The organism is Streptomyces sp. NPDC033165 (assembly GCF_055577965.1).
In genome coordinates this window covers 333,960-390,446 of record NZ_JBVIPK010000002.1, presented here as the reverse complement: position 1 = coordinate 390,446, position 56,487 = coordinate 333,960, and the positions used below count along the sequence as shown (strand labels likewise).

At 72.5% G+C, this 56,487-nt stretch carries 51 protein-coding genes (1 of these 51 cut by a window edge); 16 read left to right on the top strand and 35 right to left on the bottom strand.

What is annotated here, in order from left to right; all coding sequences use genetic code 11:
* The first annotated feature begins 573 nt into the window (after window positions 1-573).
* The 4 genes from ACZ5WC_RS06165 (at window position 574) to ACZ5WC_RS06150 (ending at window position 3,511) form a co-directional block, all read left to right on the top strand.
* Window positions 574-1,635, top strand: coding sequence for a glycosyltransferase family 2 protein (locus tag ACZ5WC_RS06165; RefSeq protein ID WP_468539686.1), 1,062 nt, complete (start codon window positions 574-576; stop codon window positions 1,633-1,635).
* Window positions 1,626-1,823, top strand: a complete 198-nt coding sequence (locus ACZ5WC_RS06160) for a hypothetical protein (protein ID WP_468539685.1) — start codon at window positions 1,626-1,628, stop codon at window positions 1,821-1,823. The genes ACZ5WC_RS06165 and ACZ5WC_RS06160 overlap by 10 nt, the downstream gene beginning before the upstream one ends.
* A 100-nt stretch (window positions 1,824-1,923) precedes the next feature.
* The gene (locus ACZ5WC_RS06155) at window positions 1,924-3,261 is read left to right on the top strand and encodes a PspC domain-containing protein (RefSeq protein ID WP_468539684.1); all 1,338 of its coding nucleotides are present in this window, start codon (window positions 1,924-1,926) and stop codon (window positions 3,259-3,261) included.
* On the top strand, window positions 3,248-3,511 hold the full coding sequence (locus ACZ5WC_RS06150; protein ID WP_468539683.1) for a hypothetical protein: 264 nt from the start codon (window positions 3,248-3,250) through the stop codon (window positions 3,509-3,511). Before ACZ5WC_RS06155 ends, ACZ5WC_RS06150 begins: the two co-directional genes overlap by 14 nt.
* Here ACZ5WC_RS06150 and ACZ5WC_RS06145 read toward each other — a convergent pair.
* The 6 genes from ACZ5WC_RS06145 to guaA form a co-directional block, all read right to left on the bottom strand.
* Window positions 3,418-3,930 (bottom strand): DoxX family protein, encoded by a 513-nt coding sequence (locus ACZ5WC_RS06145; protein WP_468539682.1) that lies wholly within the window; start codon window positions 3,928-3,930, stop codon window positions 3,418-3,420. The two genes, ACZ5WC_RS06150 and ACZ5WC_RS06145, sit on opposite strands and share 94 nt — an antisense overlap.
* A 112-nt stretch (window positions 3,931-4,042) precedes the next feature.
* Complete coding sequence (locus ACZ5WC_RS06140; RefSeq protein WP_468539681.1) at window positions 4,043-5,311, bottom strand: hypothetical protein; 1,269 nt, start codon at window positions 5,309-5,311, stop codon at window positions 4,043-4,045.
* A gap of 113 nt (window positions 5,312-5,424) precedes the next feature.
* On the bottom strand, window positions 5,425-6,216 hold the full coding sequence (locus tag ACZ5WC_RS06135) for a class II aldolase/adducin family protein (RefSeq protein WP_468539680.1): 792 nt from the start codon (window positions 6,214-6,216) through the stop codon (window positions 5,425-5,427).
* 81 nt (window positions 6,217-6,297) lie between these two features.
* Complete coding sequence (locus ACZ5WC_RS06130; protein ID WP_468539679.1) at window positions 6,298-7,053, bottom strand: SAM-dependent methyltransferase; 756 nt, start codon at window positions 7,051-7,053, stop codon at window positions 6,298-6,300.
* Window positions 7,054-7,094: 41 nt separating this feature from the next.
* A complete protein-coding gene (locus tag ACZ5WC_RS06125; RefSeq protein WP_468539678.1) occupies window positions 7,095-7,709 on the bottom strand; it encodes a Uma2 family endonuclease in 615 nt (204 codons plus the stop codon).
* Between the two features lie 137 nt (window positions 7,710-7,846).
* Window positions 7,847-9,433 (bottom strand): glutamine-hydrolyzing GMP synthase, encoded by a 1,587-nt coding sequence (gene guaA, locus ACZ5WC_RS06120; RefSeq protein WP_468539677.1) that lies wholly within the window; start codon window positions 9,431-9,433, stop codon window positions 7,847-7,849.
* Window positions 9,434-9,752: 319 nt separating this feature from the next.
* Between guaA and ACZ5WC_RS06115 the strand changes: the two genes are divergently transcribed.
* Complete coding sequence (locus ACZ5WC_RS06115; RefSeq protein ID WP_468539676.1) at window positions 9,753-10,049, top strand: chorismate mutase; 297 nt, start codon at window positions 9,753-9,755, stop codon at window positions 10,047-10,049.
* Between the two features lie 419 nt (window positions 10,050-10,468).
* Here ACZ5WC_RS06115 and ACZ5WC_RS06110 read toward each other — a convergent pair whose 3' ends face one another.
* The 7 genes from ACZ5WC_RS06110 to ACZ5WC_RS06080 form a co-directional block, all read right to left on the bottom strand.
* The gene (locus ACZ5WC_RS06110; protein WP_468539675.1) at window positions 10,469-12,238 is read right to left on the bottom strand and encodes a peptidase; all 1,770 of its coding nucleotides are present in this window, start codon (window positions 12,236-12,238) and stop codon (window positions 10,469-10,471) included.
* 154 nt (window positions 12,239-12,392) lie between these two features.
* Complete coding sequence (locus tag ACZ5WC_RS06105) at window positions 12,393-14,252, bottom strand: GMC oxidoreductase (RefSeq protein ID WP_468539674.1); 1,860 nt, start codon at window positions 14,250-14,252, stop codon at window positions 12,393-12,395.
* Between the two features lie 61 nt (window positions 14,253-14,313).
* Entirely contained in the window at window positions 14,314-15,930 is a 1,617-nt protein-coding gene (locus tag ACZ5WC_RS06100; RefSeq protein ID WP_468539673.1) for a succinic semialdehyde dehydrogenase, read from the bottom strand.
* Window positions 15,931-16,283: 353 nt separating this feature from the next.
* A complete protein-coding gene (locus tag ACZ5WC_RS06095) occupies window positions 16,284-17,981 on the bottom strand; it encodes a serine/threonine-protein kinase (RefSeq protein ID WP_468539672.1) in 1,698 nt (565 codons plus the stop codon).
* A 149-nt stretch (window positions 17,982-18,130) separates the two neighbouring features.
* Window positions 18,131-21,196, bottom strand: a complete 3,066-nt coding sequence (locus ACZ5WC_RS06090; protein ID WP_468539961.1) for a protein kinase — start codon at window positions 21,194-21,196, stop codon at window positions 18,131-18,133.
* A gap of 195 nt (window positions 21,197-21,391) precedes the next feature.
* Window positions 21,392-23,563 (bottom strand): serine/threonine-protein kinase, encoded by a 2,172-nt coding sequence (locus ACZ5WC_RS06085; protein ID WP_468539671.1) that lies wholly within the window; start codon window positions 23,561-23,563, stop codon window positions 21,392-21,394.
* A 376-nt stretch (window positions 23,564-23,939) separates the two neighbouring features.
* Window positions 23,940-25,646, bottom strand: a complete 1,707-nt coding sequence (locus ACZ5WC_RS06080) for a glycerol-3-phosphate dehydrogenase/oxidase (RefSeq protein WP_311121091.1) — start codon at window positions 25,644-25,646, stop codon at window positions 23,940-23,942.
* A 246-nt stretch (window positions 25,647-25,892) separates the two neighbouring features.
* On the opposite strand from ACZ5WC_RS06080, the gene ACZ5WC_RS06075 reads away from it, so the two are divergent.
* Together ACZ5WC_RS06075 and ACZ5WC_RS06070 are read left to right on the top strand one after the other, a co-directional pair.
* Entirely contained in the window at window positions 25,893-27,155 is a 1,263-nt protein-coding gene (locus ACZ5WC_RS06075) for a nucleotide sugar dehydrogenase (protein WP_468539670.1), read from the top strand.
* Window positions 27,156-27,286: 131 nt separating this feature from the next.
* Complete coding sequence (locus tag ACZ5WC_RS06070; RefSeq protein ID WP_468539669.1) at window positions 27,287-27,937, top strand: hypothetical protein; 651 nt, start codon at window positions 27,287-27,289, stop codon at window positions 27,935-27,937.
* Between the two features lie 72 nt (window positions 27,938-28,009).
* Here the strand turns inward: ACZ5WC_RS06070 and ACZ5WC_RS06065 are convergent, their stop codons facing one another.
* The 4 genes from ACZ5WC_RS06065 to ACZ5WC_RS06050 form a co-directional block, all read right to left on the bottom strand.
* Window positions 28,010-29,134 (bottom strand): GuaB3 family IMP dehydrogenase-related protein, encoded by a 1,125-nt coding sequence (locus ACZ5WC_RS06065; protein WP_096630550.1) that lies wholly within the window; start codon window positions 29,132-29,134, stop codon window positions 28,010-28,012.
* 114 nt (window positions 29,135-29,248) lie between these two features.
* Window positions 29,249-30,751, bottom strand: a complete 1,503-nt coding sequence (gene guaB / locus ACZ5WC_RS06060) for an IMP dehydrogenase (RefSeq protein ID WP_468539668.1) — start codon at window positions 30,749-30,751, stop codon at window positions 29,249-29,251.
* 139 nt (window positions 30,752-30,890) lie between these two features.
* Window positions 30,891-31,466 carry a sigma-70 family RNA polymerase sigma factor gene (locus tag ACZ5WC_RS06055; RefSeq protein ID WP_006126954.1) on the bottom strand — a complete coding sequence of 192 codons (576 nt, stop codon included), beginning with the start codon at window positions 31,464-31,466 and terminating at the stop codon, window positions 30,891-30,893.
* Between the two features lie 289 nt (window positions 31,467-31,755).
* The gene (locus ACZ5WC_RS06050) at window positions 31,756-32,367 is read right to left on the bottom strand and encodes a response regulator transcription factor (protein WP_003948568.1); all 612 of its coding nucleotides are present in this window, start codon (window positions 32,365-32,367) and stop codon (window positions 31,756-31,758) included.
* A gap of 451 nt (window positions 32,368-32,818) precedes the next feature.
* Between ACZ5WC_RS06050 and ACZ5WC_RS06045 the strand changes: the two genes are divergently transcribed.
* Window positions 32,819-33,151, top strand: a complete 333-nt coding sequence (locus ACZ5WC_RS06045) for a WhiB family transcriptional regulator (protein ID WP_468539667.1) — start codon at window positions 32,819-32,821, stop codon at window positions 33,149-33,151.
* 120 nt (window positions 33,152-33,271) lie between these two features.
* Here ACZ5WC_RS06045 and ACZ5WC_RS06040 read toward each other — a convergent pair whose 3' ends face one another.
* On the bottom strand, window positions 33,272-34,162 hold the full coding sequence (locus tag ACZ5WC_RS06040; protein ID WP_096630555.1) for a LysR family transcriptional regulator: 891 nt from the start codon (window positions 34,160-34,162) through the stop codon (window positions 33,272-33,274).
* 80 nt (window positions 34,163-34,242) lie between these two features.
* On the opposite strand from ACZ5WC_RS06040, the gene ACZ5WC_RS06035 reads away from it, so the two are divergent.
* The 4 genes from ACZ5WC_RS06035 (at window position 34,243) to ACZ5WC_RS06020 (ending at window position 38,427) form a co-directional block, all read left to right on the top strand.
* Window positions 34,243-34,911: an MOSC domain-containing protein gene (locus ACZ5WC_RS06035; RefSeq protein ID WP_468539666.1), complete on the top strand. Its 669-nt coding sequence runs from the start codon at window positions 34,243-34,245 to the stop codon at window positions 34,909-34,911.
* Between the two features lie 163 nt (window positions 34,912-35,074).
* Window positions 35,075-36,667, top strand: a complete 1,593-nt coding sequence (locus tag ACZ5WC_RS06030) for an outer membrane protein assembly factor BamB family protein (RefSeq protein ID WP_468539665.1) — start codon at window positions 35,075-35,077, stop codon at window positions 36,665-36,667.
* Window positions 36,668-36,995: 328 nt separating this feature from the next.
* Complete coding sequence (locus ACZ5WC_RS06025; RefSeq protein ID WP_468539960.1) at window positions 36,996-37,643, top strand: multicopper oxidase domain-containing protein; 648 nt, start codon at window positions 36,996-36,998, stop codon at window positions 37,641-37,643.
* Between the two features lie 10 nt (window positions 37,644-37,653).
* The gene (locus ACZ5WC_RS06020) at window positions 37,654-38,427 is read left to right on the top strand and encodes an SDR family NAD(P)-dependent oxidoreductase (RefSeq protein WP_468539664.1); all 774 of its coding nucleotides are present in this window, start codon (window positions 37,654-37,656) and stop codon (window positions 38,425-38,427) included.
* Window positions 38,428-38,520: 93 nt separating this feature from the next.
* On the opposite strand, the gene groL is transcribed toward ACZ5WC_RS06020, so the two are convergent.
* The 3 genes from groL to ACZ5WC_RS06005 form a co-directional block, all read right to left on the bottom strand.
* Window positions 38,521-40,146 carry a chaperonin GroEL gene (gene groL / locus ACZ5WC_RS06015; protein WP_096630562.1) on the bottom strand — a complete coding sequence of 542 codons (1,626 nt, stop codon included), beginning with the start codon at window positions 40,144-40,146 and terminating at the stop codon, window positions 38,521-38,523.
* A gap of 98 nt (window positions 40,147-40,244) precedes the next feature.
* A complete protein-coding gene (gene groES, locus ACZ5WC_RS06010) occupies window positions 40,245-40,553 on the bottom strand; it encodes a co-chaperone GroES (protein WP_003966899.1) in 309 nt (102 codons plus the stop codon).
* Window positions 40,554-40,936: 383 nt separating this feature from the next.
* On the bottom strand, window positions 40,937-41,854 hold the full coding sequence (locus tag ACZ5WC_RS06005) for a polysaccharide deacetylase family protein (protein ID WP_468539663.1): 918 nt from the start codon (window positions 41,852-41,854) through the stop codon (window positions 40,937-40,939).
* A 144-nt stretch (window positions 41,855-41,998) separates the two neighbouring features.
* Between ACZ5WC_RS06005 and ACZ5WC_RS06000 the strand changes: the two genes are divergently transcribed.
* Window positions 41,999-43,273, top strand: coding sequence for a THUMP-like domain-containing protein (locus ACZ5WC_RS06000; protein ID WP_468539662.1), 1,275 nt, complete (start codon window positions 41,999-42,001; stop codon window positions 43,271-43,273).
* A gap of 166 nt (window positions 43,274-43,439) precedes the next feature.
* Here the strand turns inward: ACZ5WC_RS06000 and ACZ5WC_RS05995 are convergent, their stop codons facing one another.
* The 6 genes from ACZ5WC_RS05995 to tsaB form a co-directional block, all read right to left on the bottom strand.
* Entirely contained in the window at window positions 43,440-44,174 is a 735-nt protein-coding gene (locus ACZ5WC_RS05995) for a hypothetical protein (protein WP_468539661.1), read from the bottom strand.
* A 27-nt stretch (window positions 44,175-44,201) separates the two neighbouring features.
* The gene (locus ACZ5WC_RS05990) at window positions 44,202-44,666 is read right to left on the bottom strand and encodes a VOC family protein (protein WP_468539660.1); all 465 of its coding nucleotides are present in this window, start codon (window positions 44,664-44,666) and stop codon (window positions 44,202-44,204) included.
* Window positions 44,667-44,867: 201 nt separating this feature from the next.
* Complete coding sequence (locus tag ACZ5WC_RS05985; RefSeq protein ID WP_468539659.1) at window positions 44,868-45,137, bottom strand: hypothetical protein; 270 nt, start codon at window positions 45,135-45,137, stop codon at window positions 44,868-44,870.
* Complete coding sequence (tsaD, locus tag ACZ5WC_RS05980; protein ID WP_468539658.1) at window positions 45,134-46,264, bottom strand: tRNA (adenosine(37)-N6)-threonylcarbamoyltransferase complex transferase subunit TsaD; 1,131 nt, start codon at window positions 46,262-46,264, stop codon at window positions 45,134-45,136. The genes ACZ5WC_RS05985 and tsaD overlap by 4 nt, the downstream gene beginning before the upstream one ends.
* The gene (gene rimI / locus ACZ5WC_RS05975) at window positions 46,264-46,737 is read right to left on the bottom strand and encodes a ribosomal protein S18-alanine N-acetyltransferase (protein WP_096630605.1); all 474 of its coding nucleotides are present in this window, start codon (window positions 46,735-46,737) and stop codon (window positions 46,264-46,266) included. Before rimI ends, tsaD begins: the two co-directional genes overlap by 1 nt.
* Window positions 46,738-46,784: 47 nt before the next feature.
* Complete coding sequence (gene tsaB / locus ACZ5WC_RS05970) at window positions 46,785-47,432, bottom strand: tRNA (adenosine(37)-N6)-threonylcarbamoyltransferase complex dimerization subunit type 1 TsaB (RefSeq protein ID WP_468539959.1); 648 nt, start codon at window positions 47,430-47,432, stop codon at window positions 46,785-46,787.
* 192 nt (window positions 47,433-47,624) lie between these two features.
* Here tsaB and ACZ5WC_RS05965 point away from each other — a divergent pair, with 192 nt between their 5' ends.
* A complete protein-coding gene (locus ACZ5WC_RS05965; protein ID WP_468539958.1) occupies window positions 47,625-48,164 on the top strand; it encodes a hypothetical protein in 540 nt (179 codons plus the stop codon).
* A gap of 113 nt (window positions 48,165-48,277) precedes the next feature.
* On the opposite strand, the gene ACZ5WC_RS05960 is transcribed toward ACZ5WC_RS05965, so the two are convergent.
* From ACZ5WC_RS05960 to glmS, 8 genes are all read right to left on the bottom strand, one after another.
* Complete coding sequence (locus ACZ5WC_RS05960) at window positions 48,278-48,487, bottom strand: hypothetical protein (protein WP_468539657.1); 210 nt, start codon at window positions 48,485-48,487, stop codon at window positions 48,278-48,280.
* A 153-nt stretch (window positions 48,488-48,640) separates the two neighbouring features.
* Entirely contained in the window at window positions 48,641-49,201 is a 561-nt protein-coding gene (tsaE, locus tag ACZ5WC_RS05955; RefSeq protein WP_468539656.1) for a tRNA (adenosine(37)-N6)-threonylcarbamoyltransferase complex ATPase subunit type 1 TsaE, read from the bottom strand.
* Entirely contained in the window at window positions 49,170-50,408 is a 1,239-nt protein-coding gene (locus tag ACZ5WC_RS05950) for an alpha/beta fold hydrolase (RefSeq protein ID WP_468539655.1), read from the bottom strand. Before ACZ5WC_RS05950 ends, tsaE begins: the two co-directional genes overlap by 32 nt.
* Window positions 50,405-51,583, bottom strand: a complete 1,179-nt coding sequence (alr, locus tag ACZ5WC_RS05945; RefSeq protein ID WP_468539654.1) for an alanine racemase — start codon at window positions 51,581-51,583, stop codon at window positions 50,405-50,407. Before alr ends, ACZ5WC_RS05950 begins: the two co-directional genes overlap by 4 nt.
* Before the next feature lie 60 nt (window positions 51,584-51,643).
* Window positions 51,644-52,030 (bottom strand): DUF488 domain-containing protein, encoded by a 387-nt coding sequence (locus ACZ5WC_RS05940; RefSeq protein WP_468539653.1) that lies wholly within the window; start codon window positions 52,028-52,030, stop codon window positions 51,644-51,646.
* Between the two features lie 44 nt (window positions 52,031-52,074).
* Window positions 52,075-53,523 carry an NAD(P)H-hydrate dehydratase gene (locus ACZ5WC_RS05935; RefSeq protein WP_468539652.1) on the bottom strand — a complete coding sequence of 483 codons (1,449 nt, stop codon included), beginning with the start codon at window positions 53,521-53,523 and terminating at the stop codon, window positions 52,075-52,077.
* A 143-nt stretch (window positions 53,524-53,666) separates the two neighbouring features.
* Complete coding sequence (locus ACZ5WC_RS05930) at window positions 53,667-54,035, bottom strand: holo-ACP synthase (RefSeq protein WP_096630580.1); 369 nt, start codon at window positions 54,033-54,035, stop codon at window positions 53,667-53,669.
* Window positions 54,036-54,095: 60 nt separating this feature from the next.
* Window positions 54,096-55,943, bottom strand: coding sequence for a glutamine--fructose-6-phosphate transaminase (isomerizing) (gene glmS, locus ACZ5WC_RS05925; RefSeq protein WP_468539651.1), 1,848 nt, complete (start codon window positions 55,941-55,943; stop codon window positions 54,096-54,098).
* A 101-nt stretch (window positions 55,944-56,044) separates the two neighbouring features.
* On the opposite strand from glmS, the gene ACZ5WC_RS05920 reads away from it, so the two are divergent.
* Together ACZ5WC_RS05920 and ACZ5WC_RS05915 are read left to right on the top strand one after the other, a co-directional pair.
* A complete protein-coding gene (locus ACZ5WC_RS05920; protein ID WP_468539650.1) occupies window positions 56,045-56,266 on the top strand; it encodes a type II toxin-antitoxin system VapB family antitoxin in 222 nt (73 codons plus the stop codon).
* On the top strand, window positions 56,263-56,487 hold the 5' portion of the coding sequence (locus ACZ5WC_RS05915) for a PIN domain-containing protein (protein WP_468539649.1). 186 nt of this gene lie beyond the right edge of the window; the window shows 225 of its 411 coding nt (coding positions 1-225); its start codon is at window positions 56,263-56,265; the stop codon falls past the right edge of the window. Before ACZ5WC_RS05920 ends, ACZ5WC_RS05915 begins: the two co-directional genes overlap by 4 nt.

The window sequence follows — 56,487 nt, the reverse complement described above, 5'->3', positions numbered from 1 at the left end:
CCCCGAAGTGACCCTGACGCTGTCCCCAGCGCACGCACGGTGGTGGCATCCCTCTCGACTCGGCCCGCCGCGCGGTGGCACCTCTGGGACCCCTGCACGACGGAGCCCCGGAGGGGAGCGTGTGAGTTCGCTCACCGAACGCCACTCACTCCCCTGGCGTCTCATCAAATACGCATAAGACACCCTCAGTCGAGATCGGGCGGTTCCTCCCGGAAGCATGGCTGACGAAGTGGCCGAAATGTGCGCCTCGCACGTTGCCAACGCAATCAAACGAGAAGGCCGGGCCAGAGTTCGCCACTTCTTCGCGATCCGTACACCAAGACAGGTCCAGACCAATGACGAGAGGTGTGTGATCATGACCGCTGCCAGGTGAACCAGGTACACAGTGCCGTGTGCTGCACACATCGATCCGCGCTCGACTGGAGAACCCTTATGGCATTGACAGGGCCAGCCCTGCTCGATTCCGAGGAAGCACCTCCCCAAGGCACCGAAGCCGTCAGGCCGACGCCGCCCCCAGCAGTGGCCAAGGTATTACCGAAAGCGCATCGCGAACCAGCACACGACACCGTCGTCGTGATCCCGGCCCGGAACGAGGAAGCCGAAGTACTCAGCTCCCTGGAGTCCCTGGCCGCCCAGACCCACCGCCCCGACCTGATCCTCGTCGTGGTGAACAACTCGACGGACGGCACGGAGCGGATCACCCGCGAGTTCGCCGACCGGCCCGGCGTCCCGCAGACCCGGGTGCTGTGCCTGCCCGACAATCCCCACAAGAAGGCGGGGACTCTCAACCATGCCCTCGCCGGTCTCGCCGAACAGTGCGGAGACCTCACCGGCGCGGCACGCTACGTCCTCGTCATGGACGCAGACACCTCCCTGCATCCGCGATTCGTCCAGCGGGCACGCATGGTCATGGAATCCGATCCGACTCTGGGCGGGGTGAGCGCGACCTGCTACGGCCGCAGCGGTCTGTGGCAGAACACCTGGCAGCGCTACCTCACCGGCATGCAGATCATCGAGTACGGGAGGTACGCCCACACACGCTCACGGACCGACCTGCACACCATGGCCGGTGCCGGTTCCTTCTACAGCACGGCCGCCCTTCAGCACCTCATCGACGCCCGCGGCGAGGTCTTCTGGCAGCACAGCGGCAACCTGGTCGAGGACTACGAGACAACGCTCTCCTTGAAGGAGGCGGGCTGGCGCGTGACCGCCAACCAGTACTGCGTCGCCTACACCGACCTGATGCCGGTTCTCGGCGACCTGGTGCGCCAACGGGAGCGCTGGGTACGCGGAACACTGGACATCATGCGGCAGCGCGGCTGGACCCGGCACACGCGGCTCTCGATCGTCCAGTACGTACTCGGCCTCCTCGGCTTCGCCTACAGCCTCGGCTGGGTCGCCGTGTGGGCCACCCAGTCCATCGCGCAGGGGCAGCCCGCCGGAGACCCGCTCTGGCTGCTCCTCCTGCTCGCCTGGTCGGTCTTCTCGGCGGTCCGGGTCATCCCACTGGGCTGGAAGGCGATGCTGGTGTGCGCCCTGCTCCTACCGGAGCTGGTCTTCCAGTTCATCCGTACCTACTGGATGGGCGCCTCCCTGTGGCGCTCCTACACCTCCGGAGCAGCCACATGGGCGTGACACACACCCTTTCCGAGCTGGGCCCGCTCGGCCTGGCCTTCCTCGGCGTCAGCCTGCTGATCCTCCTGTTCAGCGTCGGCTGCTACCTGGCCTCGTTCGCCCGCAGGTGGCACGACGCGCGCGTCGTGCACGAGCGCTCGGCGCGGCCGCCGTCCGTGTTCTCCTCCAGGGAGCCCTCCCCGGGGTGAGCGGCAGTCCGGCCCTTCGGGGGCGTACGCGGGCAATATCAGGGACCGTCCAGGGTCGGGGCGGGTCCCGGCGGGCGGTCCGGACCGTCACCATGGAGGCATGACCGCTCCCTCGGACGCCCCTCCCGGCGTCGCGCCCCCCGACGCGCCGAAGCCGCAGCTGCGGCGCACCCCGCGGCAGAAGGTCGTCGCCGGGGTGTGCGGCGGGCTGGGCCGGTACTGCGACGTGGACCCGGTGATCTTCCGGATCGTGCTCGGTGTCCTGTCGGTCACCGGGGGCATCGGCCTGATCTTCTACGGCTTCGCCTGGCTGCTGCTGCCCGCGGAGGGCGACGAGGAGAACGAGGCGCGCAAGCTGCTGTCGGGGCGGGTCGACGGGGCGTCGCTGGTGGCGCTGCTGCTGGCGCTGATCGGCTGCGGGCTGTTCCTGTCGATGCTGCACAACCGGGGCATGCTGTCGTTCGCCGCCCTGCTGACGCTGGCCGTCGTCGGGTTCTCCGTGTGGACGCAGTCCCGTCGGACGGCGGCCCCCGAGGACCCGGCGGCCCCGCCCGGCACACCGGCCGCCCCGCCCGGCCCCACGCACACCGGCGGGCTCGGCACGCCCCCGCCGGAGGTGAAGGCCCCGCCGACGCCGGGCGGCCCGTCGTGGTGGCGGGACCCGATCGTCAAGGACGGGACGACCGGGCCGGTGGCCTCCGGTTATCTGTGGGGCCCGGCGGACACGGACCGGGCAACGGCCCAGGCCGGGCGGCCCAGCAAGGAGGCCCCGTTCCGGCCGCCGCACCCGCTGCCCGAGCCGCGCGGCCCGCGCTCGATCGGGGGCCCGGTCTTCCTGGCGGCCCTGGTGGCGGGTGGTCTCGGCACGGGGCTGAGCTGGGAGCACCAGCCGCTGGGGACGGCGCTCCAGATCGGACTGGTCGCCGCCCTCGCGGTGTTCGGCCTCGGGCTGCTGGTCGCCTCGGTGCTGGGCCGGACGGGTTTCGGCACGGTGCTCATGGCGATGGTCACGGCGGGCCTGCTGGCCGGTGCCGCGGCGGTGCCGAAGGACATCGACACGACCTGGGTGCGCCAGGAATGGCGGCCCGCCTCGGTGGCAGCCCTCCAGCCGCACTACGAACTGGGCACCGGCGACGCCCGGCTGGACCTGTCAGGCCTGAAGGTGCCGGAGGGCGAGACCGTGCGCACGGGGCTCGACGTGACAGCGGGGCGGGCGGCCGTCGTCGTTCCGGAGGACGTGACGGTGAAGGTGCGTGCCGAGGTGGATCTCGGGGAGATCCGGCTGGAGGAGGGCCAGCGGGTCCAGGTCCGGATCAACAGCGACGAGGCGAGGCAGCGGACCCTGCCGCCGCCGGCCGGAACGAAGCCCGCCGGAACGATCGAACTGGAACTGGAAGTCGGCATCGGACAGGTGGAGGTCACCCGTGCTGCGTCATGAATTCCGGCCGGGACGCGCGGTGGCGGGTCTGGCCATGCTGGCTCTGGCGGGCGGGTACGCGGCCGACGCCGCCGGGGCGTGGGAGGTCCCCTGGACGTTCTTCTTCCCGCTGCTCTTCGGTGGGCTGTGGCTGGCCGCGACGGTGACCTGGGCCGCCTACATGGTCCGGCGCCGGCGTGAGGCGAGGAAGGCGTCGGCGGAGAACATCGGCGCCCCGGCGAGCAGCAGCGGCAGCCACGCCATCAGATAGGGCAGGTCGTTGCCGTAGTAGTACGGGGTGGCCTGCCAGCTCACGGTGAGCCAGAGGCTCAGCGAGATCAGCGCGCCGCCGAGCGCCGCGATCCTGGCCCAGAGGCCGACGAGGGTGCCGAGGCCCACGAGGAGTTCACCGGTCGCGATGGCGTAGCCGAAGCCCTCCGGGTTCTTGAGGGCCAGGTCGACGAGGGCGGGGATCGCGGAGGAGTCACGCACCCCGCGCATCATCTCGCCGATGGACCCGGCGCCGTCGGCGGACAGGAAGGCGCTGTCCGTGAGCTTGTCGAGGCCCGCGTAGACGAAGGTGACGCCGAGGAAGATCCGCAGCGGCAGCAGGGCGTACGTACGCGCCTGCTCCCTCAGCGTCCTGCGCTCGCCCAGTCCGTACGAACCGCTGCCGTCGTAGCTGTGCATGACCACTGCCCCGCTTCCCGGTATTCCGTCGCTTGACCATACGTACGCCTTCGACGCGCTGCTCACCAGGGTTGCGGGGCATTCAGTGGAAGGAGGCGGGAGAAAGAGGTGGTCAGTCCGTGACGTCGATCGGGCAGCGGTTGGTCTCCACCCCGGCGGCGGTGACGACCTGGACGTCCACGGTGCCCGGCTCCACCTCGACCGGGACGGGCACGGTCAGGACGGTGTCGGCCGGGTTGGCGAAGCCCCCGGCGACCGGGATCAGGGGGACGTGGACGTGGACCGTGCCGATGCGGACGACGAGCCGGGCCAGCCGGTCGGGGCTGCCCGCGCCGGGCGGCACGAAGCCCGCGCCCCGGATCTCGATGTCGTCGCCGGTCCGGATCGGCGCGTCCAGGTCCCCGGCCTCCCGGGCCCGGACGACGGACAGCACGACCGGACGCCCGCCCTCCGTGTACTTCCCGGCGAAGTAGGTCGCCGCCGAGACCGCCACCAGCAGCGCGAGCCCCCACGGCAGATCGGGCAGCTGCTCGGGGCGGCGGGCCAGGCGGACCGCGGCGAACAGCACGGCGACGGCGCTGACCAGCACGTACTGCACATCAGTGAAGGAGCCGCGCCCCGAGTCGTCGGTGAGCAGATCGGCTGCGCGCGGCCGGTCCGCGCGCAGCTTCTGGAGGCGCTGGCCCAGCACCCGTACGGTCACCACCCGGCGTACGAGCACGGCGACCGCGCACACCAGCGCCAGCACGGTCACCATCCCGGCGGACCGCACGAGGTCGAGCCCCTCGATCAGCGCGTCCCGGTCGGAGGGGTCGGCGGCCCCGGCCAGCTGGAGTGAGAGAACAAGGACCGCGAAGACGGCGAGCAGCACCCAGGCGGCGGCAACCGCCCGGGAGGTGGAGAGCCGGTTGTCCTCGCCGATCAGCGGGGCGAGGAGGCCCCCACGCGCACGGTGGAAGCGGGCGGCGGCGGTGAGCAGCCCGGCGGTGACGAGGGCAGCGAGCAGACCGGCGGTGCGGGCGGTGGACCAGCCGGCCCCGATCGCGGTGACGCAGGCGCCGACGAGGAGGGCCCCGACCGCACCCCACACGGCGAACAGCGTGCCCCGCCACACCTGGTGGAGCCAGGCGTCCCCGGCCTCCCGGGCCCGTTCGGCGACGGTTCGGGCGGAGCCGGTCAGCTCGTCGGAGACCCACTGCCGGGACGCGGAGGCGGACTGGGCGACCCCGGCGGGCAGGCCGTTGCCCGCGGCCAGTTCGTCGCGCTTGGCGAGGAAGGCCGCGACGGCGCGCCGGTGCCCTTCGCGTGCGCCGTGCGGGCAGTCGCCGCAGGTGCAGCCGCCGCCGTGGGTGCCGCTCGTCCTTGCCTCGTCCAACGCCACGGAGGATTACGCCCTTTCCCGCCCCGGTACAGCCAACTCACTTGCGATATCAGCGAATTGTGCCGTACCGGGCGCGGGGTTCCCGCATCGGGGCGACCGGCGGGCCCGGACCGTCAGAATGTTCGACTGATCCGCTGCCACAGGGGCTGGTAGTTGATCCAGGCCACCAGGTCGCTGCCGAGGTGTTCGCGGGTGGTGACGGCGTCCTGGTGCGCGATGAGCACGGGCTTCCCGGCGGCCCGCGCCAGCAGTTGCACCTGGCAGGCGCGCTCCAGGGTCAGGAACCACCAGGCCGCCGCGTCCACGGAGTCGCCGACGGTCAGCAGCCCGTGGTTGCGCAGGATGACCGCCTTGTGCGGCCCGAGCGTGTCGGCGATGCGCCGCCCTTCCTCCTCGTCCACGACAACGCCCGTGTACGCGTCGTACAGCGCGTGGTCCTCGTAGAAGGCGCAGGATTCCTGGGTGATCGGCTCGACCGGCTCCCCGAGCGCGGCGAGGGCCCGCCCGTGCACGGAGTGGGTGTGCGCGACGGCCACGGTGCCGGGCCGGGCCCGGTGCACCGCCGCGTGCACGGCGAACGCGGCCTGGTTGACGTGGAAGCGGCCCCGGACGACCTGCCCGTCGCCGTTGACGAGGATCAGGTCCTGTGGGGTGATGTCGGCGAAGGGCGCGCCGAACGGGTTGACCCAGAAGCAGTCCTCCAGCTCCGGGTCGCGCACGGTGATGTGCCCGGAGACCCCGTCCTCGTACCCGAGCTGCCCGAACAACCGCAGCGCCCCCGCGAGCCGCTCCCTGCGGTACGCGCGTTCCTCCCCCGGCGACGCGTGGACGGGCGGCATCGCGAACTGAAGCTGTTCGACGGGGATCGGGGCGGGGGCGGCGGGCACGGCGACCGGCTCGGACATGGCGGCTCCTCGGGTTCCCAGGGCGTACGGGACCGGAAGTTACCGCCGGGTGGGGGCGGTGAAAAGGGGGTGGGGCGCAGGTCAGGTGCTGAGCACCAGGTAGGCGAGGCCCAGATACGAGCGGTAGCCGCCGTAGTAGCCGGTGCGGCGGGCGTCGACCTCGGCCATCACCTCGCCGTACAGCGGATGGCCCGGGTTCTCCAGCGCCCAGCGCTGCCCGCGCCCGATCGGCCCCTCCGACTCGAAGAGGTCCCATTCGCGCTGGTCGGCGACGGTGACCTGGAGTGCGCGCAGTCCGACGGACTCCGCCAGCCGGATCAGCTCCAGCAGCGATCCGAAGTCCCCGGGCTCGGCCCCGAGCCCTTCCAGCGCGGCGGGGGCCGGTTCCCTCAGCCAGATCCCCTCGCCGAAGAGCACCCGGCCCCCGGGGCGTACGGCGGCGCGCAGGGCGGTCAGGGCCTCCCCGGTCGCACCGGGCCAGGCGTGCGAGGAGCCGATGGAGACGGCGAGGTCGTATCCGCCGCCGGTCCACTCGGCGGCGGGCACCTCGTGGAACCCCACCCGGTCGCCGAGCCCTCGCTCCTCGGCGAGCTTCCGCCCGCGCGCCACGGCGTCGGGGTCGGTCTCGACGCCGTCCCCGACGGCCCCGGGCGCTGACTCCACGAGCCGCATGAGCAACTCGCCCCAGCCGGAGCCGAGATCGACGATCCGGGCGTCGGGAGCGGGGTCGCAGGCGGCGATGAGCCGGGCCGCGTGTTCCTCGGAGAGCGGGGTGTTCCAGGTGAGGCGGTGATTCCCGGCGGCGGACACGATGGCGCGGACTTCTTCGGCGGACATGGCGGGGAGCCTGGCACGGGGAGTGGGCTCGTGCCAGTGGATTACGAGCGGCCTCGGCGGTAGATCTCCGTGAGGTCGACGTCGATCGGGAACGGGACGTCGAGGTTCATCTTCTTGCGGTGGATTCCGGTGGGCGTGTACGTGTCCGTCGCCGGGTCGAGCTCGTAGACATAGACGACGGGCAGGCCATCCGCTCCCTGCTCGACCCGCCAGAAGTGCCTGACACCGGCCTCGGCGTATTTGCGCGGCTTGACGCCCCGGTCACGGACCTCGGAGTCGGGCGATACGACTTCGACGGCGAGGACGACGTCCTCCGGTGCATACCAGGTCTGGTCGGCCCCGGTGTCCGCCTCCGCGCGATACACCAGCAGATCGGGCTCCGGACGGTTCGTGCGGTCCAGCCTGATAGTCATTTCGCGGTCGACGTCCAGATCCACGGGGGCGTGCGCGAGAAGAGCCGATTCCAGCAGCCACATGGCTCGTGTGTGGAACTTACGCTGCGGACTCATGAAGACGAGACTCCCGTCGATCAGCTCGGTGTGGGGCGGGAGGCCCGGAATCCGGTCGAGGTCGTCCGCCGTCCAGCCGCCCTCCGGCGGAACGGGCCACCGGTACGGCGGCTGCTGCTCAAGCCCGGGCTCGGGTGCGGCGCTCATGATTACTCCCATACGCCGAAGTCTCGTCTCTTCACTCAGCGTACCCAGCCGATACGACAATGCCGCCGCCCAAACGAATGAGCGACGGCATCGGCGTTGACCGGGAGAGGCCCCGAGGGTTCACCCGAGTGGGAAGGTCACTCCCACTCGATCGTCCCCGGCGGCTTGCTCGTCACGTCGAGGACGACGCGGTTGACGTCGGCGACCTCGTTGGTGATGCGGGTGGAGATCTTCGCCAGCGTCTCGTACGGCAGGCGCGACCAGTCGGCCGTCATGGCGTCCTCGGAGGAGACCGGACGCAGGACGATCGGGTGGCCGTAGGTGCGGCCGTCGCCCTGGACGCCGACCGAGCGGACGTCAGCGAGGAGGACCACCGGGCACTGCCAGATGTCGCGGTCCAGGCCGGCCGCCGTCAGCTCCTCGCGGGCGATGGCGTCGGCCTCGCGGAGCAGGTCCAGGCGGTCCTTGGTGACCTCGCCGACGATGCGGATGCCGAGGCCGGGGCCGGGGAACGGCTGGCGCTGGACGATCTCCTCGGGGAGGCCCAGCTCCTGGCCGACCATCCGGACCTCGTCCTTGAACAGCTGGCGCAGCGGCTCGACGAGCTGGAACTCGATGTCGTCGGGGAGGCCGCCGACGTTGTGGTGGGACTTGATGTTGGCGGTGCCGGTGCCGCCGCCGGACTCGACGACGTCCGGGTAGAGCGTGCCCTGGACCAGGAAGGCGACCTCGGGCCCGTCCTCCTGGAGGATCTCCAGCTGGGCCTGCTCGAAGACGCGGATGAACTCGCGCCCGATGATCTTCCGCTTCTGCTCCGGGTCGGAGACCCCGGCCAGGGCGTCGAGGAAGCGCTTCTCCGCGTCGACCACCTTCAGCTTCGCGCCGGTGGCGGCGACGAAGTCCTTCTCGACCTGCTCGGTCTCGCCCTTGCGCATCAGCCCGTGGTCGACGTAGACGCAGGTGAGCTGCGAGCCGATGGCCTTCTGTACGAGGGCGGCGGCGACCGCGGAGTCCACGCCTCCGGAGAGGCCGCAGATGGCGCGCTTGGTGCCGACCTGCTCGCGGATGAGGGCGACCTGCTCCTCGACCACGTTGGTGGTGGTCCAGTTCGGCTCGATGCCCGCGCCGCGGTAGAGGAAGTGCTCCAGGACCTGCTGGCCGTGCGTGGAGTGCATGACCTCCGGGTGGTACTGGACGCCGTAGAGCTTCTTCTCGTCGTTCTCGAAGGCCGCGACCGGGACCACGTCCGTGGAGGCGGTGACGGTGAAGCCCTCGGGGGCCGCCGAGCAGGCGTCGCCGTGCGACATCCACACCGGCTGCTCGGTGGGCGTGCCCTCGAAGAGCGTCGAGCCCGCCTTCGTGACGTGCAGCGGGGTGCGGCCGTACTCGCGCGCCCCGTTGTCGTCGACCGTGCCGCCGAGCGCGGTGGCCATCAGCTGGAAGCCGTAGCACATGCCAAAGACGGGGACCCCGGCCTCGAAGAGCGAGCGGTCCAGGGACGGTGCGCCCTCCGCGTACACCGAGGAGGGGCCGCCGGAGAGGATGATCGCGCGGGGGTTCTTGGCCAGCATCTCGGCCACCGGCATGGTGGACGGGACGATCTCGCTGTAGACCCGGGCCTCACGGACACGGCGGGCGATGAGCTGGGCGTACTGCGCGCCGAAGTCGACAACCAGGACCACGTCGGCCGTGGTGTCGGGGGCGGCGGGGGGTGCTGCTGGCACGGGGCGGCCTTCCGGCGGTGATGAGGGGGTCGGTTCTCCCGATTCTACCGGCCGCGCGCGGACCCTCCGCCGAGCCGGGCGTCTCACGATGCGGGCCCCGCTGTGGCGGGTCCTCCGGGGCGGGGCCATACTGTCCCCCATGCGTCAGCACACGACCTTCGTCTTTACCTATGGCATCCGGCCCGCCGGCTGCCATGGTCGTGCTGCTTGAGCTACTGACAAGCAACGTTCCAGGCGCCCCGGGCCGACAGGCCCGGGGCGTTCTGCGTGTCCGGGTCCTCTCGCCCCGGGGGGCCGCCACCCACCGGGAGTCACCACCATGACCAGCACCAGCACGACCGCCGCCGAGCGCACCGGCGCCCGCACCGACGAGGCCGCCACTCTGATCGGCGGCGCCCGGGAACGCATCGACGCCCTCGACGACCGGATCATCGGGCTCGTCCAGGAACGGATGGCCGTCTCGGCGGTGATCCAGGAGGCCCGGATCACCTCGGGCGGCCGCCGGGTCAACCTCTCCCGCGAGACCGCCGTGCTCGGCCACTACAGGGACGCGCTGGGCAAGCCGGGCACCGCGCTCGCGATGACGCTCCTGGAGCTGTGCCGCGGCCGGGTGTGAGCCCGTACGGGCCGTCGGGCCGCCGCCTGCCGGACGCCGCCCGGCAGGCGGCGGCCCGGCGGCAGGCCCCGAGGGAGGGAACGGTTCTCCGCCCGCCGGACATGGCCCGTATCTGCGTTCGGGCCCCGTCTCACCCGTACGGCGCGTGACCGGGGCGGCGGTGGCTTCGTTGGTCCCGGTGTCCGTGCCAACCAGGGGCGGCATCGGTAGGAAAACCACGCGTGGCTCCGCCGGGACGTGTGGCGTACCGCGAGGTACGCCGTGGGACCGCATCCCGGCTCATGTGACCGGTCCGCAGGGGACAGCAGCCCGGTCACCCCATATGCGGCCGACCCCGGGGACGCCCGGGTCGGCCGCATCGGAACGCATCGGGCGGAGGCCTGTTCCCTCCTCCGCCCACCTCTGCGGCAACCCCCTGATCAGGCCGCCTGTCGCGCTGCCCGTCGCCGGGACGCCGCGAAGAGCACCAGGCCCGCCGCCAGCGCCGCGGCCGCCGTGCCCGAGGCGATCAGGGCGATCGACCCCGTCGAGGCGAGGCTGCCCCCGCCGCCGGAGCCCCCGGCCGTACCCGCCGAGCCGCCGCCGGACGTGGTGGACTCCGAGGAACCCGAGGTGCCGGAGGTGCCGGAGGTGGCGGACGGGGTCGCCGACGGGGTCGTGGACGGTTCGCCGGAGCCGCCGTCGGCCCCGTCCGTCGTGGAGCCGGAGTCGCCGCCGCTGCCCTCACCGTTCACGATCGTCCACGCGGTGTTGTTGCCGGGCTTCGGGTCGAACGGCAGCTTCGGGTCCATGAGCCAGGGGCTGCGAACGGTGACCTTGCCGGACGCGCCGACCAGGCCCTCGTCGATCCGCAGCTCGAACGGCAGGTCGAGACCGCCGCCGTCCAGCACGGCCATGGAGGTGTCGCAGACGTAGCGCGGCGCGGGGCTCTTCTGGTCCTCGCGGTAGCCGCCGCCGGCGGTCACCGCGAGGCAGAGGTCCGGCTTCGAGGTGACGGTCGTGCCCCGGGGGACGGTGAAGTCGACGGTGGCGACGGGCTCGCCGGAGCGGGTGTAGCCGATCCAGGCCGGGCCCTCGTTGCGGAAGCCGATGTCGGCCTTCACCGTGGAGCCCTCGGCTCCGGCCACCTCGTCGCCGTACGCCACGAAGTCGGCTGTGTTCTTCGTGCGGAAGTCGGCCTCGTGCTGGTTGTTCCACGGGTCGAGGTCCGCGCCCCGGGCGGTCGCGCCCTTCGCCGGGGACTTCGCCGTGCCCTTCACCGGGACCGCCTTGAGTGCGCCGCCGGTGCCCCGCTCGAAGGAGGCGCCCGCGCGCTGGGCGGTGCGCTGGGCGGCGCTGTCCTCGTGGATGCGGTAGATGAAGGTGTCGTAGAAGGCGCGGGAGGTGGCCTCGACGGTCAGCGGGGTCGCCAGGGTGTAGGTCTCGCCCACCTCGAAGGAACCCTCGACGGAGCAGAGCGCGGTGGTCCAGCCGACGCCGGGCAGGCCCGGGTCGCCCTCGGTGTACTCGCAGTTGGAGTAGCGCTGCGGGATGTCGAGGCCGCGGGAGTACAGCAGGCCCAGCAGGACGCCGTCGGCGGCCCGGGTGCCCCGGTTGGTGAAGGTGATCGGGGCCTGCTGCTCGTCGCCCGGGTTCAGCTCCGTCCGGAACGGCAGCTCCTCCATCACCAGGTCGGGGCCGCCGACCGTGACCCGGGTGGTGAAGGGGGTGAAGGTCGCGTCCTTCGCCTGTCCGGTCACCTTGATCGTGCCGGTGGCGCCGTCCTTGCTGCCCTTGGCGGCGGTGAGCAGGATGTCGTCGACACCCCGGAGGCCGGGGAAGATGCCGTACTCCTCGCAGACCGCCTTCGTGCCGGTCACCTTGCAGTCCGAGCCGTCCTCGACCGCCGCGTCGGCGACGCCCGCGATGCCGCTGAGGTCGAAGGTGACGGTGAACTCTCCCTCGTACCCGCCGTTCTCCTCGTCCTCGCTCGGGTTGTGGACGGTGATGCCGAGCGTGGACTGCTGCGGCTCGCCGCTCTCGGGGTGCGGGTGCAGGGCCGTCTCGGCGGGGCCGCCCAGGGTGAACACCGGGGTGTCGGCGGCCTGGGCCGGGGCGGCCCCGGCGAGCGATGCCGCGGCGAGCAGACCGGCGGCGGCGAACGAACCCGCCGCGCGGCGCAGCGCGGTTCTCGGGGACAAGCGTGTCATCGGGACCTCTGGTACTCGGCAGGGAGCTGTTGCTCAGTGGAAGCTGTGTGACTGCTGTGACAGTCGGCGCGGTACGGGGTTCGACCGCGCAGCCCTCCGAACAGTTGCCCTGACGAAGATCACGGATTGGGCACAGGAGCGTCGCCCGCCCCCTTCACGTCCGCTCGGGTACGTCCGCCGCGGCCTCCGCGGCCCGCCTCGGCGGCACCACCGGCATGCCCAGGAACGGCAGCTTCAGCGCGCCGAACGCCTCCTTCGGCACGGCGGGCGCGAGCGGTTCGACGGGGCTGAGCCGCTCGTAGGCCCCGCCCTGCTCCGGGCGCGGGTCGGCCTCGCCCTTGTTGGGCCAGAAGGACATCGCACGCTCGGCCTGGGCGGTGATGGTCAGCGAGGGGTTGACGCCGAGGTTGGCGGAGACCGCGGAGCCGTCGACGACGCTGATGCCGGGGTGGCCGTAGAGGCGGTGGTACGGGTCGATGACGCCCTCCTCCGCGCTCGCGCCGATCGGGCAGCCGCCGAGGAAGTGGGCGGTGAGCGGGGTGCCCATCAGCTCGCCGATGTTGGAGCCGGCGAAGCCGTTGATCTCCTCGGCGAGCAGGGACGCGCTGCGGGTCGCCTCCTCGATCTGGGTCGGGTTGGGCGCGCCATGGCCCTGGCGGGCGGTGAGCAGGCCCTTGCCGATGCCGCCCGGTTTGCGGTACGTCGTCAGGGAGTTGTCCAGGGACTGCATGACGAGACCGATGATGGTGCGCTCGGACCAGCGGCGGTTGGAGAGCGACCGGGCGGCGAGGGTGGGGTGCTTGATCATGTTGGCGAGCCAGCCGCGCACCCGGTGGGCTCCGTAGGGCACCTGGAGGATCGACATCGAGCCCATGGCGTTGGAGCCCTTGCCGTAACGGACGGGCTCGATGTGGGTGTCGGCGTCCGGGTGGATCGAGGACGTGATCGCGACGCCCTGTGAGAAGTCGGCCTTCGCGATGCCGTGCTTCTTGCGGTAGCGGCGGTCGCTGGTCTGGGAGCCCACCAGTGCCTCGGAGTTGGTGCGGGTCAGCGCCCCGAGCCTCGCGGAGAGCCGGGGCAGCAGACCGCGGTCCTTCATGGTGTGCAGCAGGGTCTGGGTGCCGTACGTGCCCGCCGCGACGACGACCCGGCGGGCGCGGAGCTTCGTGGGCCTGGCCTTGCGGCGGCGGTCGGTGGGGACGGTGAAGACGCGGTAGCCGCCCTCCGGATCGTCGGTGACCGCGACGACGGACGTCATCGGGTGGATGACAGCTCCGGCCTTCTCGGCGAGGTGGAGGTAGTTCTCGTTGAGGGTGTTCTTCGCCCCGTGACGGCAGCCCGTCATGCACTCGCCGCACTCGGTGCAGGCCTTGCGGGCGGGTCCGGCACCGCCGAAGTACGGGTCGGGGACCGTGCCGCCGGGCTTGGCCTTCGCGGTCCCGTCGGCGTCCTTGCCGTCACCGAAGAAGACGCCGACCGGGGCCAGGTGGAAGGTGTCGCCGACGCCCATCGCCTCGGCGGCGGCCTTGAGGTGGATGTCGGAGGGGGTCATGGTCGGGTTGAGGCGGACCCCGAGCATCCGGCGGGCCTGGTCGTAGTACGGCTTGAGCTCGTCCTGCCAGTCGGTGATGGAGGCCCACTGGCGGTCCTCGAAGAACGGGGCGGGCGGCACGTACAGCGTGTTGGCGTAGTTGAGCGAACCGCCGCCGACGCCCGCCCCGGCGAGCACCATCACCTTGCCGAGGAGGTGGACGCGCTGGATGCCGAAGAGGCCCAGCGCGGGGGCCCAGAGGTAGTTCTTCAGGTCCCATGAGGTCTTGGGGAGCGTGCCGGGGGTGAAGCGGCGGCCCGCCTCCAGGACGCCGACGCGGTACCCCTTCTCCGACAGCCGGAGCGCCGACACCGCGCCCCCGAAGCCCGAACCGACGACGAGGACGTCGTAGTCGTAGGCGGCGTCGTCCTCGGCCGGGACATGGCTCACGGACTGTTCGCGGGCAGGGCTGTCCTGGGGCATGGCGCTCCTCAGTACGGAATCGGAACGAAAAGGGCGGAGGGTGCTGTGGCCGCCGGGAGGCTCAGCGCAGCCGGAACGCCTTCATCGCCTTCAGGCTGCGGGTCATGAACGCGGCGTACTTCTCGTCGTCCATGCCGAAGGACGGCGCGAGCGGGATCAGCCGCTGCTGGGCGACGGTCTGGGCCTCCGTGTACTTGAGGATGCCCTCGGAGCCGTGCCGCCGGCCGAGACCGGACTCCTTCATGCCGCCCATCGGGGACTGGACGCTTCCGTAGGCGGGTGCGTACCCCTCGTTGATGTTGACGGTGCCGGTCCGCAGCCGGGCGGCGACCTGGTGGCCGCGCCGGGAGTCGGTGGTCCAGACGCTGGAGTTGAGGCCGTACGGGGTGGCGTTGGCCAGCGCGATCACCTCGTCCTCGTCGCTGAAGCGGTAGATCGAGACGACCGGTCCGAAGGTCTCCTCGGTGCAGACCGCCATCGGCTCCTGCACCCCGTCGAGGATGGTCGGCTCGTAGAACAGCGGGCCGATGTCGGGGCGGGCGACGCCGCCCGCGACGAGCTTCGCGCCCTTCTCGACGGCCTCGGCGACATGCCGGGTGACCGTCTCCAGCTGGCGCTGCCCGACGAGGGAGCCCATGTCGGCGCCGTACGCGAGGGCGTTGCCGAGCCGCATGGCCTTCGTGCGGGTGGCGAAGCGCTGGACGAAGTCGTCGGCGATCGACTCGTGGACGTACAGCCGCTCGATGGAGATGCACAGCTGCCCGGCGGAGGAGAAGCAGGCGCGGACGGCACCGGCGGCGGCCTTCTCCACGTCGGCGTCCTTGAGGACGAGCATGGCGTTCTTGCCGCCGAGCTCCAGCGAGACCCCGACCAGCCGGGAGGCCGCGCCGACGGCGACCTCGCGGCCGGTGCGGGTGGAACCGGTGAAGGAGACGTAGTCGGCGCGGCTGACGACCTCGGGACCGACGACGGGTCCCTCGCCCAGGACGACCTGGAAGACCTCGGCGGGCAGTCCGGCCTCGATGAGCAGGTCGCGGGCCCACAGCGCGGTGAGCGCGGTCTCCGTGTCGGGCTTCATCACGACGGCGTTGCCGGAGACGAACGCGGGCAGCGCGTCGCCCACGGACAGCTCGAAGGGGTAGTTCCAGGGGGCGATCTGGCCGACGACCCCGCGCGGCTGGCGCAGCTCGGTGACCTTGGTGAGGGTCGGGACGACACCCGTGTGGCGGCGGGGCCTGAGGTACGCGGCCGCCCTGCGCCCGTAGTGGCGGGCGGCGACGGTGACGGCCTGCACCTCCTCGTGGGCGTGCAGCCGGGCCTTGCCGGTCTCCAGCTGGATGAGGTCGAGGACCTCGGACTGGCGGCTGAGGACGAGGTCGTGGAAGCGCAGGAGGACGGCGGCCCGCTGTCGTACGGGGACGGCGGCCCAGGCGGGCTGGGCGGCGCGCGCCCGGTCGAAGGCGCCTGCGACGTCCTCGGGGGTGGACTCGGGCAGGTCGGCCAGCTTCTCCCCGGTGAAGGGCGAGTGGTTGGCCGTACGCCCCGATCCGACGACGCCGCGGACCAGCTGGGCGATCACCTCGGGGGTGACCACATCGGCGGCCGTGCGCACACCGGCGGGGGCGACCACCACGGGGTTCGTACCGAGAGGGGCGTCAGGGGCCTGCGAGTCCGTCATGAGGCCGAGAGTATGTCCAGCCGCACCCTTTGGGTACCCGTCGGTAACAGTTTTTCACAGGACCCGACCGCATCCCCGGACCGCCCTCACAAACCAGCCAGTGATCGCTGGCGACATAACCGCTGATCAGTGGCTATGCGGCGGACCGACACCGGCGGTGGGCCCGCCGCGCTCAGAATCGGGGAATCTTCAGCACCGCCGTGCTCACCTCGCCGAAGATCGCGTCCCCGTCCTTCACGGCCCGCTCCTTCGCGGGCGCCCTCACCCGCACCTGCCAGCGGGGGGGGGGCAGGGGCCCGGGGCCTGAGGAGCTCGGCCCGGGGACCACAGGGCTCGGTCCTCGGCCGCAAAGCTCAGTCCTGGGTCTTCGGCGCGCGCCAGCTGCGCAGCATGACGTCGAACACCTCCCGGCTCGCCTTCCAGCCCTCCTGCGGGGCCGTCAGATACAGCGCGTACTCGGGGCCGCCCGCCCCGCCGTAGTACATCTGGTCGATCCCGTGCCGGGGACCGGCGTGATCCTTGGTCTCGTTCCAGGTGAACTCCCAGAGCGCGCCCGGCCGGTCGCGGAAGGTGTTCTTCTCCAGCCCGATCCGCCGGTAGCCGGGCAGCCGTTCGGACAGCTGCTCCTCCATGTTCCGCATGTGCAGATACGGATGGTCGAAGTCCGGGTCCGGGTCGACGCTGATCCGGATCCGGTGCGCCCCGCCGTCCGGTGTGTAGTCGATCTGCCCGTCCCGCACCCGGCGCACCCAGTCCTTCGGTACGACCAGGCTGAAGCCCGCCGGGTCCTCGACCCGGTGCCAGCCGTCGGGTATCTCCGGTATCCCCTGAGCGGGGGCGGTGGCGGGCGGGTCGCTCCCCGGCGCGGAGGACGTGGTACCGGTGGCCGCCCGGCCACCGGTGCCCCCCGAACCGCCCGGCTCCTGCCCGTACCTCATCGCGAGGAGCCCGGCCGCGCCGCCGAGGACCGCGGCGGCGACGACCACGACGAGGACCGTGCGCCACCGGGAGCGGGCGCGCCGGGTCACCGGGACGGAGACGGGCCCTGCCGGAGAAGACGAGGGGGCCGTTCCGGGGAGCCGGGCGGTGGGGCCGTGAGGATCACCGAGGGCGGAGTCAGGCACGGGGGCGTCGGGCCCGTTCGGGTCCGGGAAGGCGTACCGGGCGTCCTTGGGCAGGCGCCGCGTGGGCACGTGCGCCTGCGCGGCCCGGGGCTCCCGGCCCTCCATCGCGTCCAGCAGCATCTGTTCGGCCTCGGCGGCCGAGGGCCGGTCGGCCGGGTCCTTGCGGAGCAGCGCGGTGATGACGGCCCCGAGCGGACCGGCGTTGACCGGGGCGGGCGGCTCCTCGGTGACGACGGCCTGCATGGTGGAGATCGGGGACTTGCGGCGGAACGGGCTGGTCCCCTCGACCGCCGCGTACAGCGTCACTCCGAGCGACCACAGGTCGGAGGCGGGTCCCGGATCGCCGCCGCGTACCCGCTCGGGGGCCAGATAGTCGATGGAGCCGACCAGTTCACCGGTCCGGGTGATCGTGGAGTCGCCCTCGATCGCGGCGATCCCGAAGTCGGTCAGAAGCACCTGCCCGTCGCGCGCCAGCAGGACGTTGCCGGGCTTGACGTCGCGGTGCAGCACCCCGGCCCCGTGCGCGGCGCGCAGGGCGCTGAGCACGTGCAGCCCGACCCGTGCCGCCTCGCGCGGGGCGATCTCCCCGCTCTCCTTGGCGGCGTCGGCGAGCGAGGGCCCGTCGACGTACTGCATGACGATCCAGGGCCGGTTGTCGTACTCGATCACGTCGTGGACGGTGACGACACCCGGGTGCGTGATGCGGGCGGCGGCCCGGGCCTCCTTCTGCGTCCGGGCGTGCAGGACGAGCCGGTCGGCCTCGGCGACGTACAGCCCGGCGGTCAACTCCTTGACGGCGACCGTACGGTGCAGCACCTCATCGTGAGCACGCCAGACCTTGCCCATGCCGCCGCGGCCGAGGACCTCGCCCAGCCGGTACCGCCCCGCCAGCACCGGTCCCGCAGCCGTGCCCTGTGATCGATCCACGTGATGTCCCCGCCCCGTTTTCCTCGACTTGCCAGATTACGGAGCGGAGGCGCGGCGGCGTAACGGGGGATCGCCCACGAGACCGCACTGTGATGGTTGTCGGCACCGCACAACAACGGCCGTTGCGGCGGGCCGCCGATGACCGGTGGTCAGGCGTTCACTCGGTACGAGGCGATGGCCTGCTCGTAGATCTCGGTGACCCGGTCGCGTTCGCTCTCGGGGCCGATGGCCTGGATGACGTGGTAGCGGCCGTCGACGATCATGGCGAGGTTGCGGACGTACACCTCGCGCCCGCCGCTCTCCTGCCAGGTGAACTGGCCCTCGGCCATGGCCTGTCGGCCGACGTCGACGCGGCGCACACCGGTGGACGACGACCAGCTGGAGTCCCGGAACGGCTGGAGCTCGGGCTCCTTGTCCCGCTGGTAGGCGAGCGGATCGCTGCCGCCCGCCTTCACCGTGTCCCGGCCGGGCACCACGAGCAGGGTGAACCCGTCGCTGCCGTAGCGGATCTGACGGTCCGCGTTGGCGGGGCTGCGCTGCCAGTCCTTCGGTACGCCGACCTCGAAGCCCTCCGCGTCCTTGCGGAGCGCGTAACCGGGGGCGAGGGCCACGGCGGAGCGGCTGGTCTGCGGCTGCTGGGATCCGGTGTCGCCGGTTCCCTCCGTGCCGCCGCTCTCGCCCGCCGACACGGACGGCTGAGGCCCCCTGGACGCGGCGGAACCGGTGGCCGGACCCGGCGCACCGCTGTCCGTGCCGGGCTCCTGCTTCGGCATGAACATCACCGCGTACGCGACGGCGGCGGCCATCAGCAGCAGGATCAGGACGAGCAGCAGGCGGCCCAGCCTGCGGGGGGACGCGTCCTCGTCCCTGCGCGGCGGTTCGCGCAGCACCCGGGGGCCCTTGGGCGCACGCGGTACGCGGGCGGGACGGTGCTCCTCCCAGGACTCGACGGTCCTGCGCGCGGACCGTTCGGGCGGCAGCGGCGACAGATGCCGGTCCGGCTCCGCGCCCCCGCGCCGCTTCGGCGGCCGCTGCCGCTTGCCCTGGCGGTGCCTGCCGTGCGCCGCGCCCCCGCCGAAGCGGCCCCGGCGCCTGCGGACCAGCTCGCCCCGGCGGCGTACGACGGGGAGCCGGGTGGCGTCGGCCGCGGGCAGCGGGACGACGTCCGTGCCCGCCTCCGGCTCCGGCGCGGACCGCACCAGCGAGCGCAGCCAGCCGCGCAGCTCCTCGAAGTCCGGCCGCTCCGTGGGGTCCTGGCGCAGCAGCGACTCGACGACGGGCCGCAGCGGACCGCACTCCTCCGCGAAGGCGGGCGGCTCGCCGCACACCATCTGGACCAGTTCGGCCGCGTTCTCCTCCGGGTAGGGGGCGTGGCCCTGAACAGCACGGAAGAGCAGCGCGCCGAGCGCCCACAGGTCGGTGGAGGGGCCGATCGGGGGCGCGAGCTGCCAGTTCTCATGGACCGGACCGGCCTGTTCGGGAGCCCAGCGTTCGGTGACGGCCCCGACGACGGCGATCCGGGCCTGGCGGGCGCGTTCGGCGGCAAGCGGGGTGGCGGGGCCGCGGTGGACGACGGGCTCGCCGCCGCCCGCGACGGCGTCCTCCCAGGCCCGGGGTGCGGACCGGGCCGCCGGGAGCGCCGCGGCTCGGGCGAGCGGCTTCGAGACCGGGACGGGCGGACCGGGCCGCCGGGATTCGGCGCGCGACGCGTCCTCGCCGGAGCCGCCCGCGGAGACGGGCCGCCCGGAGCCCGGCCCGTCGTCCCAGGTCCCGGTGAGGTGGACGCGACGCCCCGGCGGGCGCGGCCCCTCGTCGTCGTCCTCGTCGTCCTCGTCGTAGGGGTGGTCGCCGTCGGGGTAGGGCTCCTCGGCGGAGCTGCTCCAGGGGCGGGTGAGGTGGGGGCCGGTTCCGGGGGGCACGCCAGCGCCTGCACCGACGCCCGCGCTGTCGCCGTCGGCCTCCGCCCGGGGGGCGGGCGGCGCCTTCGTGAGGTCGGCCGAAACCTGTCCGGTCGACGCGGGGCCGGTCGACGCGGGGCCGGTCGGAGCGGGGCCTGCCTGCTGCTGCTCCTCGGTCACCCGGGCGGCGGCGCGCGCCCCCGCCCGGTAGGCGGCGATGGCCCCGGCTCGGGCGGCCCGCAGCTGAGCCGCGCTCGCGGCACCCGGCTCGGCGGGCGGCGGCACGGGGGCGTACGGGACGCCGGGGGCGGCGGCACGCGGAACAACCGCCTGCCCGGCCTGCGGCGCCTGGTGCTCCAGGGGCCGGGGCTCCCGGGACTGGGACTCCGGCGACCGGGCCTCCCAAGGCCGCGGTTCCCGGGGCTCGGGCGCGGGCTGGTAGTGGGGCAGGGCCTCGGCCCCTCCGGCAGTGCCGTACGGCTCGTACGGCTCCTCGGACTCGTCGGCCCGCTGCGGCGCGTACCCCTGTGGCAGCGGCGGAACGAACAGCTCCCGGCCTTCCCGGCCTTCCCGGCCTGCTCGGCCTTCCCGCCCGTCGCCGCTCTCCTCGCCCGGCTCCTCCCCCGGCGGGAGCGAATACGCGCCACCGGGGTCCATCGAGGAAGCCGCCCCGACCACCGGGATGCCCTGGGTCGTGGCGCCGCCGGTCACCGGTTCGGCGTCGGGCAGCGGTGCGGGGGCGTAGCCGCAGAGCGCCTCCTCGGCCGCGCCCGCCGCGAGGCCGGTCAGCATGACGCGCCCGTCGTCGCAGACCAGGACCGTGCGGACGGTGATGTTGCGGTGGGTCCAGCCGTGCGCGTGCAGCACCCGCAGGGCGGTCAGCACGTCGGAACCGATCTCGGCGGCCCGGTAGGGGTTGAGGGGGCGTTCGGCGAGGAGAGCGGCCAGCGGTCGGGCCGCGACCAGCTCGCTGACTATCCACAGCGAACCCGCCTCGGCGAACACGTCGAAGACCTGGTCGAGCCGGGGGTGGTCGGGCACCTGCGCCGCCGCCTGAGCGGCCTCGATCGCCCTCCGGACCGCGGGGTCCGTGCTGCGGCGCACGGCCCGTCCGGTGGCGCGCCCCGGCGCCGAGGGAATTCCGCCGTCGTCGAGCACCTCCGCGTCCACGATCTCCGGCAACGGCACCTGGCGGACCAGGACTTCCTGACCGCTGTAAGTGTCGAACGCCCGGGTCTCGACCAGTTCGTACCCGTCGGACGGAGGCAGCGGAAGGCGGTAGCGGTCGGCAAGCACCCGACCCGCGTAGTCGTCCACGACGCCTCCCCAGAGCGCGCTGTCCCCCGGCCACCAGGACCGCACGAATCCGTCAGTTACGGTCATTTGGCGGGCAATTGACCTACTGTTCCGGCTGCGTACGGTCTCCGGCGTCTTACGATACGTGGCAACGCGCGCCAACGGGCCGGGTCGTACCAACCCGGCCCGCGCAAACGTTTCCCGGCGGCTGGTCGTTCAGCCCGTGGGCTTGAAGGTCGCGAACGCGGTCTCGCGCAGCGTCCGGCACTCGTCGCCGTCCCACTCGTCCACCTTGCAGCTGATCATGATCGAGTAGCCGCGCTTGGCGTCGACCTTGAAGCCGCGGTTCAGCACCCGGACCCGGACGCCGTCGTGGCTGCGCTCGAAGGTCCAGTCGGCGACGGTCGGATAGCCGTTGTACTCGACCTTCTTTATGCTGCCGTGCTTGTAGTTGTCGCTGAGGACCTTGGCGCTCGCGACGGCCCCGCGCCAGGCGGCGGCCGCGTCGTCCTTGGGCGAGCTGTTGAAGTCGACCTGGACCCGCGGGAAGCCGCCCCGCTCGGCGTTGTAGATGCCGCCGGAGTTGGCCCCCGCTATGGCGGTGCGCTTGAAGTCCCCGGGCATCGCCATGGTGAAGCGGAAGCGGCTGTCGGTGACCGTTTCGTACCCGGCGGGCAGCGCGTCGCCGCCCGGCTCGTCCGCCCCGGGGTCCTTCGACTCCTTCGACGGATCGCCGGAGTCCTCGCCGGACGGGTCATCGGAGGCCCGGCCGTCGTCCGAACCCTGGCCCTCCTTCTGGCCGTCGCCCTTCTCGCCGCCCGGACCGCTGCCCTTGTCGTCACCCTTGTCGTCGTCGGCGCCGCCGCTCGCGGCTCCGGCCGAGGCCGCGGTGTCGCCCTTGCCGCCCTTGTCCCCGTCGTCACCGCTGAGGGCGATCGCGAGAATCGTGCCGAGGACGGCCAGGGCGACGACGGCCGCGATGATCGCGAGGGTGCGGCGGGGCACCACGTCGGTGATCGAGGCGCGCGTGGAGGCGGGCGAGGACGGCGGCCGCTGCCCGGGTACGGAGGCGCTCGACGCCATCGCCGCCCGGGGGGCGTCCACGGGAGCCTTCGAGGCGGCGGCGGACGCCTTGACACCCGCACCGGCCGCCCCCGCCTTCCCACCGGAAGCGTTTCGGGGCCCCAGGGCGGAAGAGACCCCGGGCCGCGTGGCGGGCTTCGGCGGGGCAGCGGGCGAACCGGTGTCCGCCGCGGCCGGGGAGGCCGCCGCACCCGCCGCTCCGGCCACCGCCGCACCCGCGGCCGCGCCCTGCACGGCCTTCGAGTTGCGCACGGAGCGCAGGGCTCCGCGCAGCCGGTCGCGCGTGCCCTCGCCGGACTCGCCCGATCCCGTGGCCGGCTTGGGCGGCTTGGGAGCCCTGGCCGGCTTGACCGCCTTCTTGACGGCCTCCTTTTTGACGAGGGGGACGGCAGCGGGCGCCGGTGGCAGGGCCATGACCTGGGTGGAGTCGGCGGGGGCCGGCACGGGGGCGTCGGGGGTGTTGATCACGTCGTTGAGCAGCGCCCGCGCACCGGCGTCGTCGAGGCGCTGGTCGGGGTCCCGGGCGAGCAGCCCGTAGATGACCTCGGTGAGCGGACCGGCGTTCTTCGGCGGGTCGAGCGGTTCGGTCATCACGGCCGTGAGGGTGGCGATGGCCGAGCCCTTGTCGTACGGCGGGCAGCCCTCGACGCTCGCGTACAGCAGTCCGCCCAGGGACCACAGGTCGGCGGGCGGCCCCGGCTTGTGGCCGCGGGCCCGCTCCGGCGAGATGTACGAGGGGGCGCCGACGAGCATGCCGGTGGAGGTGACCGAGGGGTCGCCCTCCACCTGGGCGATGCCGAAGTCGGTGAGGACGACGCGCCCGTCCTCGGCGATCAGCACGTTGGACGGCTTCACATCGCGGTGGAGGATGCCCTCGCGGTGCGCCGAGCGCAGCACGTCGAGGATGGCGAGCCCGACCTCGGCGGCCCGCTTCGGCGTCAGCGTGCCGTCCTCGCGGATCGCTTCGGCCAGCGACTTGCCCTCGATGAGCTCCATGACGATCCACGGGCGGTCGTCCTCGTCGACCACGTCGTACACGGTGACCGCGCTGTTGTTGCGAATCCGTGCGATCGCCTTCGCCTCACGCAGGGTGCGCGTGATCAGCCGGCGCTTCTCGTCCTCGTCGATGGACGACGGGAACCGCAGCTCCTTGACCGCCACCGCGCGGCCCAGCGTCTCGTCGTCGGCGCGCCAGACCGTACCCATGCCGCCCCGGCCGAGCACCTCACCGAGCCGGTAGCGCCCCGCCAGGAGACGACCTTCCTTGTCCCGTTGGGGCTCCCGTGCCTGCTCCGCCTCCGACATGCGTCCCCTCTGCGATCAACCCGCCCTGGCAGAGCGTTCATTGTCCCTCACCCCGGGACCGGCCCTGGTCCCGGGTCCGGGGTCCACCGCTGTGCGGCCCGGCCGGTGGACAACCCTTCGCCCTACCGACGCCCGGGAGACCGGCTGCCGTTCCCCGAAGTTCTCGGCGTGTCCGCGGCCCGCCCCTTGCGGCCGTGCGTCCGCCCGGCGAACCACACCGCACCCCCCACAGCCTCCTACCAACCCCGCCCCTCCGTCCAGGGCAGCTCGCCCGGGCCCGCGCACGCCCCCGGGCCTCAGCCCCTCAACTGCCGGGCGCCGCGAGGCCGATGGCCGATGACACCACGTGCGACCCGGGATCGAAGCGATGTCCGGATCAGATCGGCACGATGTCCGGAGCGCCGAGCCGGGCCGCGTCCGCCGTCAGGTCGTCGGGCTGACGCTGCGACTCCCGCTCGGCCTCCACCCGCTTCTCGTAGTGGCGGACCTCCCGGTCGATCTGCCCCTCGTCCCAGCCGAGCACCGGCGCCATCAGCTCCGCGCAGAGGCGGGCGCTGCGGGTGCCCCGGTCGAAGGTCTCGATGGAGATCCGGGTGCGCCGGGTCAGCACGTCGTCCAGATGCCGGGCGCCCTCGTGCGAGGCGGCGTAGACGATCTCGGCGCGCAGATAGTCGTCGGCGGCGGGCAGCGGTTCACCCAGGGAGGGGTCGGCCAGGATCAGTTCCAGAATTTCTTCCGTCATTGAGCCGTACCGGTTGAGCAGATGCTCCACCCGGGCGACATGGAGCCCGGTGCGGGCCGCGATCCGGGCGCGGGCGTTCCACAGGGCCTTGTATCCCTCGGCTCCGAGCAGCGGGATGTCCTCGGTGACGCAGGCGGCGACCCGCTGGTCGAGCCCGTGCACCGCCTCGTCCACCGCGTCCTTGGCCATGACCCGGTACGTCGTGTACTTGCCGCCCGCCACGACGACCAGCCCGGGGGCGGGGTGGGCGACGGTGTGCTCGCGCGACAGCTTGCTGGTGGCGTCGGACTCACCGGCCAGCAGCGGCCGCAGGCCGGCATAGACACCTTGGACGTCGTCCCTGGTCAGCGGGGTGTTGAGGACGGAGTTGACGTGCTGGAGGAGATAGTCGATATCGGCGCTGGAGGCGGCCGGATGGGCCTTGTCCAGATCCCAGTCGGTGTCCGTGGTGCCGATGATCCAGTGCCTCCCCCAGGGGATGACGAAGAGGACGGACTTCTCGGTGCGCAGGATGAGACCGGTGGAGGAGTGGATGCGGTCCTTGGGGACGACGAGGTGGATGCCCTTCGAGGCCCGGACGTGGAACTGTCCGCGCTCGCCGATGAGGCCCTGCGTGTCGTCGGTCCAGACGCCGGTCGCGTTGACCACCTGCTTGGCCCGGACCTCGTACTCCTTGCCGCCCTCGACGTCCTGCACCCGCGCGCCGACGACCCGCTCGCCCTCGCGGAGGAAGCCGATCACCCGGGCCCGGTTGGCCACCTGGGCCCCGTAGGAGGCGGCGGTGCGCACCAGCGCGGTGACGAAGCGGGCGTCGTCCATCTGGGCGTCGTAGTACTGCAACGCGCCGACCAGGGCGTCCTTCTTCAGCGCGGGGGCGACGCGCAGGGCGTGGCGGCGGGAGAGGTGGCGGTGCACGGGCAGCCCCCGGCCGTGGCCCGAGGAGACCGACATCGCGTCGTACAGCGCCACGCCGGAGCCTGCGTAGAACCGCTCCCAGCCCTTGTGCTGCAAGGGGTAGAGGAAAGGCACCGGCTTCACCAGATGCGGGGCGAGCCGCTCCAGGAGCAGGCCGCGCTCCTTGAGCGCCTCGCGGACCAGGGCGAAGTCGAGCATCTCCAGATAGCGCAGCCCCCCGTGGATCAGCTTGCTCGACCTGCTCGACGTGCCGGACGCCCAGTCGCGGGCCTCGACCAGGCCGGTCGAGAGTCCTCTGGTGGCGGCGTCCAGCGCCGTGCCCGCTCCGACCACGCCCGCTCCCACGACCAGCACGTCCAGTTCGCGCTCGGCCATGGCGGCGAGCGCGGCGGTGCGCTCGGCGGGTCCCAGTGTCGCTGTCCTCACTGCTGCCTCCCGGTGGATCGGGGTGGTCGGACACGGGAGTGCCACCCGGCCGAGGGGCCGGCCGCCCGTGTCCACCCCTCGATTCTGTCCGCGCTCCCCGACTTCAGCCACCGCCTGTGGACAACACCCGGGCATCCGGAATCACACAATGCGACATATTGGTCATATTTACGCCTAGTCTGACATTGCGCTGTCCACAGCAGTTGCGATCTTCACCCTCCGGTCTTAGGGAAGGACGGTTTCGACATGCCCGCAGACCTCGCCGTCATCGGACTCGGTCACCTCGGACTGCCCCTCGCCCAGGCCGCCGTGACCGCCGGAATCGACACCGTCGGCTACGACCCCGACCCACGCCCCTACGCGGAGCTCAGAGCGGGCCGCAGCCCCGTCGAAGGCACCCTCACCGCCTCCGAGGTCCGCCGCATGCTCTCCGGCGGCTTCCGGCCCACCACGAGCGCCGCCGAACTGGGCCGGGTCCGTACCGCCGTGATCTGCTCCCCCGCCCCCCTCGGCGCCGACCGCACCGTCGACCTCACCGCCCTTGGCGACGCCGCCCGCGCCCTGGCCGCCCGGCTGCGCCCGCACACCACCGTGCTGCTGGAGTCCGCCGTACCGCCCGGCACCACCGAGAACTTCCTGCGCCCCCTGCTCGAAGAGGGCTCCGGGCTCCTCGCCGGACGCGACTTCCACCTCGCCTGCTCCCCCAGTCGGCTGGACCCCGGCAACCGCACCCACACCCTGGCCAACACCCCCAGGGTCATCGGCGGCCTCACCCCCGCCTGCACCGAGTCGGCCGCCGCGTTCTACGGACGCCTCACCGACAAGGTCGTACGGGCCCGGGGCCCGCGCGAGGCGGAGATGACGAAGGTGCTGGAGACCAACTTCCGGCACGTCAACATCGCGCTGGTCAACGAGATGGCAGTGGCCTGCCACGACCTCGGCGTCGACCTCTGGGACGTCATCCGGTGCGCCGAGACCAAGCCCTTCGGCTTCCAGCCCTTCCGCCCGGGGCCCGGTGTCGGCGGCCACGGCGTCCCGGTGGACCCCGGCTGCCTGCCCTACAGCACCCGCACCCCCGGGCACCCGTTGCGCATGGTCTCGCTGGCGCAGGAGATCAACGACCGTATGCCCAGTTACGTCATCCAGCGCTGCGCCACCCTCCTCAACGAGCACGGCAAGTCCGTCCGAGGTGCGCGCGTCCTGCTGCTCGGCGTCACCTACAAACCGGACAGCGCCGACCAGGAGGCCGCCCCCGCCCGGGAGATCGCCACCCGGCTGATGGACATGGGCGCCCAGATCGGCTACCACGACACGCACGTCCTGGACTGGCGGGTACGCGAACTCCCTGTCCCGCGCGCGGACTCGCTGTACGAGGCAGCCGCCGCGGCCGACCTGACCGTGCTGCTCCAGCAGCACCGCACCTACGACCTCCAGGGCCTCGCGGTCAAGGCCCAGCTGCTCCTGGACACCCGGGGAGCCACCCCGGCGGGGGCCGCGCACCGGCTCTGAGGCGGGGCGGGCCGCCGCGGAATTCACCGGTGACCGTCTACGGGGCGTACTGCTACTGTGCGGCGTCACAGAGCGCACGGACGTGCGCATCTCGCGCACACATACGCACCTGCCCCAGGGGGAGTCCCACCGTGAGCCAGCCCGTGCCGCCGCCGAACCAGCCCCAGCAGCCGTACGGCGGCCAGCCGCAGCCGTACGGCGGCCAGCCCGCGGAAGGCAATCCGTACGCGAGCCAGCCGGGTCAGCCCACCGCCCCGACCGGCAACCCGTACGGCCAGCAGCCCCCGGCCCCGACCGGCAACCCCTTCGCGGCCCAGCAGCCCGGCCAGCCCGGCCCGTACGGCGGGGCGCCCTTCGCCCCGGCTCCCCCGCCGGCCCCGGTCCGCAACAACATCGCGCTCGGCGTGCTGGTCGCCCTGGGCGCGGCGATCGTCGCGGGCATCCTGTACGGCGTGATCGCGGGCTCCATCGAGCGCGAGGTCGGATACGCGGCGATCGGCGTAGGCTTCCTGACCGGCTTCGCGGCAAGCAAGGTCGGCGGCCGGAACCCCGCGATCGTCGCGGCTGCGGCGCTCTTCTCGCTCGGCGCGGTCTACCTCGGCCAGCTCATCGGCATGTCGATGGTGATGGCGGACGTGGCGAACATCCCCTTCTCCGAGGTCTTCGTCGACCACTTCGACACCGTGACGAGGATCTGGAAGGAAGAGTCCGACTTCATGACGTACCTCTTCCTCGCCCTCGGCCCGATCGCCGCCATCGGTGGTGCCAAGAAGGCGGGCTGACGCCCCGTACGACCATGCGGAAGGGCCCGGACCGTGACGGTCCGGCCCCTTCCGCATGTGCTGCGGGACGGGTCAGCGGCGGTGCTGGGAGTCCGCCACCGTCACCTCGACGCGCTGGAACTCCTTCAGGTCGCTGTAGCCCGTGGTGGCCATCGCGCGGCGCAGGGCGCCGAAGATGTTCATCGAGCCGTCCGGGGTGTGCGAAGGACCGGTGAGGACCTCCTCCGTCGTCCCGACCGTGCCGAGGTCGACCAGCTTGCCGCGCGGCACGTCCTCGTGGACGGCCTCCATGCCCCAGTGGCGGCCGCGGCCGGGCGCGTCCGTCGCGCGGGCCAGCGGGGAGCCCATCATCACGGCGTCCGCACCGCAGGCGATGGCCTTCGGCAGGTCGCCGGACCAGCCGACGCCGCCGTCCGCGATGACGTGCACGTACCGGCCGCCGGACTCGTCCATGTAGTCGCGGCGGGCCCCGGCCACGTCCGCGACGGCGGTCGCCATCGGGACCTGGATGCCGAAGACGTTGCGCGTGGTGTGCGCGGCGCCGCCGCCGAAGCCGACGAGGACACCGGCCGCGCCGGTCCGCATCAGGTGCAGGGCGGCGGTGTACGTGGCGCAGCCGCCGACGATGACCGGGACGTCCAGCTCGTAGATGAACTGCTTCAGGTTCAGCGGCTCGGCCGCGCCCGAGACGTGCTCGGCGGAGACCGTCGTACCGCGGATGACGAAGATGTCCACCCCGGCGTCGACGACGGCCTTGGAGAACTGGGCGGTGCGCTGCGGGGAGAGCGCGGCGGCGGTGACGACACCGGAGTCGCGCACCTCCTTGATGCGCTGCCCGATCAGCTCCTCCTGGATGGGGGCGGAGTAGATCTCCTGGAGCCGGCGGGTCGCGGTCTCGGCCGGCATCTCGGCGATCTCGTCCAGCAGCGGCTGCGGGTCGGCGTGCCGGGTCCACAGCCCTTCCAGGTTGAGGACGCCCAGGCCGCCCAGCTCACCGATGCGGATGGCGTGCTGCGGGGAGACCACGGAGTCCATGGGAGCGGCCAGGAACGGCAGCTCGAAGCGGTAGGCGTCGATCTGCCAGGCGATCGAGACCTCCTTCGGGTCGCGGGTGCGGCGGCTCGGAACGACAGCGATGTCGTCGAATGCGTAAGCCCGGCGGCCGCGCTTGCCGCGCCCGATCTCGATCTCAGTCACGATGTGTGGCCTTTCCCTCTACGTCTGCGCTGACCAGTATCCCCGACCCGTGGCGAAGGGGCGGTACCGGGAACTCCGGTCCGCCCCTCACCTGCGCTGATGGGTTACTTCTTACTACTTCTTGCTGTAGTTCGGCGCTTCGACCGTCATCTGGATGTCGTGCGGGTGGCTCTCCTTGAGGCCCGCCGAGGTGATCCGGACGAAGCGGCCCTTGCTCTCCATCTCGTCGACGGTCGCGGCGCCGACGTAGCCCATGGTCTGGCGCAGCCCGCCGACCAGCTGGTGGAGGACGTTGGCCAGCGGGCCCCGGTAGGGCACCTGGCCCTCGATGCCTTCGGGGACGAGCTTGTCGTCCGAGGCCACCTCGGCCTGGAAGTAGCGGTCCTTGGAGTACGAACGGCCCTGGCCGCGGGACTGCATGGCACCCAGCGAGCCCATGCCGCGGTACGACTTGAACTGCTTGCCGTTGATGAACATCAGCTCGCCCGGGGACTCCTCGCAGCCCGCGAGGAGGCTGCCCAGCATCACGCTGTCGGCACCGGCGGCCAGCGCCTTGCCGATGTCGCCGCTGTACTGGAGGCCGCCGTCGCCGATCACCGGGACGCCTGCGGCGCGGGCGGCGAGCGCGGCCTCGTAGATCGCGGTGACCTGCGGGACGCCGATACCGGCGACCACACGGGTGGTGCAGATCGAGCCGGGGCCGACGCCGACCTTCACGCCGTCGACACCGGCGTCGATGAGGGCCTGGGCGCCGTCGCGGGTGGCGACGTTGCCGCCGATGACGTCGACGCCGACGCTCGACTTGATCTTCGCCATCCAGTCGAGGGCGTTGCGGTTGTGTCCGTGCGAGGTGTCGACGATCAGGAAGTCGACCCCGGCGGACGCGAGCGCCTGTGCGCGCTCCAGCGCCTCGGGGCTGGCCCCGACGGCCGCGCCGACCAGCAGACGGCCTTCGGCGTCCTTGGCGGCGTTCGGGTACTGCTCGGCCTTCTTGAAGTCCTTGACCGTGATGAGGCCCTTGAGGATGCCCGCCTCGTCGACCAGCGGCAGCTTCTCGATCTTGTGGCGGCGCAGCAGCTCCATGGCCTCGACGCCGGAGATCCCGACCCGGCCGGTGACGAGCGGCATCGGCGTCATGACCTCGCGCACCTGGCGCGTGCGGTCCGACTCGAAGGCCATGTCGCGGTTGGTGACGATGCCCAGGAGCTTGCCCGCGGCGTCGGTGACCGGCACGCCGCTGATGCGGAACTTCGCGCAGAGCGCGTCCGCCTCGCCGAGTGTGGCGTCGGGGTGCACGGTGATCGGGTCGGTGACCATGCCGGACTCGGAGCGCTTGACCAGGTCGACCTGGTTGACCTGGTCCTCGACCGAGAGGTTGCGGTGCAGCACGCCGACGCCGCCCTGACGGGCCATGGCGATGGCCATCCGGGCCTCGGTCACCTTGTCCATGGCGGCGGACAGCAGGGGAATGTTCACCCGTACGTTGCGCGAGATGAGCGACGAGGTGTCGACCGCGTTGGGCAGGACCTCGGACGCGCCGGGCAACAGCAGCACGTCGTCGTAGGTCAGCCCGAGCGTCGCGAACTTCTCGGGCACTCCGTCGACGTTTGCAGTCATGACACCTTCCCCAAATGGCCTTGATCGGTGCGGATGTCCATGCTAACGGGCTCCACGGGTGTCTCATTCCACGATCAAGATCACTTGGCCGTTCTGTAGCTTCCTACAGCGCCTCGTACGGACGTGGGCGCGGGCTTCGCTACTGCTCCGCGAGCGCGCGCAGCCTGCTGAGCGCGCGGTGCTGGGCGACCCGCACCGCGCCCGGGGACATCCCGAGCATCCGGCCGGTCTCCTCCGCGGTCAGCCCGACCGCGACCCGCAGGACCAGCAGCTCGCGCTGGCTCTCCGGGAGGTTGGCGAGGAGCTTCTTCGCCCAGGCGGCATCGCTGCTGAGCAGGGCGCGCTCCTCCGGGCCGAGCGAGTCGTCGGGCCGCTCCGGCATCTCGTCGGAGGGCACCGCGGTCGACCCCGGATGGCGCATCGCGGCGCGCTGGAGGTCGGCGACCTTGTGCCCGGCGATGGCGAAGACGAAGGCTTCGAAGGGCCGGCCGGTGTCCTTGTAGCGCGGCAGCGCCATCAGCACGGCGACGCAGACCTCCTGCGCGAGGTCCTCCACGAAGTGGCGAGCATCACCGGGCAGGCGGTTCAGCCGGGAGCGGCAGTAGCGCAGGGCGAGGGGGTGTACATGGGCCAGCAGATCGTGGGTGGCCTGCGCGTCACCGTCGACGGCTCGGTGCACGAGGGCACCGATCACCGTGGTTTCGTCGTCGCGCATCGGACCATGGTGCCCTGCTGCCGTACGGTCCGCTGCACCGCGTCCGGAGTTGTGCACCGAAGCGTTATGAGCGGGTGCGCCGGATGTCATCTCCTGCGCCCTCCCCTTCCGCTCGACCGAATCGTTCCTGAGGAACTCCACGACTCAAGGATGCGTCATCGGCCGGGAAGCGTCACATGGCGCCGCCGGGCGGGCGCCCGGACACGGGGCGTGGAGCCGGTGGCCCGGCTCCGTGACCCCGTCCGCCGGACTGCGGACGGGGGCGGGCCCGGGCCGGTCGGGCCGGTAGTCAGCGGACCAGGCCCCAGCGGAATCCGAGGGCCACCGCATGGGCGCGGTCCGAGGCCCCGAGCTTCTTGAACAGTCGCCGGGCGTGGGTCTTGACCGTGTCCTCGGAGAGGAACAGCTCCCGGCCGATCTCCGCGTTGGAGCGGCCGTGGCTCATGCCTTCGAGCACCTGGATCTCCCGCGCGGTGAGCGTGGGAGCCGCGCCCATCTCGGCGGACCGCAGCCGGCGCGGGGCGAGCCGCCACGTCGGGTCGGCCAGCGCCTGGGTGACGGTGGCCCGCAGTTCGGCGCGCGAGGCGTCCTTGTGCAGATACCCGCGGGCGCCCGCGGCGACCGCGAGCGCGACGCCGTCCAGGTCCTCGGCGACGGTCAGCATGATGATCCGGGCCCCGGGGTCGGCGGAGAGCAGCCGCCGGACGGTCTCCACACCCCCGAGACCGGGCATGCGTACGTCCATCAGAATCAGATCCGAGCGATCGGCACCCCAGCGGCGGAGGACTTCCTCGCCGTTGGCCGCGGTCGTCACACGCTCGACGCCGGGCACGGTGGCCACCGCGCGACGGAGCGCTTCTCGGGCAAGCGGGGAGTCGTCGCAGACGAGGACGGATGTCATGACCGTCCTCCGCAGCTGATGCGCGTCACCTTGAGCCTCCAGGCTGATACAAGTCGTCACCTGTGCGGTTGACCCCCTCGGACATGTGCCCGAGCTCGTTCTCCGTCAACCGCATCCGCTCTCTTAACGATGGTCACTCGAAAGAGTTACGGGTCGGACCGTCGGGTTCGGCACTCTACGTGAAGGGCCGCACACGGAGGAGAACGGCGCGGGTGATTCACCCGTCAACTGGATCTTCACTCGTTGGCGTGCCCTATTCGGCACTATTTCTTCCCTTTCAAGGGTGTCTGTGGCTAGATTCGCAATCAGTCATATTTACATCTACTAGCACCGTAGATGTACGGTCGAGACTCCGGTCACACCGATCACGACGGTCAATCCAAGAGGGCCGTCGATCACGGACGGTCGAGGATGCCGCTTCCGACGCAGCACAGCTCCGAGGGGACAAGCAATGGCAGATTTCTCCCGCCTTCCCGGACCCAACGCAGACCTGTGGGACTGGCAGCTGCTCGCCGCCTGCCGAGGCGTGGACAGCTCCCTGTTCTTCCACCCCGAGGGAGAGCGCGGCGCGGCCCGGAGCGCCCGCGAGACCTCGGCGAAGGAGGTGTGCATGCGGTGCCCGGTACGGGCCGAATGCGCGGCGCACGCCCTGGCCGTGAGGGAGCCGTACGGAGTGTGGGGCGGCCTGACGGAGGACGAGCGCGAGGAGCTGATGGGCCGGGCCAGGGCCCGGCTGATCACCGCGACGCCGTCGGGTTCCGCCACCGGCCCCGGACGTACCTGACACCCGTACGGCACAACTGAACGCAGAAACGTTTCTTCGAGGACTTCAGCCGTCCGGCCGCGGGCGGACCGGCCGCCGGAGGATACGTGTGCCCTCAGCCGCGCCCCGGGGCCCCGGCGCTCAGCGGGCGGCCGTCCGGGACAGCTGGTCCAGGGTGGCCGCCACCGCCGGGACCCGGGCCAGGTCGGGCAGGGTGAGGGCCACGATCTCCCGCTCGATCGCGGGCTCCACCGGCACGGTCCTGGCCCCCTTGGGGCGTACCGACTCGACGGCCAGCTCCGGCAGCACCGCCACCCCGAGCCCGGCCCCGACCAGGCCCATCACGGCCGGGTAGTCGTCGGTGGCGAAGTCGATGCGCGGGGTGAAGCCGGACTCCTCGCAGACCTCGACCAGCTGACGGCGGCAGCGCGGGCAGCCCGCGATCCACGACTCCTCGGCCAGTTCCCCGATGGACACGCTCGGCGCCTCCGCCAGCCGGTGCCCGTCGGGGACCAGGCCGATCAGCCGGTCGGTGAGCAGCGGCCGGACCACCAGGTCGTCCCATTCGCCGCCGGTGGTCCCGTAGCGGAACGCCAGCGCGATATCGCAGTCGCCCTCGCGCAGCAGGTCCACCGAGCGCGGCGGCTCCGCCTCGACCAGCGAGACGCGGGTGCCGGGGTGTTCGGCGCGCAGGGCGGCCAGGGCTCCGGGGACGAGGGTGGAGCTGCCGCTCGGGAAGGAGACCAGGCGGACCCGCCCGGCCCGCAGGCCGGCGATGGCGGCGACCTCCTCCTCGGCGGCGGTCAGCCCCGCGAGGATGCCGGAGGCGTGCCGCACCAGCGCCTCGCCCGCCTGGGTCAGGCGCATCTCGCGCCCGGTGCGGATCAGCAGCGTGGTGCCCGCGGAGGACTCCAGGGCCTTCATCTGCTGGCTGACCGCGGGCTGGGTGCAGCCCAGTTCGCGGGCGGCGGCGGAGAACGAACCGGTGGCGGCGACGGCGCGCAGGACACGGAGGTGGCGGGCTTCGATCACCCCGTCACCATAAGAGATTCTTGGGTGCGAGGCGAATTAATGACCTACCTCTTTGAGGTCCGGGCGGTTAGCGTGACCGTATGAAGCTGCTGACCGTGAACATCGGGCGCCCCCGTCCCTCCGCACAGACCGACGGCCCCGCCGGCCTCACCGGGATCGACAAACGGCCGGCGGAGGGCCCCGTCGAGGTCCACGACCCCGGCCCCAAGGGCACGGGCGGCAGCGGGGTCGCCGGGGACACGGTGTGCGACCTGCGCCACCACGGCGGCAGCGACCAGGCGGTCTACGCCTTCGCCCGGGAGGAGCTGGACGCCTGGGAGCGCGAGCTGGGCGGCCGGTCCCTGCCCAACGGGGCGTTCGGCGAGAACTTCACCACGCAGGGCCTCGACGTCAGCGCCGCCCGGATCGGCGAGCGCTGGCAGGTGGGCGCGGACCTGGTGCTGGAGGTCACCTCGGGGCGCATCCCGTGCCGGACGTTCGCCGATCACCTCGGGGAGAGGGGGTGGGTGCGGCGGTTCACCCAGCAGGCCGCCACCGGTGCGTATCTGCGGGTCATCGAGCCGGGCGCGGTCCGGTCCGGGGACGCCATCGAGATCGTGCACCGGCCGGACCACGAGGTCACGGCGGCCCTCCAGTTCCGGGCCGTGACGACGGAACGCACTCTGCTGCCCGCACTGCTGGCCGCCGGGGAGGCGCTGCATCCCGAGGCACTGCGCCAGGCCCGGGAGTACGCCGCGCGCCAGGGCTGAGCGGCCGGGCGTGCCGCCACCCCCGGGACGGTGACGGGATGTCATGCACCGTAGGGTCCTGAGCTGTTGAGGGGGGAACTGGATCGGGGCGCAGCGCGTCCACCACCAGTGACCTGCGCCGAGAAGCAGTTCCAGCCGAGTGGCACGTCTCAGGGGGAGACCCATGCCCAACCCGCCGCAGCCCTGGTACACCCCGGGCCAGCCGCAGCAGCCCGTTCCCGGCAACCCGTACGCCGCGGGGGGCGGCGCGCCTCAGGGGTACGGGCCGCCGCCCGGACCTGGTTACGGGCCGCCGCCGGGGCCGCCGCCGCGCCGGGGGCGCTTCGGCCGGGCGCCGGTCGTCGCCGCGGTCGTCGCACTGGTGCTCGTGGTCGTGGCGGGAGGGGTGTACGCCGTCACCGACTGGGGACGGGACGAGCCCGCGAAGCCCGTGGCGAAGGAGTCGCCCAGGCCCTCCGGGGAGGCGTCCCCGTCCGGTACGCCCGCGGCCCGTACCCCGGAGCCGCGGCGGATCCCGACGACGGAGGAGATCAACGCCTCGCGGAAGCCGGCGGACGCGACGGCGTGGATCGTCGACGACAAGACCGACCTGCCCAACGGGATCCACCGGCTCCACGACCTGTGGGTCGTCGGCGACACCGTCGTCCAGGCCCTGCACCGCAAGGTCGCGGCCTACCGGCTCTCGGACGGTGCCGAGGTCTGGAGCCTGCCGTTGCCCGCGGCCGTCTGCGAGACCCCGGCCAACCCCACGCCCGACGGCAGGGTCGTGCTGTTCTACCGCGAGAGCGCCCAGGCCGCGCGGTCGAACCGGTGCAATCAGATGCTGCTGCTCGACCTGAAGACCGGGAAGCCGGGCTGGAAGAAGGAGCTCGACGAAGGCAGCGACAAGGGCTCCACGCTGATCGTGCACAGCGCCATCAGCGGTGACACCCTGGCGATCGCCTGGGGCATACGGGCGGCCGCCTTCCGGGTCGACGACGGGACCGAGCTCTACGACATCCCCCGGGAGAACCCGGGGCAGTGCCACCCCGACGACGTGGCGGGCGGATCACGGCTCCTGGTGAGTTCCCTCTGCGCGCTCTCCGCCGGGCGGAGCAAGCACTACAGCCAGCTCCGCGAGATCGACCCGCGCTCCGGCAAGGTCCTGTGGCGCCACCGGACGAAGGCGGGCTGGAAGTTCGGCAGCCTGATCTCCGTCGACCCGGTCGTCTTCACCACCGTGAACGCCGAGGACATCGTCAAGGACTGGCGGGTCCTGGTCCTGGGCTCCAAGGGGAAGCTCCGTACCACCATCGATCCGCGGGAGAAGGGCTTCGAGCAGTGCGCCGGAGACGGTTCCGGCGGCGACATCCAGCCCTGCCGCGGCAGCACGGTCGGCAAGGGCCTCGTCATGCTGGGCGGCACCGACCGGGTCGGTACGTACGACCTGGACACCGGGAAGTTCCTCTGGGGGGTCAAGTCCGAGGAGGTCCGCAAGCTGTACCCGCTGCGTGCGGAGAGCGACAAGGAGATCCTCGTCTACGAGTCGGCCACCTCGACCCTCCCGGGCCGGGTCTTCCTGCTGGGCCCGGGCGGTGCGGGCACGGAGAAGGCGGTCCTGCAACACCCGGCGGCCGCCGCACCGTTCGAGTTCGAGATGTTCGGCGGGCGACTGGCCTACGTCGACGGCCGGCTCGTCGTCACCCATTCGGTCGTGACCGGGAACGACGCCCGGCCCGAGGCCCGCATGCTGTCCTTCGCCCCCGCGCCGTCCTGACCGGGACCGGGGCGCCCTGACGGGTGATGAGGGTCCGCCCCCGCCGGGCCGTAGGGGCCAGGTCGGGGGCTGTTCAGGGATCTGCCCCATGCCGGGCGGGCGGTCTGCCCGGGACGCTGAAGGGCATGGCGAGGACCACGGGACGACGGAGTCGGAAGCGGGCGCTCATCGCCCTCGGCGCGGTGGTGGGCGTGTTCGTCGCGGGTGTCGGCGGCTGCTGAACGCGTCGACCGCCCGCATCTGCACCTTCGGCTTCGCCGACGACCGGTCCTTCGCCCTGGTCGGGACGGACGGCGGGCTGCTGGAGGGGCCCGCCGCGCTGAAGCGGGTGCAGCTCTCCCCCGGTGAGCGGGCGGAGATCGTCGTGACGGTGCGGCCGGGCGAGCGGACGGTGCTGCGCAGCTGCCCCTGGCGGGACGGGAACGGCTGGGAGCGGCGGTGCAACGGGGGGGGACGACTCCTTCGGCGTACTCCAGTTGCGGGCGGCCGAGCGGCTGCGCCCCTCCCCCGCCGTCCCCGCCCGGCCGGCCGGACCCGCGAGGCTGGAGCTGCCAAAGGCCGGGGACGCGGCGCGCGGCCGCCACTTCGAGCTGCGCAGGTCCGGGATCAACGGGCGGCCGATGGCGATGGACCGGATCGACGAGACGGTCACCCGGGGGCGGCGGAGGTCTGGACGCTGCGCAACGGCGGTGGCATGACCCACAACTTCCATGTGTACGACGTGCAGTTCAGGGTCCTGGACGTCGACGGGAAACGGCCGGAGCCCGCCCTGCGGGGGTGCAAGGACACGGTGGCGGTGCCGATGGGCTCGATGGTACGGATCGCTCTGCGGTTCGACGTGCCGTCCGCCCCGGACACTCCGTACATGTACCACTGCCATCTGCTGTCCCATGAGGACGACGGGATGACGGGCCAGTTCGTGGTCGTGGAGAAGGGCGGGCGGGCGGGTGAGCCGCCGGAACACTCGGGGCACTAACGTGCCGCGTATGACGACTGCACTGATCACGGGCGCGACGGCGGGTATCGGGGCTGCGTTCGCGCGGCGGCTCGCGGCCCAGGGGCACAACCTGGTGCTGGTGGCGCGGGACACCGCACGGCTGCGCGAGCAGGCCACCGAACTGCACGACCGGCACGGCATCGAGGCCGAGGTGCTGGCCGCCGACCTGTCCACGGACAGCGGGATCGAGTCGGTCGAGAAGCGGCTCGCGGACCGCAGGCACCCGGTCGACCTGCTGGTCAACAACGCCGGGTTCGGGAACAAGGGGCGCTTCCTGGAGGTGTCCATGGCCGATGAGCTGACGATGCTGAAGGTCCACTGCGAGGCGGTGCTGCGGCTCACCTCGGCCGCCGTCTCGGGCATGAAGGAGCGCGGCCGGGGCGGCGTGATCAACGTGGCGTCCGTCGCGGCGTTCGTGCCGCGCGGTACGTACGGGGCGTCCAAGGCCTGGGTCGTGCAGTTCACCCAGGGCGCGGCGCGGGACCTGGGCGGGTCGGGGGTGCGGCTGATGGCGCTGTGCCCCGGGTTCGTGCGGACGGAGTTCCACGAGCGGGCCGGGATGGGTACGGACAACATCCCGGGCTGGATGTGGCTGGACGCGGACAAGCTGGTGGCGGCGGCGCTGGCGGATCTGGCGCGGGGCAAGTCGCTGTCGGTCCCGGACCCGCGCTACAAGGCGCTGATGGGGCTGGTGAAGGTGGCCCCGCGCGGTCTGCTGGGCGGGGTGACGTCGCGGACGGGCCGCAAGTACGGCCCGCAGTAGTTCCCGTCGGGAACGCATCGAGGCCCGGTACCCCCGCGACGGGGGTACCGGGCCTCGAACGCGTAGCGGGCCGCCGCGCGTACCGGAGAGGTACTAGTGGGAGTGGCCGTGGCCGCCGTGACCGGCGTCGGCCTCTTCCTCGGCCGGCTTCTCGACGACGAGGGTCTCGGTCGTGAGCAGCAGCGACGCGATGGACGCGGCGTTCTCCAGGGCGGAGCGGGTGACCTTGACCGGGTCGATGACGCCGGCCTTGACCAGGTCGCCGTACTCGCCGGTGGCGGCGTTGAAGCCCTGGCCCTTGTCGAGCTCGGCGACCTTGGAGGTGATGACGTAACCCTCCAGGCCGGCGTTCTCGGCGATCCAGCGCAGCGGCTCGACGGCGGCACGGCGGACGACCGCGACACCGGTGGCCTCGTCGCCGGTCTTGCCGAGGTTGCCCTCCAGGACCTTCACGGCGTGGACGAGGGAGGAGCCACCGCCGGAGACGATGCCCTCCTCGACCGCGGCGCGGGTGGCGGAGATGGCGTCCTCAAGGCGGTGCTTCTTCTCCTTGAGCTCCACCTCGGTGGCGGCACCGACGCGGATGACGCACACGCCGCCGGCCAGCTTCGCGAGGCGCTCCTGGAGCTTCTCGCGGTCCCAGTCGGAGTCCGTCGTCTCGATCTCGGCCTTGATCTGGTTGACGCGGCCCTTGACGTCACCGGCGTCGCCGCCGCCGTCGACGATGGTCGTGTCGTCCTTGGAGACCGTGACGCGGCGGGCCGTGCCGAGCACGTCCAGACCGGCCTGGTCGAGCTTGAGGCCGACCTCCTCGGCGATGACGGTCGCACCGGTGAGGGTGGCGATGTCGCCGAGCATGGCCTTGCGGCGGTCGCCGAAGCCCGGGGCCTTCACCGCGACGGCGTTGAAGGTGCCGCGGATCTTGTTGACGACGAGGGTGGAGAGCGCCTCGCCCTCGACGTCCTCGGCGATGATCAGGAGCGGCTTGGAGCCACCGGCCTGGATGACCTTCTCCAGGAGCGGCAGCAGCTCCTGGATGGAGCCGATCTTGCCCTGGTGGATCAGGATGTACGGGTCGTCGAGGACGGCCTCCATACGCTCCTGGTCGGTCACCATGTACGGGGAGAGGTAGCCCTTGTCGAAGGCCATGCCCTCGGTGAACTCCAGGTCCAGACCGAAGGTGTTGGACTCCTCGACGGTGATGACACCGTCCTTGCCGACCTTGTCCATCGCGTCCGCGATGAGCTCGCCGACCTGGGTGTCCTGCGCGGAGAGCGCGGCCACGGCGGCGATGTCGGACTTGTCGTCGATCGGGCGGGCGGTCGCGAGGAGCTCCTCGGACACGGCCTTGACGGCGGCGTCGATGCCCTTCTTCAGGGCGGCCGGGGAGGCGCCCGCGGCGACGTTGCGCAGACCCTCGCGGACCAGCGCCTGGGCCAGGACGGTCGCGGTGGTGGTGCCGTCACCCGCTACGTCGTTGGTCTTGGTCGCCACCTCCTTGACGAGCTGGGCACCGAGGTTCTCGTACGGGTCGTCGAGCTCGACCTCGCGCGCGATGGTGACACCGTCGTTGGTGATGGTGGGAGCGCCGAACTTCTTGTCGATGACGACGTTGCGGCCCTTGGGGCCGATCGTCACCTTGACCGTGTCGGCAAGCTTGTTGACGCCGCGCTCAAGGGCGCGACGGGCGTCCTCGTCGAACTTCAGAATCTTCGCCATGGGCTGTACTTCCCTCTCGAACGAACTGCGCCCCTCGCCACCCGGCTAGTTATTTCGCAGGGGGCCAGGGGCGCAGAACACAAGCAAACGTGGGTGAATTACTTCTCGACGATCGCGAGAACGTCGCGGGCCGAGAGGACGAGGTACTCCTCGCCGTTGTACTTCACCTCGGTGCCGCCGTACTTGCTGTACAGGACGACGTCGCCGGTCTTGACGTCGAGCGGAAGACGCTCGCCGTTCTCGAAGCGGCCCGGGCCCACAGCGAGGACGACGCCCTCCTGGGGCTTCTCCTTCGCGGTGTCCGGAATGACCAGGCCGGAAGCCGTGGTCTGCTCGGCGTCGAGCGGCTGGACCACAATGCGGTCCTCAAGCGGCTTGATCGCAACCTTGGAGCTGGTGGTCGACACGATCCGGTCTCCCCCTTCGGAGATCTCACGGGGTTTAACAGTCTGTGGGTGGCGACCAGACCGATCCGTCGTCGCGGGTGCCGGACCTGCCCTGTCGCACAGTGTGGTGCTGGCACTCTCCCGGGGGGAGTGCCAGACCTGAGACTATGACCGCGATTAGCACTCGGTCAAGCGGAGTGCCAATTCACCACCCTCGCGCGTCTCGGCCGGAGCGCTGCCCGGCCACCGGTCCGGTCACCGATCCGGTCCCTGTCCGGGCAACGCGGGGGCGGGGCTCTGCGTTCCGTACGACGACGAATGCGCGCTCAACGGGGGCTGAGCGCGCATTGGGGGCCGTACACCTTCCGATCCGTACGCCGGCGAGGAGGCACGGGAGGCGCAGGTCAGACGTAGTCCTCCAGCTTCGCCACCGCGTAGCCCTTGTCCGTGACGGTCTTCATGACCCGGCGGATCATGTCGGGCATCGTGCCCTTCCAGTCGCCCTTGCCCCGGAAGTGGGTGAGGACGATGTCGCCCGGGTGCAGGTCCCGGTCCCACTCGCGCCATTCCATGTGGTCGGGGAAGGCCTCGGCGGTCCACAGGGGTACGGCGGTGATGCCGCAGGACTTGGCGACGACGAGGGTGTCGCGGTTGTAGTTGCCGTAGGGCGGGCGGAAGAGGGTCGGCCGCTTCCCGTAGTGCTTGAGGATCTTCTCCTGCTGGCCGCAGATCTCCTTCTTCTGCTCGGCGTACGACAGTCCGGGCAGATAGCGGTGGTTGAGCGTGTGGTTGCTGATGACCACTCCGCGCTTCTGCATCTTCTTGAAGTAGCCGTAGTCGTCGTTGGTGACGTAGTCGCTGATGAACGCGCTGTACGGGATGTCCAGTTCGGTCATCATCCGCAGCAGGGCGGGGTCCTTCTCCGCGCCGTCGTCCATCGTCAGGAAGACGATCTTCTCCTTGGTCGGGACCGTGGTGAAGACGGGGGGCAGCCCGGCGTCGTCCCGGACCTCGAACCCCTTGCGGGTGGTGATGCGCGGCTTCGCCTTCGGCGGTTCGGGGGCCGCGAGCGGGGTCTTGGCCAGCCCCCACTTCTTCGCGGCGACGGCCCGTGCGGCCTGTTTCCGCTTGAGTTCCTCGGCGTACGAGTCCAGGGCACGGGCGGGCCCGGCCTGCGGTGCGGCCTCGCCGGGCTGCCCCCCGGCGGCGGGCTTCACCGGACCGCCGGGGGCCCCTGCGCCGCCCTCCGCCGCACATCCGGAGGCGACGGCGGCGGCCAGCAGGGCCGCCAGCACGACCACGCCCGACCTGTGCCGCTTCATAGCTGATTTTTCTTTTTGTCGTACTAGCTGCATGGCGCCGCATCCTGCCAGCCGCCCGCCCGCCCCCCGCCCCGACACCGCGAGCCGATCCGCCCCGTCCCCCGGCCGGCCCACAGGGGCCCCGACCGGCGCGCCTGGCCCACAATGGACCGGGTGAACGCAACGACCCCCGCCGCCCCGTCCGACGACCCCGCCGGCGCCGCCTTCGCCGCGCTGCGCACCCCCGAGGGCGAGCAGCTGCTGGCCGAGCTGCGCGACCACGACCCGGCCGACGAGCTGGCCACCGCGACCCGGCTGCGCCGCACGCACCCGGCGGAGCTGGTCTCGGCGGCCCTGGGGCAGGCCCGGCTGCGGCAGCGGGCGGTCGCGAAGTTCGGGGCGGCCGACGCGTACCGGATGTACTTCACGCCCAACGGGGTCGAGCAGGCCACCCGCACCTCGGTCGCCGAGTATCGCGCCGCCCGGTTCGCCGCGCTCGGCGTGCGCGGCGTGGCGGACCTGTGCTGCGGCATCGGCGGCGACGCCATCGCGCTGGCCCGCGCCGGGATCAGCGTCCTGGCCGTGGACCGCGACCCGCTGACCGCCGAGGTGGCCCGGGCCAACGCGGACGCGCTCGGTCTCGCCGGACTGATCGAGGTGCGGTGCGCCGACGTCACGGAGATCGACACCTCCCCGTACGACGCGGTCTTCGTGGACCCGGCGCGGCGGGGCGCGAGGGGAGGGGCCGCGCGCAGCGCGTCGGGCTGGGGCGGCGGCCGGGCGACGGGCGGGCGCATCTTCGATCCGGAGGCGTACTCACCGCCGCTCTCCTGGGCGACGGCCGCCGCGCTGAAGGCCCCCAGGGCGGCGCTGAAGATCGCCCCGGGCATCCCGCACGAGGCGATCGGCCCGGAGGCGGAGGCCGAGTGGATCTCGGACGCCGGCGATGTGAAGGAGGCGGTGCTCTGGTACGGGGCGGGCTTCGCGCCCGGTTCGTTCCGGGCCACGCTGCTGCCGTCTGGCGCCACCCTGAGCGCCCCGGCCCCGCTGCCCGCCCCGCCGGTCGGCCCGGTCGGGCGGTACCTGTACGAGCCGGACGGGGCGGTGATCCGGGCCCATCTGGTCGCCGACATCGTGGAGCGGTGCGGCGGGCGGCTGGTGGACGAGACGATCGCGTACGTCACGAGCGATCGGCCGTACTCGTCCCCGTACACCTCCGGGTACGAGATCACCGATCAGCTGCCGTTCAACATGAAGAAGCTGAAGGCGCTGCTGCGGGAGCGCGAGGTGGGCGTACTGACCGTCAAGAAGCGCGGCTCGGCGGTCGAGCCGGAGGAGCTGCGCCGCCGGATGAAGCTGAAGGGCCCGAACGCGGCGACGGTGTTCCTGACCCGGGTGGCGGGGGCTCCGACGATGCTGATCGGCCATCCGCTGGGCTGAGTCGAAACGCCGGCCCGTGCGCTGAGCTGGAACGCCGGCCCGTGCGCTGAGCGGGAACACCGGGCCGCGCGCTGGGCTGAAACGCCGGGCCGCGCACGGGCTGACATACCGGCCCGCCGCCGGACCGGACCCCTGCGCCCACGGTCGGCCGGACCCCCCGCAGGCCTCAGCGGTGGCCGGGGCCGCCGGTCCGGGCGAAGGGCGGCCGCTCCGGCTCGGGCTTCCGGGCCGCGGGCGGCCGGACGCCCGCGGCCACGCCCCCGCCCCCTGTCCCGGTCCCCGTCAGAACGCCCGCCACCCAGCGACGGTGGGCCAGGGCCGTGACCGCGCCGATCAGCGCGGTCAGCCAGGCGACCATGCCGACGCCCACCACCAGGGCGACCAGCCCGTACGTGTGCCGCCCCGGTTCGGCGCTCGCGGGGGCGATCACGCAGAGGGCCAGCCCGGCCGCGCCCAGGACGAACGACAGCAGCAGCCAGGCGAGGCTCGCGCCGGGCCTGCGCAGGTGCCGGTCGCGCTCCGGGTCGCGGTCCAGCGCACCCCAGGCGGCGAGCAGCGAGCGGACCTCGCGGGCCCGGGAGATGCCGAGGCAGACGAAGACGACCGCCGGGATCAGGAGCCCCAGACCGAGGACGAGGGCGACGAGTCCGCCGAAGAAGGCACCGATGTCGGCGACGTCGGCGGCCTCCTGGAACATCAGGAGGCCGGTGCCCAGAAAGCTCCAGCCGAGCGCGGCGAGCCCGGCCCACGTCCACAGCAGCCCGAGCCGTCCCGGCCCCACGTGCATCTTCACCAGCTCGCCCAGGACCACCGCCCGGTCGGCGAGCATCGCCTCGCGGCCCGGCCAGGACCGGATCCCGACGGGCGGAGGAGGCGGCGGCAGCGGGGCACGTCGTGACATGCCCAAAACACTACCGACACCGTCCGCTCACGCGTCCCGCAGCGCCTGGATGTCCAGCTTGCCCATTCCGAGCATGGCCTTCATGGTCCGTTCCGCCTTCGCGGGGTCCGGGTCGGCCAGCAGCCTCGGCAGCTCGTTCGGCACGATCTGCCAGGAGACCCCGAACTTGTCCTTCAGCCAGCCGCACTGACCCTCCTCGCCGCCCTCGGACAGCGCGGCCCAGAACCGGTCCACCTCGGCCTGGTCGGCACAGTCGACGGACAGCGAGATCGCCTCGGTGAACGGGAACTGCGGTCCGCCGTTGAGCCCGATGTAGTCCTGCCCTGCGAGGCGGAATGCGACGGTGAGCACCGAGCCCGTCTCGCCCGGGGCCTCCTCGCCGTAGTAGGTGGTGTCCAGGATGCGGGAGTCACCGCCGAAGATCGCGACGTAGTGCTCGGCCGCCTCCTTCGCCTGGCCGTCGTACCAGAGGCAGGGGGTGATCTTCTGCATGACGTTCTCCTAGCTTTCCGCCGGTCCGGTCGTTGTGGAAGGTAGACCGCGGCCGACGCGGGAACTCATCGGACCCGCCGGTACACACCACGGACGCACCACGAACGCACCACGGGCACGTCCCGACCCGCCACTGCCCCCGGGCAGCGCGCCCCCGGGACGGGAACGAGCTGCTGACGCTCGCCCCGGGCATGCGGAGGGTCAGCCCACCGCCTCGAACCGCCACCGGTGCACCGGCCGGGTGATCAGGGCGGCGTCGGGCTCGGGGAGTTCGGGGAGGTCGTCGGCGTACGACGCTTCCTCCCACCACGTCATGACCAGCACCCGGTCCTGCGGGGCGCGGAGCAGTTCGCGGCGGGCCGGTTCGCGGGACAGCTCGGCGGCCCGGGCTCGCGCCCACTCCAGGAGTTCCCCGCCGCGGCCCTCCACGGCGCGGGCCTCCCACATCAGGACGACGGTCGCGGCGCTCATGAGTAGAGGTTGTCCTTACTGATCTCGTGCACGTGATCGTGGGAATGGGAGTGGGGGTGGGAGTGCCCGGGGCCATGCGCGGACCCCGGTACGTGCGTCTCCGTCACCGGCAGCGACGAGTCCGCCGACAGCTCCAGGTCGGAGGGGCGCCGGTTGCGGGCGACCATCTCCGCGCCGAGCGCCGCGACCATCGCGCCGTTGTCCGTGCACAGGCCCGGGCGTGGCACCCGCAGCCGGATGCCCGCGCGCGCGCAGCGCTCCTCGGCCAGGGCGCGGAGGCGGGAGTTGGCCGCCACCCCGCCGCCGATCATCAGGTGGTCGACGCCCTCGTCCTTGCAGGCCCGGACCGCCTTGCGGGTCAGCACGTCCACCACCGCCTCCTGGAAGGACGCCGCCACATCCCGTACGGGCACCTCCTCGCCCGCCGCGCGCTTCGCCTCGATCCAGCGGGCGACGGAGGTCTTCAGACCGGAGAAGGAGAAGTCGTAGGGGGCGTCGCGCGGGCCGGTCAGGCCGCGCGGGAAGGCGATCGACTTCGGGTCGCCCTCCCTCGCCAGGCGGTCGATGACGGGGCCCCCGGGGAAGCCGAGGTGCAGGACGCGGGCGATCTTGTCGAACGCCTCGCCCGCCGCGTCGTCGATGGTCGCGCCGAGGGGCCGTACGTCGCTGGTGATGTCGGGGGCCAGCAGGAGCGACGAGTGGCCGCCGCTGACCAGCAGCGCCATCGTCGGCTCCGGCAGCGGGCCGTGCTCCAGCTGGTCGACGCAGATGTGCGAGGCGAGGTGGTTGACCCCGTAGAGCGGCTTGCCGAGCGCGTACGCGTACGCCTTCGCGGCCGAGACTCCGACGAGCAGCGCGCCCGCGAGCCCGGGGCCCGAGGTGACGGCGATCCCGTCGAGGTCCCGGGCGCTGACCCCGGCCTGTTTCAGGGCTCGCTCGATGGTCGGGACCATCGCCTCCAGGTGGGCCCGGGAGGCGATCTCCGGGACGACGCCGCCGAAGCGGGCGTGGGTGTCGACGCTGGAGGCGACGGCGTCGGCGAGCAGGGTCGTGCCGCGGACGACGCCGACGCCGGTCTCGTCGCAGGAGGTCTCGATGCCGAGTACGAGGGGTTCGTCGGCAGCCATCATTCAGTCCCGTTTTCCGATACGTGCTCTTGCATGGTGAGGCGCATGACCAGGGCGTCCACGTTCCCCGGCTGGTAGTAGCCGCGGCGGAAGCCGATCGGTTCGAAGCCGAACCGCTCGTACAGCTTCTGCGCCCGGGTGTTGTCGACCCTGACCTCCAGGAGCACCGTGGCGCACTCGAAGGCCGTGGCGTGCTTCAGCAGGTCCGTGAGGAGTTCCGAGCCGAGGCCGGTGCCCCACGCCTCGCGGCTGACCGCGATCGTCTGGACGTCGGCGAGGTCGCCGAGGGCGGCGAGCCCTGCGTAGCCGACGATCCGGCCGGTGGCCGGGTCCTCGGCGACGACATAGCGGCGGGTGGCGCCGGGGCCGCGCGCGTGGGCCAGCTCGGACCAGAACATCCCGGGCGACCAGGCGTCGTCCGGGAACAGGGCGTGCTCCAGCTCCAGCACCGGTGCGATGTCCCACCAGCGCATCTCGCGCAGCACTGCGGCGGTGGCGGAGGCCTTGGAGGTCGCGGCGCTCACTTCGGCGTGACCACCTTGTAGTTCTTCGGCACCTGGGCGTCGGGCCTGCGCAGGTACAGCGGCTGGGGCTCCGGCAGCTTCTGCCCGGCGGCCAGCCGTTCGGCGGCGAGCGCGGCGAGCGCCCCGGCGGAGACGTGCTCGGGGCCGCGGGCGTCCGGGAAGGCGTCCGCATACAGCACCGCGCCCGCCCCGACCACGGGCAGCCCCGCCAGCTCGGCGGCGATGTCGGCGGGCCGGTCGACGGAAGGTTCGCCCGTACGGGTGCGGGCGTCCTCGTACCGCGCCCAGTAGACCTCCTTGCGGCGCGCGTCCGTCGCCACGGCGAAGGGCCCCTCCAGCCCCTCAAGACCGGCGGCGTACGCGAGGCCGTCCAGGGTGCACAGCCCGTGGACCGGTACGGAGAGGGCGGAGCCGAAGGTCGCGGCGGTGACCAGGCCGACCCGCAGTCCGGTGTACGGGCCGGGGCCGATGCCGACGACGATGTCCGTCACGGCGTCGAGTTTCGTCCCGGCCTCGGCGAGGACCCGGTCGACGGCGGGCAGCAGCAGCTCCCCGTGCCGGCGGGCGTCGACCTGCCCGGAGGCGGCGAGGACGGACGTACCGTCGTGGAGAGCGACGGTGACGGCGGGCGTGGCGGTATCCATGGCGAGCAAGAGCACGCAAACAGCCTACGGCTCCGCCGACGGCGTTACGGCGTCCGTACGGCGTCCCGGACGGCGCCCTCCCGGCTGCTACCGTCACCGGGTATCCGCGGGTACGACGTAAACGCTTGTACGACATGCGGCGGACGGCCGTCGAAAGGGGAGTTCACGGTGGCAAGGAGCAGCTCGGGAATCGTGGCCGGGCTCACTGCGGCGGCGGTCGCCGCGGTCGCCTTCCTCGCTTACCAGGCCTCGGCGAACGCCCCCGACTCGGTGGCCTCCACGCCGGGCCCGAAGACCTCCGCATCGGCGTCCGCCCAGACCTCCGCCAAGCCGAAGGCCCCGGTCGATCCGCTGGCCGTCCCGGCCGCGTCCGGCACCGGTGAGCGTGTCGTCTACGCGCTGAAGGACCGCCGGGTGTGGCTCGTCGGCGAGGACAACAAGGCGACCCGCGCCTTCACCGTCATGCCGAGCCCGGTCAGCCCGCCGCCCGGCGTCTACCACGTCACCTCGCGCTCGGGCACGGTCCAGGGCTCGGACGGCGTGCCGATCGAGCACGTGGTCCGCTTCGCGAGCGTCGACGAGGTGACGGTCGGCTTCAGCGCGGCGCAGGACGGCTCGATGGCCTCCCCGGACCCGACGTCGAAGACCGGTGGCGTACGGATGAAGCGCGCGGACGGCAACGCGATGTGGACGTTCGCGACGGTCGGCGCGAAGGTCGTCGTCGTCCCGTAGGGCCTGTCTGACAATTCCCGTCGTCGCCCGAAGGGCGGCCGCGCGGCGTCAGGTGCGTGCTTTCGCCGCACCGGCCCCAGGCCCCAGAAGGCTGAGGCCCGCGCGGGACGTGTCTACGCGGCGTGCCGTCGCACGGCGCTGTCCGGCGTGTGCTCCCCGTTCACGGCCACGTCGTCCTCCGCCGCTTCCGGCTCGCTCGGCGGGGTGGAGATCGCCGTGGCCGCCGCGCACGAGGCCAGCAGGTCCTTCATCGACAGGGCGGAGGGGACGGGCGCCGTCGGCTGCTGCCTGGGCTGCCGCTCCGCGCGCTCGGGCGTCGGCATGGATGCCTCCTGGGGGCTCCGGTGGAGGTCGTGGTTAGGTATGCCTAACCAGGTCTCGTGCCCATGTGACCACGACCACGGTCCCTGACGCAACAATTTACCGACGCCCTGTCGGAAAGGTCCACTCCGGCGTTGCTCAGGGGCCCCCTCGCGTTACGCGACGTCCTCCCGCAGCCCCGCCCAGCGCGGGCCGATGCCGACCAGCGTCACCTCGCGCCGCTCGTCGTCGGTGTCGCCGGTGGCGCGGTCGATGAGTACCCGGAGCCGGTCGTCCGACAGCTCCTCGACCTTGCCGTCACCCCACTCCACGACCACCACCGACTCCGGCAGCGACACATCGAGGTCGAGGTCCTCCATCTCGTCGAGCCCGCCGCCCAGGCGGTACGCGTCGACGTGGACGAGGGCCGGGCCGGCACCGAGCGGGGGGTGCACGCGGGCGATCACGAAGGTGGGCGAGGTGACCGCGCCGCGCACGCCGAGGCCCTCGCCGAGGCCCCGGGTCAGGGTGGTCTTCCCGGCGCCCAGCTCCCCGGTGAGCATGACCAGGTCTCCGGGGGCCAGCACCCGGGCGAGGCGGCGGCCCAGGTCCTGCATCTGCTCGGGGGACGTGACGGTGATCGTCACGGTGACGGCCTCGGGCACGGTCCCCACGGGACGGTCGGCGGCCGCTTCCGTGACGGTCTCAGCGGCCGGGCTGTTGTGCGGTGCTTCCATGCTCGTCAACGTTAGCGGCAGCCACGGTGCCACTGCGTACGAGCAGGTCGGCCAGGCGGTCGGTGACCGTCTCCGGGTGCTCCAGCATCACCATGTGCCCGGCGTCCGGCACGATGACCAGTTCGGCGTCGGGCAGTACGTCCGCGATGGCCTCGCTGTGCGAGCTGGGGGTGACCAGGTCCTTTTCCCCGGCCAGGATCAGGACGGGCACGTCACGGAACGCGGGCAGCGCCGCGCTCTTGTCGTGCTCGGTGAAGGCCGGGTAGAACTCGGCGACCACATCGATCGGGGTCGACTCGATCAGCCGCTCCGCGAACCGGGCGACCGCCGGGTCCACGTCCCGCGAACCGAACGAGTACCGCTTGACGATCCCGGCGAACAGGTCCGCCGTGGCCCGCCGCCCCTTCTCCACCAGTTCCGCCTGCGAACCGAGCGCCTTCAGCACCCCCGGCAGCACCCGCCGCGCCGCGTTCACGCCCGCCACCGGCAGCCCGAAGCTCACCTCGGTGAGCCTGCCGCCGGAGGTGCCGATCAGCGCGACGGCGGCGACCCGGTCCCGGATCAGGGCCGGGTACTGGTCGGCCAGCGCCATCATCGTCATGCCGCCCATCGAGTGCCCGACCAGGACGAGCGGGCCCTCGGGGGCCGCCGTGTCGATGACCGCCTTCAGGTCGCGGCCCAGCTGGTCGATGCCGCCCGGCACCCCGTCCGCCTGGTCCCGGCCGCGCTCGGAGCGGCCGTGGCTGCGCTGGTCCCAGTAGACGGTGCGTACGAGGCCGCGCAGGGCGGCCCGCTGGAAGTGCCAGGAGTCCTGGCCGAGGCAGTAGCCGTGGCTGAAGACGACGGTGACGGGGGCGGGGGCCCTGCGGCCGAAGAGGCGGCGCCGCCGGGTGCCGGGCACCTCGTCGCCCGCCGAACCCCCCGGACCCGCCTCCACCTCGTCGACCTCGTAGTACAGCTCCGTGCCGTCCTCGGCGACGGCCCGGCCCGGGGTGCCGCGCAGCGAGCCGTAGGGGCCCGTCGCGTCCAGCGCGAGGCGGGCCTTCTTGCGCATGCCGCGCCCCACGGTGAGCCGCTCGACCGCGACCCCGGCCGCCGCGCCCGCGGCGAGCACTCCTATCGCGGCCCCGGCGATCCCCGCCCGGCGCCACCCTCCGGCCGCCGTGGCGGCGGTCGCCACCACGTCCCGCGCGCTGCTGTCGCTCACTGCGCTACGCCCCCGGTCGCTTCGTTCGGGTCAACCGTCCCGTTCACGTACACCCTCGGCACCCGGGTCCCGATCCGGGTGACGATCTCGTACCCGATGGTGTCGGCGGCCACCGCCCAGTCCTCGACGCTCGGCTCGCCCCGGTCGCCCGGGCCGAACAGCACCGCCTCGGCGCCCGCTTCGGGCCGGTCGCCGCCGAGGTCGACGACGAACTGGTCCATGGCGATGCGGCCCGCCGCCGTACGCGTCCTCCCGCCGACCAGGACCGGGCCCCGGCCCGACGCGTGGCGCGGGATGCCGTCCGCGTAGCCGACGGGGATCAGGCCGAGGGTCGTCCCGGCGGGGGTCACGTAGTGGTGGCCGTAGCTGACGCCGTGTCCGGCCGGGGCGTCCTTGACCAGGGCGAGGGAGGCCGCGAGCGTCATCACCGGGCGAAGCCCGAGGTCAGCGGGCGTGCCCAGCTCGGGGCTGGGCGAGACGCCGTACATCGCGATACCGGTCCGTACCAGGTCGAAGTGCGCCTCGGGGACCGTCAGCGTGGCCGGGGAGTTGGCCAGGTGCCGCACCTCGGGGTCCACGCCCTCCTTCTCGGCGTACGCGACCAGGTCCCGGAACACGCCGAGCTGCGCGGCGATCGAGGGGTGGCCCGGCTCGTCGGCGCAGGCGAAGTGCGACCACAGGCCGGTGACCTTGACGCGTCCGGTCCGCTCGGCGTCACGGGCCCCGGCGACCAGTTCGGGCCAGTCGGCGGGCTGGCAGCCGCTGCGTCCGAGGCCGGTGTCGGCCTTGAGCTGGATCCTGGCCGGGCGCCCGGCGGCCGCGGCGGCGGCGATGACCTCACGCAGGGCCCACATACCGCTGACCGACACGTCGATGTCGGCCTCGATCGCCTCGCGCCAGGGGCCGCCGGGCGTCCACAGCCAGCACATGATCCGGCCACCGAGTCCGGCCGCCCGCAGGGCGAGGGCCTCGTGCGGGGTCGCGGTGCCGAGCCAGGCCGCCCCGGCCTCGCGGGCGGCCCGCGCGCACGGCACGGCCCCGTGCCCGTACCCGTCGGACTTCACCACGGCCATGAGCTGCGCACCGGCCGCCCGCCCGCGCAGAACGCGCACGTTGGCGCGCAGCGCGGCGAGGTCGATCTCGGCACGGGCTCTCAGGGACGCAGTCTCGTTCATCGCGCCCAGTGTCTCAGAGGCGTCTGCCGCCGCCCGGGCAGCGCACGCCGGTATCCAGGCTTATGTACGTTTCATCACATGCCGGAGGTGGTCGACCAGGACCGGGACGTGGCTGTCGGCCACGTCCTTGACGGCGGTGACCAGCGTGACGGGCCCGCCCTCGCGCACCAGCCCGGCGAGCCGCTCGACGGCCTCGGTGTGCGCCGGGTCGGCCAGCTCGGTGCGGTAGCGCTCGACGAAGGTGTCGTACCGCGCGCCGGAGCGGTCCTGGTGGTACCAGGAGCGCAGTTCGTCCGAGGGCGTGACCTCCTTCAGCCATACGTCGATCGCGGCCCGCTCCTTGGCCACGCCCCGGGGCCAGAGCCGGTCGACGAGGACCCGCGTGCCGTCGCCGTCCCCGGGCGGGTCGTAGACCCTGCGTACACGTACCGATGCGCTGCCGCTCACCGTCCGAACCACCCTCCTGCCGGGCCTTCCACCCTCGCCCGGCCTCAGCCCGCCCGCACGTCGCGCCAGGCGGCCGGGATGCCGTCGGCGACGTCCTGCGCGGAGAGCGGGGCCCCGTCGGAGCCGTGCCGGGCCGCGAGTCCGTGGAGATACGCGCCCACGGACGCGGCGTCGCGCGGGGCGAGCCCGGCCGCGAGGAGGGACCCCGTCAGCCCGGAGAGCACATCGCCGCTGCCCGCCGTGGCGAGCCAGGCCGTGCCGGTCGGGTTGACCCGTACGGGGGTGTCCCGGGCCTCCGCGACCAGGGTCGTGGAGCCCTTGAGGAGCACGGTGGCGCGGTAGCGGGCGGCCAGTTCGCGGACGGCGGCGAGCCGCCCGGCCTCGACGTCCTCCCGGGCCGTGGAGAGCAGGGCGGCGGCCTCCCCCGCGTGCGGGGTCAGTACGGTCGGGGCGGTCCGGGTCCGTACGGTCTCGGCGTCCAGCAGCCGCAGCCCGTCCGCGTCGACCAGCACCGGGACGTCGGCGGCCAGCACGTCGGCGACGGCCGCCTCCGCCTCCCGCCCGTCCCCGAGCCCCGGCCCGACCACCCAGGCCTGCACCCGCCCGGCCTTCGACGGCAGCCCCGCGTGCACCAGCGCCTCGGGGTAGCGGGCGATCACCGCGTCCGCACCCGGTCCGACGTACCGCACGGCCCCGGCCCCGCCGCGCAGCGCGCCCGCGACCGCGAGGACGGCGGCGCCCGGATAGCGCTCGGACCCGGCGACGACGCCGACGACCCCGCGCCGGTACTTGTCGCTCTCGCCGCCCGGCACCGGCAGCAGGGCCGCGACGTCCGCGTACTGGAGCGCCTCCAGGTCCGGCGGCTCGGGCAGGTCCGGGCCGAGCCCGATGTCCACCAGCCGCAGCGCGCCCGCGTGTTCGGCGGCCGGGTCGATGAGGAGGCCCGGCTTGTACGTGCCGAAGGTGACCGTCGCGTCCGCCCGGACGGCATCGCCGTGGACCTCGCCGGTGTCGGCCTCCACCCCGCTCGGCAGGTCGACGGCGATGACCGGGGTACGGTCCCGGGTCACCGCGTCCAGCAGCTCGGCGGCGTCCGCGCGCAGCCCGCCGCGCCCGCCGATGCCGGTGATGCCGTCCACGACGAGGTCGAGCACGCCCAGCCCGTCCGGCCCGTCGACGACCTGCCCCCCGGCGGCGAGGAACGCGGCGAGGCCACCCGGGTGGGCCCGGTCGGGGGCGAGCAGCAGGGCCCGGACACCCGCCCCCCGGCGGGCGAGCCGTGCGCCCGCGTACAGGGCGTCGCCGCCGTTGTCCCCGCTGCCGACGAGGAGCAGGACCCGGGCCCCGTACACCCGGCCGTTGCGGCGCAGCAGATCGCCGCAGGCCACGGCGAGCCCGGCGGCGGCGCGCCGCATCAGGGCGCCCTCGGGCAGTCGCTGCATCAGGGCGGCCTCGGCGGCCCGTACGGTCTCCACGCTGTAGGCACGTCGCATGGGTCCAACCCTGGGCGATCGCGACGGCGGACGCCAGCCCCGCGGGGCGTGGCGACCCGGGACGACCGGGACAGCGGGCACCGCACGCGTGGAGCGGCGTGCTCACCGCCGCGCGGTCACGGCGGCGGACACCGGCCCCGGGCTCACCCCTCCGCGATCACCACCGCTGATGCGACTCCCGCGTCATGGCTGAGCGAGACGTGCCAGCCGCGCACGCCCAGTTCGGCGGCGCGGGCGGCGACCGTGCCGCTCACCCGCAGCCGGGGCTGCCCGCTCTCCTCGACCCAGACCTCCGCGTCGCTCCAGAGCAGCCCGCCGGGCGCGCCGAGCGCCTTGGCCAGGGCCTCCTTCGCGGCGAACCGGGCGGCGAGCGAGGCGATTCCGCGCCGCTCTCCGCTGGGCAGTGTCAGCTCGCCCTCGACGAAGAGCCGGTCCGCCAGCTGGGGCGTACGCTCCAGCGCCGCGCCGAAGCGCTCGATCTCGGCCACGTCGATGCCGACCCCAATGATCACGACCCCACCCTCGCCATCCCTGTCGTTCTCGCGACCCGGGGACGCCCCGGGTCGCTCCACTCACTCCACGGTCACGGACTTCGCCAGATTGCGCGGCTGGTCCACTTCGTTGCCGCGGGCCGTCGCCAGCTCGCAGGCGAAGACCTGGAGCGGCACGGTGGCGACCAGCGGCTGAAGCAGCGTAGGCGTTGCGGGGACGGTGATGAGGTGGTCGGCGTACGGGACGACGGCTTCGTCGCCCTCCTCGGCGACGACGACGGTGAGCGCGCCCCGGGCCCGGATCTCCTGGATGTTGGAGACGATCTTGTCGTGGAGCACCGAACGCCCGCGTGGCGACGGCACGATGACGACGACCGGAAGGCCTTCCTCGATGAGCGCGATCGGCCCGTGCTTGAGCTCCCCGGCCGCGAAGCCTTCGGCATGCATGTAGGCGAGCTCCTTGAGCTTGAGCGCGCCTTCGAGGGCGACCGGGTAGCCGACGTGGCGCCCGAGGAAGAGGACGGTGTCGTGGTGGGCGAGGGAACGGGCCAGCTCGCGGACGGGCTCCATGGTCGTCAGGACGCGTTCGACCTCGGCGGAGATCGCGGCGAGCTGGCGTACGACCGTCCGGATCTCGTCGGCCCACTTGGTGCCGTGGAGCTGCCCCAGGTAGAGGGCGACGAGGTAGCAGGCGACGAGCTGGGTGAGGAAGGCCTTGGTGGAGGCGACGGCGACCTCGGGCCCCGCGTGGGTGTAGAGGACGGCGTCGGATTCCCGGGGAATGGTCGAGCCGTTCGTATTGCAGATGGCGAGCACCTTGGCGCCCTGTTCGCGGGCGTGGCGCAGCGCCATCAGGGTGTCCATGGTCTCGCCGGACTGGGAGATGGCGACGACGAGGGTGCGCTGGTCGAGGATCGGGTCGCGGTAGCGGAACTCGCTGGCCAGCTCGGTCTCGCAGGGCAGCCGGGTCCAGTGCTCGATGGCGTACTTGGCGATCATTCCGGCGTGGAAGGCGGTCCCGCAGGCGACGATGACGACCTTGTCGATCTCGCGGAGTTCGGCGTCCGGGATGCGTACCTCGTCGAGGTGGAGCGAGCCCTCGCCGTCGATCCGGCCGAGGAGGGTGTCGGCGACGGCCTGGGGCTGGTCGGCGATCTCCTTGAGCATGAAGGAGGCGTACCCGCCCTTCTCGGCGGCGGAGGCGTCCCAGTCGACGTGGTACTCGCGCACCTCGGCGAGGTCCCCGTCGAACCCGGTGACGGTGACGCCCTCGCGGCTCAGCTCGACGACCTGGTCCTGGCCCAGCTCGATGGCGGAACGGGTGTGGGCGATGAACGCGGCGACATCGGAGGCCAGGAACCACTCGTCCTGCCCGACGCCCACGACGAGCGGTGAGTTGCGCCGGGCGCCGACCACCACGTCCGGCTGGTCCGCGTGCACGGCGACGAGGGTGAACGCCCCTTCCAGCCGCCGGCACACCTGCCGCATCGCGTCCGCCAGGTCCGCGCCCGCCGAGTACGCCTCGGCCAGCAGATGCGCGACGACCTCGGTGTCCGTGTCCGACTCCAGGGCGTGCCCGCGCCCGGTCAGTTCGCGCCGCAGGGCCGCGAAGTTCTCGATGATCCCGTTGTGGACGACGGCGACGCGACCCGCGTTGTCCAGGTGGGGGTGGGCGTTGGCGTCGTTGGGCGCTCCGTGCGTCGCCCACCGCGTGTGCCCGATCCCGGTCCGCCCGGCCGGCAGCGGCCGGTCCCCCAGCTCCTTCTCCAGATTGACGAGCTTGCCCGCCTTCTTCGCGGCGGCCAGCCCGCCGTCCGCGAGCACGGCGACACCCGCCGAGTCGTAGCCCCGGTATTCGAGGCGCTTGAGTCCCGCGACGACGACGTCCTGCGCCGACTGTCCACCGACATAACCCACGATTCCGCACATAGCGGCACCATAAGGCCAGCGGTGCCTCACGAGAGGAATGCCGGAGGAATGTTGGTGACATACAATTTCTTGTACATGACCCATACGAAGGGCGGCCGGACATGTCGGTGACGCAGATCGACATAGACGATGAAGCTCTGGAGCGGGCGATGGCCCTGTCCAAGGCCAGGACGAAGAAGGAGACCGTCAACATCGCCCTGCGCTTCTACGCGGAGCAGCAGGAGCGTGCGGCACGGATCAGCCGCCACTTCGAGCGCGCACGCAACTGGGGCGCGGTTCAGGACGCCGAGCGGCGGCACCGGGTGGAGAAGGACGGTCCGTGATCTACCTGCTCGACACGTCGGGCCTCGTGCGGCTGCTCTCCGACACCGCTCTGCAATCGGTGTGGTCCGATGCGATCGAGGCCGGAACGGTCGCCTCCTGCTACCCGCAGCGGGCGGAGTTCCTGTACGGCGCCCGGAACGCACGCGAGTACGACGAGATCGTGGAGATGTTCACCGACCTCTACCCGGACGTCGCGGTGCCGAAGAGCGCAGGGCGCTGG

Excerpts from the sequence above, each read along its gene's own strand:
- ACZ5WC_RS06000 (WP_468539662.1), top strand. The coding sequence starts at position 41,999 with ATGGACCGGGTGAACGCAACGACCCCCGCCGCCCCGTCCGACGACCCC.
- ACZ5WC_RS06030 (WP_468539665.1), top strand. The coding sequence starts at position 35,075 with ATGCCCAACCCGCCGCAGCCCTGGTACACCCCGGGCCAGCCGCAGCAG.
- ACZ5WC_RS06045 (WP_468539667.1), top strand. The coding sequence starts at position 32,819 with ATGGCAGATTTCTCCCGCCTTCCCGGACCCAACGCAGACCTGTGGGAC.
- ACZ5WC_RS06085 (WP_468539671.1), bottom strand. The coding sequence starts at position 23,563 with ATGTCGGAGGCGGAGCAGGCACGGGAGCCCCAACGGGACAAGGAAGGT.
- ACZ5WC_RS06155 (WP_468539684.1), top strand. The coding sequence starts at position 1,924 with ATGACCGCTCCCTCGGACGCCCCTCCCGGCGTCGCGCCCCCCGACGCG.
- ACZ5WC_RS05920 (WP_468539650.1), top strand. The coding sequence starts at position 56,045 with ATGTCGGTGACGCAGATCGACATAGACGATGAAGCTCTGGAGCGGGCG.
- ACZ5WC_RS06145 (WP_468539682.1), bottom strand. The coding sequence starts at position 3,930 with ATGCACAGCTACGACGGCAGCGGTTCGTACGGACTGGGCGAGCGCAGG.
- ACZ5WC_RS06075 (WP_468539670.1), top strand. The coding sequence starts at position 25,893 with ATGCCCGCAGACCTCGCCGTCATCGGACTCGGTCACCTCGGACTGCCC.
- ACZ5WC_RS06050 (WP_003948568.1), bottom strand. The coding sequence starts at position 32,367 with ATGACATCCGTCCTCGTCTGCGACGACTCCCCGCTTGCCCGAGAAGCG.
- ACZ5WC_RS06035 (WP_468539666.1), top strand. The coding sequence starts at position 34,243 with ATGAAGCTGCTGACCGTGAACATCGGGCGCCCCCGTCCCTCCGCACAG.
- tsaB (WP_468539959.1), bottom strand. The coding sequence starts at position 47,432 with ATGGATACCGCCACGCCCGCCGTCACCGTCGCTCTCCACGACGGTACG.
- tsaD (WP_468539658.1), bottom strand. The coding sequence starts at position 46,264 with ATGGCTGCCGACGAACCCCTCGTACTCGGCATCGAGACCTCCTGCGAC.
- ACZ5WC_RS06105 (WP_468539674.1), bottom strand. The coding sequence starts at position 14,252 with ATGCCCCAGGACAGCCCTGCCCGCGAACAGTCCGTGAGCCATGTCCCG.
- guaB (WP_468539668.1), bottom strand. The coding sequence starts at position 30,751 with ATGACTGCAAACGTCGACGGAGTGCCCGAGAAGTTCGCGACGCTCGGG.
- ACZ5WC_RS05960 (WP_468539657.1), bottom strand. The coding sequence starts at position 48,487 with ATGCCGACGCCCGAGCGCGCGGAGCGGCAGCCCAGGCAGCAGCCGACG.
- rimI (WP_096630605.1), bottom strand. The coding sequence starts at position 46,737 with ATGCGCTGGTGGGACATCGCACCGGTGCTGGAGCTGGAGCACGCCCTG.
- ACZ5WC_RS06110 (WP_468539675.1), bottom strand. The coding sequence starts at position 12,238 with ATGACACGCTTGTCCCCGAGAACCGCGCTGCGCCGCGCGGCGGGTTCG.
- glmS (WP_468539651.1), bottom strand. The coding sequence starts at position 55,943 with ATGTGCGGAATCGTGGGTTATGTCGGTGGACAGTCGGCGCAGGACGTC.
- ACZ5WC_RS05990 (WP_468539660.1), bottom strand. The coding sequence starts at position 44,666 with ATGCAGAAGATCACCCCCTGCCTCTGGTACGACGGCCAGGCGAAGGAG.
- groL (WP_096630562.1), bottom strand. The coding sequence starts at position 40,146 with ATGGCGAAGATTCTGAAGTTCGACGAGGACGCCCGTCGCGCCCTTGAG.
- ACZ5WC_RS05985 (WP_468539659.1), bottom strand. The coding sequence starts at position 45,137 with ATGAGCGCCGCGACCGTCGTCCTGATGTGGGAGGCCCGCGCCGTGGAG.
- ACZ5WC_RS05995 (WP_468539661.1), bottom strand. The coding sequence starts at position 44,174 with ATGTCACGACGTGCCCCGCTGCCGCCGCCTCCTCCGCCCGTCGGGATC.
- ACZ5WC_RS06160 (WP_468539685.1), top strand. The coding sequence starts at position 1,626 with ATGGGCGTGACACACACCCTTTCCGAGCTGGGCCCGCTCGGCCTGGCC.
- ACZ5WC_RS06020 (WP_468539664.1), top strand. The coding sequence starts at position 37,654 with ATGACGACTGCACTGATCACGGGCGCGACGGCGGGTATCGGGGCTGCG.
- ACZ5WC_RS06055 (WP_006126954.1), bottom strand. The coding sequence starts at position 31,466 with ATGCGCGACGACGAAACCACGGTGATCGGTGCCCTCGTGCACCGAGCC.
- ACZ5WC_RS06115 (WP_468539676.1), top strand. The coding sequence starts at position 9,753 with ATGACCAGCACCAGCACGACCGCCGCCGAGCGCACCGGCGCCCGCACC.
- alr (WP_468539654.1), bottom strand. The coding sequence starts at position 51,583 with ATGAACGAGACTGCGTCCCTGAGAGCCCGTGCCGAGATCGACCTCGCC.
- ACZ5WC_RS06135 (WP_468539680.1), bottom strand. The coding sequence starts at position 6,216 with ATGTCCGAGCCGGTCGCCGTGCCCGCCGCCCCCGCCCCGATCCCCGTC.
- ACZ5WC_RS06100 (WP_468539673.1), bottom strand. The coding sequence starts at position 15,930 with ATGACGGACTCGCAGGCCCCTGACGCCCCTCTCGGTACGAACCCCGTG.
- ACZ5WC_RS05935 (WP_468539652.1), bottom strand. The coding sequence starts at position 53,523 with ATGCGACGTGCCTACAGCGTGGAGACCGTACGGGCCGCCGAGGCCGCC.
- ACZ5WC_RS06130 (WP_468539679.1), bottom strand. The coding sequence starts at position 7,053 with ATGTCCGCCGAAGAAGTCCGCGCCATCGTGTCCGCCGCCGGGAATCAC.
- ACZ5WC_RS06005 (WP_468539663.1), bottom strand. The coding sequence starts at position 41,854 with ATGAAGCGGCACAGGTCGGGCGTGGTCGTGCTGGCGGCCCTGCTGGCC.
- tsaE (WP_468539656.1), bottom strand. The coding sequence starts at position 49,201 with ATGGAAGCACCGCACAACAGCCCGGCCGCTGAGACCGTCACGGAAGCG.
- ACZ5WC_RS06125 (WP_468539678.1), bottom strand. The coding sequence starts at position 7,709 with ATGAGCGCCGCACCCGAGCCCGGGCTTGAGCAGCAGCCGCCGTACCGG.